Below are 57,671 nucleotides of genomic sequence, written 5' to 3' on the forward strand. Positions count from 1 at the left end.
AGGAACATGATCGCGCCGAGGGGCGAGCCGCTCATGGCGAGGTTGATGCCAATGCCGGCAGCGATGACACGCAGGACGCCCCAGAAGATTGCGTCACCGATGCCGGACATCGGGCCCATCAGGGAAACCTTGATGCCGTCGATGGACTCGGTGTCGAAGTCTTCGTGCTGCGAGTTCTCCCTCTCCATGGAGGCGACGAGGCCCATGGCGAACGTGCCGACGTTCTGGGTAATGTTGTACCAAGTCGTGTGACGCTTCATGGCTTCGGCACGGGCCTCGGGGTCATCGGCGTAGTAGCGGTTAAGCGCGGGCTGGACGGAGTACAGCCAGCCGTCGGCGCCAGCCTTGACGGAACCGCCGGCGCAGGAGGCGAACACGGAGAAAGAGCGCAGGAAAATGCTGTTGAGCATCTTCTTGTCTTCAGGGCTCACATTCTTGGTCAGGTTGCTCATGCGAAGAAATCCTCCTCGTCGCTGGTTACAGAGTCGTTGGAAACGGCCTGGGTGGCCAAGCCCTTCTTGGTGAGATCGAAAATCTCCTTGTCGCGGAGGGCGGAGGCAACCGCGATGATGACGCCGAGAACCGCGATGGCGATCATCGGGAGGCCGAGGTACTGGTAGAGCGTGAAGCCCAGGAAGAAGTAGATGCTGAGCTCGGTGCTCCACAGCATCTGGAGCAGGAGCGCCATACCAACGGCGGGCAGGAGGGCGCCCACGGCGTTGAGGCCGCTCATGACATTGGCCGGAATCTGGTTGACAATGGCGGCAACGGGCTCAGCGCCAAGGTAAACGCCGAGGAAGGCGATGAGGCCAAAGGCGGCGTACTTAACGAACCAGAGAACGAAGTGCTGAAGCGCGAGGCCCTTTTCGTTGCCCTCGGCGGCCATCTTGTCAAAGGTGGCGGCGAAGAACGCGAGGAACACGTTGTTCATGAAGATCGAGAGGAACGCGGTGACGACGCCAACGGGAACGGCCAGCGTGATGGCGGCGCCTTGGTCGATGCCGGCGCCAACGGTGAAGGCGACGGCGAGGGCGGTCGCGGTAACGGGCTCGGCGGAGATGGCGCCACCGATGTTAACCGCGCCCATGAAGATTGCCTCGAGAGAGGCACCGATGATGACACCGGTCTTGACGTCGCCCATCAGAAGGCCCGCAACGAGGCCGACCACGAGAGGACGCTCGATCATACACTGACCGAGAACCCAGTTGCCGCCGTAGCAAATCAGCACGGTCAACCAGGCCATTACTGCTAACCCAATCATTTGACTTCCTTTCTCTCATTTCATTTGACCGCCTGGCCAAATCCCCTTATTTCTCCGCCGCCTCGATCAGACTCTTGAGAGGAGTCTTGGGATTGGACGGGATAAGCTGATGGAAAACCGGAATACCCTGCTCGCAAAGCTCCTTCGCGGCCTCGAGCTCATCCGGGTTGAGCATGATCGTGGAGTTGAGGGCGACCTTGCTATCCGGATCGGACTTGTCGAAGCGGCCGACATTGGCAACGTTCACGCCCTCGATCTTGCCCGGTGCGCCTTTAACGAGCTCAAGCACGTCACGCACGCAGTTGGTGAGCGCGAAGATGCGCATGGAGTCCGCACGCGGATCGTTCGCGATGCGGCAAGCATCCGGAACATCCTTGACGAGGAGCTTCTGGCCCGCCGGCGTACCCATGGAAAGCGTCATGCGAAGGGCATCGCTCTCCACGGCGTGCTTGTTGGCGACGATGATCCTGGTGGTGTTGAGCTCCTTGGTCCACACCAGGGCGACCTGCCCGTGAATCAGACGGTCATCGACTCGAACCTGAACAATCATTGTTTCCTCTCCTTACTTATTAGTGCTCTCTAATCGAAGAAGTCTCCGTCGGACCCCTCGTTGTCCGCGGCCTTGCTCGGAGGCTCGACGACCTGCATCGTCGCCCTCGCCAGCTCGACGCTCTGCTTGATCGAATCTGCCGTGACCGGCTCAGCGCCGAGGAGCGCCTCGATCACGAGGCCGAGGTTCATACCGGTAACATGGACGATCCCGCGCTTCTCCGGCTCCATGAGGACGACCTTCTGGAAGACGGAGCCACCGTAGATGTCGGTGAAAATGATGGCCTCGTCCTCAGGGCCCACCGAGTCAATAAACGCCTGGATGCGAGGGGTGAAATCGGAGTCGTCCACGTAGCAGTCAACTGCTTCCACCATGTCCGCCATACCGGTCAGGATCTCGATCGAGCTCCTGATTCCGCTTGCGAGGTGACCGTGCGACGCGACAAGAACTTTCTTCATCGAGTCTCTCCTAGAGCGAATAGTGGTTGGGGTTCAGAAGCTGGATCTTGCTTGCGACGAACGCGCGCATGTCGGGGGCGGCGTCCATCAGGAGGCCAACGCCGTTGCCGTCGTTCTTGCCGGAGCTGATGTCCTTCTCGAAGGCGCGGTACATGGAGCGGAAGTACTCCGTGGCGATGTTGAACTTGCTCATGCCGAGGTTCACGGCCTCCTGGAGCTGCTCGTCGGGGATGTCGGAGCATCCGTGCATGACGAGGGGGACGCTGACGGCCTCCCTGCAGGCCTTGATGCGCTCCATGTCGAGGTTCGGGACCTTGACGTAGGGGCCGTGGGCGTTGCCGACGGCGATGGCGAGCGAACCACAGCCGGTGCCCTCGACGAACTCCTCGGCGAGGTTCGGGTCGGTATAGTGGTCGCTGTTCACGAAGTCGTTGGCGTCGGAGCCGTTGCCGACGTGGCCGAGCTCGGCCTCGATGTCAACGTCGAAGATCTTGGCGACCTGGACGACGTCCTTCGTGAGCTGGAAGTTCTCCTCATAGGGAAGCGAGGAGCCGTCGACCATGACGGAGGGGAAACCGGCCTTGACGCCCTTGACGGCGATCTCGTAACCAGCGGAGTGATCCTGGTGGACGGCGACGGGCACGCTCGCGCGCTCGGCGTAATAGCGGGCGGCGAAGGCGATGATGTCGAGGGCACAGTGGTCCTCGAAGCCGGGCCAGTACTGAATGATGATAGGCATGTGCTCATCCTCGGCGGCCTGGATCGCATAACGGATGGTCTCCGTGTTGATGACGTTGATCGCGGGCACGCCATAGTGGTGCTCGGTCGCATGTTGAAGAAGCTCGTTGACCTTGATGAGAGACATCTTTGTCTTCCTTTCACTTGGATAACCATTGGATTGGACAGTTCTCAGCTCGTCAGCTGGTTGAACACAAAGAGAAGCGCGAAGCAGGCAGGCGCTTGCAAAACGCGGTGGAACCTATGCGGCCGACTGGCCCTCAGGCTGTGGCGCTGCGCTTCGACGCCACAGCACGTACGCCACAAAAGCAACGACCGCAGCAATCGTTGAAGCGAGGGCGAAGGCCAGAAAACCCGCGTGCGTGCCGAGCGCGTCGCACGCCCAACCGCCAAACAGGTTCGCAACCACGACGGACAGACCGCTCTGAACCATCGCGAAGGCGCTCTGACCTCGAGCGCGACAATCCTCGTAAGTGTGGTTGGCAATGTAGGTAACGCAGGAGTAGTAGACGGTCATGTAACTCACGCTCTGCAGCAGCTGGCCGCAGATCATGACCGGGACGATGCCGGTGCCCACGAGCACGAGCCTGAGCGCCGCCATGAAGCAGGAAAAGATCAGGAGGTTCATCTCGCCGAAGCGCCTGACCAGCTTGGAGGAAACGAGCAGGATGGGGATCTCGCTCGCAGCGGAGACCGCACTCAGGACGCCCACGAGGTTCTGACCCTCGCCAAGCTCGACCGCGTAGCGGCCCAAGAACGCCCCGATGAAGCCAATCGCGGCCGAACTGATGAAGGCGAAGACCAAGACGAAGGCGATCTCATTGCTGGTAAACAGCGAGAGGAGGCCCTTTCCGTGGGAGACCTTGGGATCGTCCGCGGCATTGGCGCGAATTCCCGCCTCGGGGAGGCGCCACATGTGAGCCGCGAAGACCACCAGCGCGGCAGAGACCACCGCGAACTGGATTTGAGGAGCCATGTCGAGCAGCCGACCGACGATCAGGACGACGATGGCATAGCCGATAGTGCCACCCATGCGAATGCGAGAAAAGTCCAGGCCAGAGCGATCCGCGAGCTCGATGACGAGGGAGTCGCTCAGGGGCAGGAGCCCCGAGAAAAACGCCGAGAACGCAAAGGTTACGAGAAGGACCGGGACGAACGTCGACGCCAGGTAATACAGCGGAGCGAGTACCGCCGCCGCAAGGCAGAGGATCACGATGACCGCGCGGCGGCGCCCGAGCTTGTCGGCGATCGTCGACCAGAGCGGCTGGATGGCGAGCGCACACACCGGGGTCGCCGCGAGGAGGATGCCGGTCTGGGCTGCGCTGAGGCCGAGGCTCGTGTAGTGAGCGGAGAGGAACGGCGAGTACACGCCCGCGCAGACCCAGTAGAGGACGTTCGCGAAGAACAGCGAAGTCATGCTTGCGTTTGTCCTGGCGTTGTGCATCGTGCTTCTCCCTTCTTGCTCGCCGGGTGCCTGTCTGGGCTTCGAAGTGATTCGCCATCTAGCGTGAAACAAAGTTGTGAGGCGTTGGAACAATGTTCTGTTGTTTCATCGTTTTCGTGCCGTTGTTTCACGGCTCATAAGATAGCAGCTCAAGATGAGATTGCGCCGGGGAAGCACCGATTTACCGTGAACGGTAGGAAATCAGCGGTGAAACGCTATTTCACCGCTTATGAAACATTTTGCTTTATTTTCACCTCTCTTGACCTAAGATACGAAGCAAACTAGGGCCAAGGAGTAACCATGGATAAGACAGGGGATGTGCTCAGCCACATCTGCGCGGTCATGAACAGCCTATCCCCCTCGGAGAAGGCAATCGCAACGTATGTGCTCGACCACCCGTCGGACGTCGCAACGATGACCGTCCGCGAACTCGCCGCAGGAACCGGTACGTCACCGGCGTCTGTTTCGAGGTTCGCAAGGACGCTTGACTACCGAACCTATTCGGACATGCGTCTGGCGCTCGGCATATCCATCAGCAGGGCCTCCGGCGAGGAAAAGGCCACGGGCGGCAAGGTTACTCTGGACGACGTCGAGGGCTCCATTAAGTACGTCCTGTCTCACAAGGTCAAGGAGCTCTCCCAAACCGCCTCGCTCATTGACTCCGATGACTTTTCGACAGTCGTCAATCTGCTCCACAACGCCAACCTCGTCCTGATTGCGGGCGTCGGCAACTCGATTAGCATGGGCGTAAACGCGGCGTTCAAGCTCTCACAGGTTGGAGTCAGGGCGTTTTGCCCCAGTACCACCGATGCCATGGTCTCCGCCGCAACCAGCCTCAAGGAGAATGACATCCTGCTCGTCATTTCGACGTCCGGATACTCGAAGCGCCTCGTCAACATATTCGACTCTGCCGAGGATTCGAACACCCCCATCATCATGATCACAGACAACCCAGATACGCCGCTCGCGAAGCGTGCCACGTATATCATCCGAGCCATCTCGCGAGATCAGGCCATCACCGGAACCGAGGTCGCCTTCTCGCACAGCTCGATCAACTTCGTCATCGAGCTGCTGTTCCTCTTCCTGACCTCTTGCTGGGATGACCCGGTAGAGTTTAACAGGATCATCTCGAAGAATCTCTTGGGAGACAGGCAATACAGCTAGGACGACGCACACCGGCGCACCGACGCCCAGACCGAAACGGGAGGACCCCTTGATAAAGCTCATCCTCGCAGACATGGACGGGACCCTGCTGCCGTTTGGCTCAAGGGTCGTATCGGAGCGCACGCACAGCGCGATTCTTTCGGCGCTTGATGCGGGCATCGCGTTCGGCCCCGCAAGCGGCCGCGACTACGCCGACCTGGCCGATGCCTTTGACGGCGACGCGCGCTGTTTCTCGACCGGCATCATGGCCAACGGAAAGAAGGTCTTCTCCAGCGGCGAACTCGCGTTCAAAAAGACGCTCTCGACGGAGGCCCTCGTCAAGCTCGATAGCGCCGTACGCCCCTACGCGGGGACGTCACTCTGGCTAGTCGCCGATGTCGATGAGACAGGCAAACGCTGCGAGCAGTTCCTCTGCGCCGTCGAGCCTGGCGACGAATTCGCCCTGGAAATCGTTAAGGACTCCGGAAGAGACATGGCGCTCGGAGACGTGCCCACGAACCGTGACGTCACCACCGCCGGCATCTTCGTCAACGTCAGCTCCGCCCCGACGGAAGTCGTTCGGAGTCGATGCAAGGAAGCCTGCCCAGAGCTTGATTTCCCCTCGCCCGTCCCATTCTTCCTCGATGTTGTTCCGGCTGGCTGGAGCAAGGTAAACGGACTCGACGCGCTTCTCGGCAGCCTTGGGGTCACGCTGGACGAGGTCGCTTTTATCGGAGACTCGGAAAACGACGTGACGCTCCTCGAAAAGGTGCCGAACTCCTACGCAGTCGCGGGCGCGATGCCAGAGGCGAAGGCCGCGGCCCATCACCTGATCGGGGACGCAGCCGAGGACTCCGTCGCGAAGCTCATCGAACAGATTGTCCAGCAGCGAGGCTAGGGTTCCGCCAGCGTGGCATGCGCCGCGTGCCTCGTCATCCGTTCGTGGCGCGCTACCTCGTGACGATCCAGAGCGTGGCCATCGTCGCGACGCCGATGCCTACGATGAGCGCGACCCACAGGACGCGGACCACGAGGTTCATGTCGCCCGCCACCACCATGTCGTTCGCGTGCCAGAACCAGCTCTCGTTTCCCTCGCACATGATGCCCTTCCTTGGCCTCGATTACGCCATCTATGGCCGAGCAATCGCAGGTCACGTGCCATGGATTTGCCCTACGCCCAGCTTTCAGTTCTGTAAGGCGGCGGGAGCCTGTGCGAGGCCCCGAGTCCTGAGGCTGTTGCAATGAAAATGGGAATCAAGGAGCACGCATCAATCATATGGGTTCCTTTCGAGGATAAGGGCAAACGAAGCATCCATCATATAATGGAGCGACGCAACCAGAGAGGTCACCCATGGAATTTTACGCAAGCTGCCCCGAGGGCTTTGAGTCCGCACTCGCCGATGAGCTTAAACGCCTCGGGCTTTCGCATGTCCGCCGCCTGAAGGGCCGCGCTACGTTTGAGGGCGAGCTTGAGCAGGGCTACCGCGCCTGTCTGTGGTCGCGCCTGGCCAGCCGCGTGTTCGTAGTGCTTGGGCGCTTTGAGGCGCAGGATGCCGATGAGCTGTACGACGGCGTTTACGACATCGCTTGGGAGACCATCGTCCGCCCCGGCGCCACCATCGCCATCACCGCCCGCGGCGTGACCGAGCAGCTGCGCAACACGCGCTTCTCGGCCCTACGCGCCAAGGACGCGCTGTGCGACCGTCTGGCCGAGACCACGGGCCGTCGCGCCGATGTCGACGCTGCCGATCCCGACGTTCACCTGCTGCTTTCGCTGCGCCAGCGTCGCGCGAGCATCAGCCTGGACCTTTCGGGCGACCCGTTATTCAAGCGCCTGCCGCCTGCCGCGACCCGCGCCGGCGAGGGCACTCACGTGCTGCGCCCCGACTACGCCGCCCTGGTGCTGGCGCAGGTCGGCTGGACTGCACTGTGCGAGCACGAGCTGACGGCCGACGATTACGAGAACGAAGCCCTGCCCACGCTGGTCAATGCCTCGTGCGCCGGCGGCGGCCTGCTGTTGGAGGCCGTGAACATTCTGACCGACCGCGCCCCGGGCGCCGCACGCGAGCGCTGGGGCTTTGAGGGCTGGCAGTTGCACGACGCCGCCCTATGGGAGCAGCTGCTCGCCGAGGCACGCGAGTGCGAGGCGGCAGCACGCGAGCGCCAGGCACGCATCGTGGCCGTAGACATCGACCCCGCCGCCCGCCAGACCGCCGAGCGCATGGTCAAGTGCGCCGGTTACAAGCGCTTTGTCGATTTTTGCGCTGCCAAATCTGCCACCGTACTGGACCACGCGGGCGCCGTCGCCGGTGCCGCCCTCGTCGCGAATACGACCGAGACACCGCTGTCGCTTATGCATGACGCCATGACGCTGGTCGGCGAGCTGCGCCGTGCGCCCGAGCTCACTTCGGCACCGGTCGCCGCGCTCACCCGCGACGGATTGCTGGCCCGCGCGCTCCACGCTGAGCCCGCGCGCTCCATCGCCGTCATGCCCAACAACGAGGAGGCGACCGTCGAGGTTTGGCCCTCGCTCGACCACGCCGCCGCAGCGTTTGAGGCTGCGACCAGCGCGGATGCTGAGGGCGAGACCTCGGACGCCGACGACGTCATCAGCGACGAAGCCCCCGCCCCCGCCATGCCCGAGCCTGCCGCTACGCTCGACCTGGGCGACGGCAAGCCGCTGCCCGTGCTCATCCCCGAGTCGGAGCAGTTCGCCAACCGCCTGCGCAAGAATGCCCGTCTGCGCCGCAAGTGGGCCAAGCGCGAGGGCGTGAGCTGCTACCGCGTCTACGATGCCGACCTGCCCGATTACTCCGCCGCCATTGACCTGTACGAGGGCTGCCCGCAGACGCCGGGCCGCTGGCTCGTCATCGCCGAGTACGCCGCGCCTAAGACCATCGACCCCGCACTGGCCCAGGCCCGTATGCTCGACATTCTGGCCATCGCGCCGCGCATCCTGGATGTTCCGGCCGAGCATGTGCACGCCAAGGCCCGCATGCGTTCGCGCGGCGGCTCGCAGTACGGCAAACAGGGCGCCGGCAAGGGCGGCTCGAGCGAGCGCGCTAACATCGCACGTCGCCGTCTGCCGCTCATCGAAGAGGGCGGCCTTACCTTTGCCGTCAACTTTGACGACTATCTGGATGTAGGCATCTTCCTGGATCACCGCGTCACCCGCAACCTGGTGCGTGAGCACGCCAAGCAGGCGCGCCGCTTCCTCAACCTGTTTGCCTACACCGGCACCGCCACCTGCTACGCGGCCGATGGCGGCGTCGAGGAGACCGTGACGGTCGACCTTTCCAACACCTATCTGGACTGGGCCGAGCGCAACATGCGCCAGAACGGCTTTGTTGGTCCGCAGCATCATTTTGTGCGCGACGACGTGCTCGCCTGGATTCGCGACCAGCGCCAGACGCGCAACCGCTGGGACCTGATCTTTGTCGACCCGCCCACGTTCTCGAACTCGTCCAAGATGGGCCGCCGCACCTGGGATGTCCAGCGCGACCATGTTGAGCTTTTGGCCGGCGTATCTCGCCTGCTCGCACAGGGCGGCCATGCCATCTTTAGCTGCAACCTGCGCGGCTTCCGCCCCGAGACGCGCAAGCTCGCCCGCGCGGGCGTAGTGCTGGAGGACATTACGGCACAGACCATCCCCGAGGACTTCGCGCGCAACCAGAAGGTGCACCATTGCTATATCGTGCGCCGCCTGCCCATCGAGGACGCCATGGCAGAGGCCGGCTTTAGCACCGAGGAGATTGCCGAGCGAACCGAGGAGCTGCGCAACCCCGACGCCCGCAAGCCTCGTGCAACGGCGCCCGCGCACGCGCAGGCCGGAGACCGAGGGCCGCGCGGCGACGGCAAGCCCGCCTGCGCAGGTAAGCCCAAAAAGAAGAAGTTCTACGCCAGCAAGCCCAAGGGCAAATAACAAAGTTGCGGTGGAATACGGACTGTTTTGCCTGGAATTAGGCAAATTTAGACCGTATTTCACCGCAACTCATATTGGGATGATGGTTGGCGATCTAGCCTTGGGTGACCAGGCGATAGCCAATACCCACGTGCGTTTGGATATAGCGCGGATGCGCGGGGTCGGACTCAATCTTCTTGCGCAGCGTACCCATAAAGACGCGCAGGCTCGCCAGGTCGCTCTTGGTCGCCGTGCCCCAAATCTCGTGCAGGATAAACTGGTGCGTCAGCACCTTGTCGGCATTATGGGCCAGCAGGCACAAGAGCTTGTACTCGATCGGCGTCAGGTGCAGCTCCTCGCCATCCATCGTGGCGATGCCGGCATCAAAATCGATATGCAACTCGCCGGTATCGAACGAGCCCTCGGAGACAACACTGCCCGCCTGCGCATACGAAAGGCGCCTGAGCGTGGTGCGAATGCGCGCGAGCAGCTCCTCGACCGAAAACGGCTTAGTCAGGTAGTCATCGGCGCCGGCATCGAGCGCTCGGATCTTGTCCGCGTCCTCGCTGCGCGCCGAGACCACGATGATCGGCATGCCCGACCATGCGCGCACCGACTCCACCACCTTGACGCCATCCATATCGGGTAGGCCCAGATCGAGCAGCACAATGCTCGGTGCCTGCGACGAGGCGGCGGCGATGGCGGCGTGGGCGGTCTCCACAGCTATATGACGCAGGCCGTGCGCCTCCAGCGCGGCAACGATAAGATTGCGGACGGCGGGATCGTCCTCAACGACCAAGATGAGCGGTTTTACGGCAGAGTTCGGCACAGCGCTACTCCTTATCAAACGAAACGTCGGCGGCGGGAAGTTCAATCGTAAAGACCGAACCGTGCGGGTCCGCCGCGGCAACCTCTATGCTACCGCCATGTGCCAACGCAATGGAACGGCAGAGCGAAAGACCCAAGCCAACGCTGCGGTGGCTGTCGGCCAGACCATGGTTGGCGGTATAGAACGACTCGAAGATCCGCTCGCGATCCTCGGGTGCGATGCCCGGACCATCATCGGCCACCGAGCACGCCACGCGTCCATCGTCGACGCTAATCGAAATCATGATATGCGAGCCCGCGGGCGTATAGGTGATGGCGTTGTTCACCAGATTGACCACCAGCTGCACCATCAGGCGTGCATCGACGTTGACGAGCGCCGGCTCATCGCACGCCACCACCTTAAGGTCGTGCTCGCGCACGGCAGGGTTCACGTGGCGCAGCGCCTCCTCGACGATATCGTCCATGAGCTCGAGCGTGGTCGACAGGCGCATACCGCCACCCTCGAGCTTGGTGATGGCGAGCAGATTCTCGACAGTGGCGTTGAGCCATTGTGCATCCGAGCGAATGGATAGGAGCATGCCGCGGCGCGTCTGGTCGTCGAGCACGGCCGTACCGGTCGAACCCTGGTCGAGCAGCACGTCGGCGTTACCCGAAATACTGGTAAGCGGCGTGCGCAGATCGTGCGAGATGGAGCGCAGCAAATTGGCACGCAGCTGCTCGTTTTTAGCGAGCACAGCCGCCTCCTCGCGGGCCTCCATGGCGCGGGCGCGATCGAGCGCCAGCTCGCCTTCGCTCACGATGGCATCGGCAAGCGTCCGCTCCTCGGGCGTCAGCGCATCGGGCTCGGCGACAATGGCGAGCACCCCCACCACCGAGGCGGGATCACCCGCGCGCACCATGGTGTCACCCGAGCGCACGGTCAGGTATATGCCGTAGAACGCCGAAGCGCCATAGGTGGCATCGAGTGGCGTTCCCACATAGGCGGATGCCGAGAGCCGCGGCGGCATCTGGGGCGCCAACTGGTGCACCGGCGCGGCATCGCCCACGGCCGTGTACGTCGTGCGCGGTAGCAGGTCATCGTTATCGGCATCGGCGCTATACCACATGACCGGACAGTCCGAAAGACGCGCCAGCTGCGTTGCCATAGCGTGCACAATCTGTTGCTGATCGCCACACCGCTGCAGCATGCGGTTGGTCTCGAGCACCATCTGCGTGCGACGGTCGCTGGCGGCAGCCTGCGCCAAGGCGCGGCGCAGGGCCAGCGCGATCGAGCTCGATACGAGCGAGACCGCAAACATGATAAAGAACATGCCGGGATAGACGCGGTCGATAAACGACAGCGAGCAGCGCGGGTCGACAAACAAGAAGTTGTAGAGCGCCACGGCGGCGGCAGAAGTCAGCAGGCAGTACAGGCGGCTCCAGGTAAAGAAAGCGCACAGCTGCACGGCGAACACATAGACGATCATGATGCTCGGCGCGAGCCCCGGATGATCGAGCAGCGCGCCCACAACCGTCGCCGCGACCAGCAGCCCCGCCGATACGCAGGCGTCATACAGGGGGCTGCGACGCGTCAGCGTTGTACGCCGCCACCAAAAGTTCTCGGCAATATCGCCGTCCGCACGGACGTCCATCAGCGCCCCGCCCCTCTCTCAAAAACAAAAACCACCACAAAGGGGACAGGCACCTTTGTGGTGGTTCTCCCTTGTGGTGGTTTCAAGTGTATAGCCTTTGCAGCCCGCGGTCGCTAGACAAACAGCACGTGCGCGAGCAGGGCGCACACGCACGCCGCGACAAACACCAGTGCCGCGATCGAAATCACGCGATCGGCCATGTCCATGTTGGCCCGATCCGTAAAGAACCGATCTTCGGCGGCGTCGACGCGTGCCTCGCGCACCAGCTCGGCCGCAAGATCGCGACCGTCAAGCGTCTTTGCGTCCATGGTTTTCTCCCCAGACTCATTTCCCGTCATTGCAAACCTGCCCGTTCACAGTCAAATCTCGGGTGTCGACTACGGGCGCTCGTTGGGGGCCAGGCGCTGCATCTTGTTCACAGCCTTGAACTTGGTGAACAGCGGCACATACTCAAAGCTCACGTTGGAGTTCTCCAAGCCATACCAGCGCGCCGGCGTACCGGCAAAGCGGCGGATGATGTACTTGAGCGTGATGGCCGTGCGCTCGCTCGGCTCCACGTCACTCTCGGGCGCTAGGAGCTTGCGGATCATGACGAACTTGAACGTGCCGATGTTGCCCGGATCCTTGTAGACCGAGTAGTCGTGCATCTGCGGCGGCAGCTCGCCAGTGGCGGCCAGATCCTGAACAACCTGGCGTAGGTAGGCGTTCACGCGCTGGTTAACCTTGTAGCCCAGGTACAGATGCACGCGGAACACGTAGTCGGTGCCAAACGTCTCGACCGAATAGGCAAAGGTATGCGGCTCGTCCATGGTCTCGACGTTCACGAACCACCAGGCGCGGGCGCGCTTGGGATGCTTGTCCAGAATCGAGTAGACGATATCGCGGTCGATGTAGTCGGTGTTGGTGTCCTTGGTCAGGTACACGATGTTGTCGCTCATAGGCTCGTAGCGATCGTCGTCGCGCAGGCGCTTGAGCTGCGGCAGATAGCTGCGCAGCGGCAGCAGCGTAAACTGACGCCGCTCGACCGCCGTGCCGTTGTACCAGCACACCATAACGCCCATGATGAGTGCAGCCATAAGGATGGTGAAGTAGCCGCCGTGGAAGAACTTGGTGAGCGAGCTCACAAAGAAGAAGCCTTCGAGCATGAGGAAGAAGACGGCAAAGATCCACGGCGCGATCTTAAGCTTGCGCTCCACGTGCAGATAGAAGAAGAGCAGCAGCGTCGTGCACATCATGGTCAGGGTAATAGCCAAGCCGTACGCAGCCTCCATGTGCGCCGAGTTCTGGAACAGCAGCACCACGATGACGCAACCCACGAGCATGACGTTGTTGACCATGGGGATGTAGAGCTGGCCCTTGGTCTCGGCAGGGTAGAAGACCTGCATGTGCGGCATAAGGTCCAGGCGGCTGGCCTCGGACACCAGCGAGAATGCGCCGGTGATGAGCGCCTGCGAGGCGATGATGGCGGCGACGGTGGAAAGGCCGACGGCAAAGGGACGCAGGCCCGGGGCGAGCATCTGGTAGAACGGGTTAAGGTCGGCAATGCCCATGAGCTCGGGGTTGGCAGCGTTGTTCATAAGCCAAGCGCCCTGGCCCATATAGGACAGCAGCAAGCAGCACTTAACGAACGGCCAGGTGGCGTAAATGTTGCCGCGACCCACATGGCCCATGTCGGAGTAGAGCGCCTCGGCACCGGTGGTGGCGAGGAAGCAGCTGCCCAGAATCATGATGCCCGCGTGGTTGTTGGGGCTCAGCAAAAAGGCGATGCCGCGCACCGGGTTGAGGCACAGCAGCACCGCGGGATGCTGGAAGACAAAGAATAGGCCCGTACCGCCCAGGAACAAAAACCACAGCGTCATGATGGGGCCAAAGGCGTGACCGATCTTGGCCGTGCCGATGCGTTGCACCAAGAAGAGCGCAATGATAATGGCGAGCGTAATCGCGACAACGCGACCCTGGTCGTCACCGAGCACGGCGTGGACCGCCGGGATGGTGCGAAGGCCCTCGATGGCCGTGGTCACGGTAACGGCAGGCGTCAGGATGCCGTCGGCGAGCAGTGCCGCGCCACCCAGCATAGCGGGGATGATGAGCCACTTGCCGCAACGCTTGACCAAGCTGTACAGGGCAAAGATACCGCCCTCGCCGTGGTTGTCGGCGCGCAGCGAGATCAGCACGTACTTGACGGTCGTCAGCAGCGTGACCGTCCACACGACAAGGGAGAGCGCGCCAAGCACGAACTCCTGCGTGACGCTTCCGATGCCGCCGTTGCCGGCAACGAGCGCCTTGGTTACATACATAGGGCTGGTGCCGATATCGCCGTACACCACGCCCAGCGTGACGAGCATCGCCGAGATGCTCACAGGAATCGCAGCGTGCGAGGCTGCCTCCTTGGCCTTTTGTTCCATAAGCCGGTTTCCTCCCAACTTTAATGTTCGAAGGGATTATAGGCAATCGGCCCATGTTTTAATGCGCTGTTTTCCCAGCTAGATAAAGATTTATACAGTCTTTAGGCTACCGCGGCGATATGGAATGTGACAAAGGGACTGCCCCCTTGTCACATTCGTCATTTTCCAAGCCAGTTTTTGAACCACCATTCCATGGAGCGGCTCATCTCGGCCATAAAGGGACTCGTGTGCTTGCGGGTATAGATGTCCACGACGCGCTCCCCCACCTCGCGGGCGTGCGGACGAAACATCGCATCCATCTCGGCCACCTGCGCGTCCATCGTCGCGGCATCGGCGCGGCAGTAGCGCTCCTCGTGCACCAGGTTCACCACGGGATGCGCAATGGCCGGACACTCCTTACGGGGCGTGCCGATGATGAGCATCGACAGCGGCATGGTATAGGGCGGCAGATCGAGCAGCTCGGCAACTTCCTCGGCATTCTCGACGATATCACCGATGTAGCAGCTCCCCAGGCCCAGGGCCTCGGCGGCAACCACGGCGTTTTGCGCGGCGATCACGGCGTCCTGGGCCGCGATGGCAAAGTCGCCCAAACCCGGTGCACGGCGAGGTGCCTTACCTGTGCGCTCGACAAACTCGGGCTCAAAGCAGCCCACGTGCTCAAACAGATCGATCCACTTGGCATAATCGACCACAAATATGAGTGCCCAGGGCGCCTTGGCGATCATGGGCTGGTGGTCGCACAGGTCGGCCAGACGGTCCAGCGTAGCCTGCTCGCGAATGCTCACAATGGAATACATCATCATGGCGCCCGCCGACGGCGCGCGACTCGCCGCATGCAGAATCGCTGCACGCTGCTCGTCGGTCACCGCCACGGGACGGTCGTTGTCGTCACGCGCGAAGGCACGCGTAGACGAACGATGCTCCAAGATGTCCAGCACCGCGTTGCCCGTAGTCTCGACCGGATAGCCGCACGTATCCACGACCGCAGCTCCGTCGCCGCCCATGTCCGCCTTGCAAACCTGCTCGCTCATCGCCCTACCCTCGCCAATTCTTTAAGAAGCCTTTACGTTTCCGTGTAATTCCCGTCCATTATCGCGCAGGTCGCCACTACATTGCGCCGTAACGCCACACATGCGCGTTAATATGGCTGATTGTTGTGCGCAGCCCGCAAATGCAGCGCATATTTAGGTAACAATCGGGTAAACCCCCGCTTTCGTAGGTTTTAGTTTGTGAGGAGTCTCAGCATGTTCGCTGCCGCCATCTCGCTCGTCGGTCTTGCGGTGACCGTCTACCTTGTCTTGCGCGAGGCCAAGGCCATTCGCGCAAAGTCGGGCACCGTTGCCAAAAGCGCTCTTGGGTGGAGCGTCGCCTTCGGCCTGTTCCAGCTCTTTTTGACCATTTGGGGCGCCATTGGCCTCGTCGCTCAAAACGAGCCGCTCGCCTTTGTGATGCTCATCCTGACCAACGCCATTCTCACCGGATGCGCTTGGGCCAGCATCGCCCGCGACCGCATCGCACCGCGCGTCTTTGCGTTCGCTGCCACCGATGCGCCCGCCCCCACTGGCAAGCTCGCCCGCCTGCGCGGCGCCTTTGTGGGTAAACCGCTCGTCGCCGCCGTCCTGTGCCTGCTGCTCGCCGGCGTCTTTGCGCTGCTGGGCATGGAGGTCTCATCCAACCACGACTTTACCTGGGTCTACCCCCTGTGCATCCTGCTCGAGTGGGCCATCATCACCGTGCTCATGGTCGGCCTATTCTTCCTATTCCAGCGCCACGGCGCAGCTCCCGCGGTCCTGACCTTTGCCCTCTTTGTCCTGGGCATTGCCGAGTTCTTCGTCATCACGTTTAAATCCATGCCCATCCAGCCGGGCGACCTTTCGGCCATCTCCACCGCCGCCGCGGTCGCCGGCACCGGCTACACCTTCTCCATCTCGCTGTTCTGCGTGCTGTCCATGGGCTTTACCGCCATCGCCATGCTGCTATGCGAGTACGCCGGCCTGGTGGCACCGCACCGTCAGAAGGGTGCCGCCAACGCCAAGCGCATGCTGCTCACCAACCTGCTCGTGGCGGTGCTGTGCCTGGGTGGCGTGACCGCGCATGTCACGCTCATCGACTACTACAACACCCTCGGCATCACCGTCTACACCTGGCGCCCGCTCGAGAGCTACTGGCGCGAGGGCTACCTGCCCGCCTTTATTAGTGCAGCGCAATCCATTAAGCCGCCCAAACCCGCCGACTACTCCGTCGACGATGCCAAGGCCACGCTCAAAAAGTACGCCAAGGCCTACGACAAATCCGACGTCGCCAAGAGTGACGAGCGCACCGCTGCAAAGGAGCAATTCGACAGCGAGAAGCCGACGGTCATCGCCATCATGAACGAGACCTTCTCGGATCTGTCGATCTATCAGAACATGCGCGCCGGCTACGAGGGCCCGCAGTACTTTAAGAACCTGTCCAACTGCCTCAGCCGCGGCAAGCTCTATGTGAGCGCCTACGGCGGCGGCACGGCCAATACCGAGTTTGAGTTTATGACCGGCAACTCCATGGCCAACCTGGGCTCGGGCGTGTACCCCTACACCATCTACAACATGGAAACGACCGGGAACCTGGCAGAGCAGTTCAAGTCGCTCGGATATTCCACCACGGCCATGCACCCCAACCACGCCACCAACTGGAACCGCGAGAACGTCTACAAGGACTTTGGCTTTGACCAGTTCCTGTCCATCAACGATTTCCAGGGAGCCGACACCCTGCGCGGCATGGTGACCGACCAGGCCACCTACGACAAGATTCTTGAGCTGCTCGACCAGAACGCCGATCCGCAGTTTATCTTCGACGTAACCATGCAGAACCACTCGGGCTACGACACGGGCCTGCTGCCGGCAGATAAGCAGATGCACCTCAATATCGACACGACCGATCTGGACGCCAAGACCGTCGAGGACGGCACGCTCTCCGATGTCGACGAGTATGTCTCGTGCATCGAGCAGTCCGACCAGGCGCTTCGCTACTTCCTCAACGCCCTGAGCAAGCTCGATCGCAAGGTGGTCGTGGTGTTCTGGGGCGATCACCAGCCGTTCTTCCCGTCCAAGTTCAATGACAAGTGGTTTACCGGCGAGGACGATGCCACGCACCAGGAACGTCTGTGGCAGACCGACTACATCATCTGGGCCAACTACGACGTTGCCGGTTGCAACCAGACGAGTGAGGTCGACGACCTGTCCACCAACTACCTGTCCACCCAGCTGATGCAATTGATCGGCGCACCCCTCTCAGACTACCAGAAGGCGCACATGACGCTGCGCGAGTCGCTGCCCGCCATCAACTCCGTGGGCTACGAGGACGCCAGCCTGCGCTGGGCGCTTTCCTCCAACGTCACCGGTGACGACGCCGCCGCCGCTGCCGCCACCAAGGCACGCGAGGATTACGCCAAGATGCAGTACTACGAGATGTTCCGCGACGGCAAGAACGTGTACACCGAGCACTTCCAGACCGAGGCCAACGAGACCGACCCCAACCTGGCACCGGGTACGACCAAGATCAAGTAGCGACTAGCTGCGAGTTCATAACTGAAACGCCTGTCCGGGCGGAGGCATATAAGTTTCCCTGCCCGGACAGTCCTGCGCAAGACGGAGGCCACATTAAGTGGCCTCCTTTGCGTGCGGAACTCGCGATGAACCTTATATGCCTCCGCCCGGACAGACGCCTTGTTGTTGGAGCGCGGCTTGTCATAGGGGTATCCGCTGAACATATATAAGTCAATATATAAGTCGAAGGCCACGTCTTGTGGCCTTTTTGCATCCGGAAGCCGTGTCCCAGAATTCACGTCCGGAGTGGGATGCAGTTTCCGCTTGTGGCTCCGTTGGGAAAGTGCATCCCATTCCAAAGGCAAATTCCGGGACGCAGCTTCCGCAACCCCACCCATTCGGAAAGTCCGTCCCACCCCGCCTACATCAGGGCATAGAACAATCAGCTTATTAGGCCTTCCATCAATAAAGGGGCGCCCTCGTGTCACGTGAAAGCCTCGAGAATCTCGAGGCTTTCACGTTTGTACGATTGAATGCACGGCACCGCGAACAGCGAAGCTACTCGCCCAGCACGACCTTCTTGGCGGCTGCGGCCATGTTGTCCAGGTCCTCCTTGGTGGGATGGTCCTTTGCGGCAAACCAGTTGTCGAGCAGCATCTTAAAGCGGGCATTGTCGGGATCTTGCTCAAGCATTGCCTCGTAGCGCTGCTTGACCGCAGGACCCATCTTGCCCTGGCACATCGCCCAGCCCGCAAGCTCGGCATCCTCGGCCAAATTGGACGAAACGCGGTCGATAATCTGCTGAAAATAGCTCTGGTCGGCACCGAAGCCGCAGGTGCCAAACAGGAAGACGCGCTTGCCGTGCAAGGCGGAGAGCAACGCCGCGACCGAAGGCGTGCACGCGCCCTTGTCGCACCAAAAACCGACGAGCACCGTGTCGGCCGCGCAGGCGCCCTGCGCCTCGAGCGCAACCTGATCTGCATCCGCATCGTCGCTCAACGCCGCAGCATGGACAAACTCAACGCCCGCAGCCTGCAGAGTGCGCTTGATCGCACCCGAAACCATCCTAGTATTACCGCTCTTGCTGTTAACCACCAAAGAGCACGTCATAGTCACGTTGCCTCGTTTCCCCCAAAACTAAAGCCACTAATGCAATTTATTAGATGAATATCTTAGTACTAACGTGACAGATGTAAACCACCGTCTGTCGATTGATTAATTTGCCCCACGGGCTTGCTCACTGGGCGAATTGGCTGCGGTAGAGCTCGGCGTAGAAGCCGCCTGCCGCTAGCAGCTCGTCGTGCGTGCCGCGCTCGATAATCTCGCCGTCGCGCATGACCAGGATGCAATCGGCGTTGCGGATGGTGCTCAGGCGGTGCGCCACGACAAAGCTTGTGCGACCTGCCATGAGCTCGTCGAATGCCGCCTGAACCTGCAGCTCGGTGCGGGTATCGATGCTCGACGTCGCCTCGTCCAGCAGCAAGATCGCCGGGTCGGTGAGCATGACGCGAGCGATGCACAGCAGCTGTTTTTGGCCCTGGCTAAACGTGCCGCCGTCCTCGCCGATCACCGTATCGTAGCCTTTCGGCAGCTGCACGATAAACTTGTGCGCATGCGCGCGCTTGGCAGCCTCGATGATCTGCTCGCGCGTGGCGTCGGGACAACCGTACGCGATGTTATCCGCCACCGTGCCCTCGAACAGCCAAGTGTCCTGCAGCACCATGCCAAAGGAACGGCGCAGGCTCGAGCGCGTGTAGTCGCGCGACGAGCGACCGTCCACCAAGATGCGCCCGGCATCGATATCGTAGAATCGCAGCAGCAAATTGATGAGCGTTGTCTTGCCGCAGCCCGTGGGGCCAACGAGGGCAAAGCGCATGCCGGGCTTGGCCTCGATGCAGATATCCTGCAGCAGCTTGCGGTTGGGCACATAGCTAAAGTCCACATGCTCAAAGGTCACCTCACCCTGCGGGGCGGCAAGTTCCACGGCATCCGCCGCATCGGGCTCCTGCTCGCGGGCATCGAGCAGCGCGAACATGCGGCGCGCCGAGGCGTACGCGGTCTGGATCTGCGTAATGACGTTGGTGACCTCGTTGAACGGCTTGGTGTACTGGTTGGCATAGGACAGGAAAATCTGCACGCCGCCCACCGTAAGCGCCGCGGGCACGCCCGTGATCACGCCCACGCAGCCGATCACAGCGACCACGGCATAGATGATGTTATTGATAAAGCGCGTGCCGGGGTTGGAGAGCGAACCCATAAACTGCGCGCGCTCGCCCGCGGTGTAGAGCTCAGCGTTGAGGGCATCGAAGCGCTGCTGGGCGTTGGGACCATAGGCAAAGGCGTCGACAAGCTTTTGCTCGCCTACGTACTCCTCGATATGACCACCGAGCTGCCCTTGAATACGCTGCTGTGCCGTAAAGCTTTTGTTGGAGAGCTTGGCAATAGCACCGGCTGCAAAAATGGAAAGCGGCGTGACGAGCACCACCACGAGCGTCATGGTCAGGTTAATGGAGAGCATAAACGCAAGCGTGCCAACGATGGTGATGATGCCGGTAAAGAGCTGCGTAAAGCCCTGCAACAGACCGTCGCCCACCTGGTCGACGTCGTTGACCACGCGGCTCATGAGATCGCCGTGGGCATGGCCGTCGATAAAGCTGAGTGGCATGCGGCTGAGCTTGTCGCTCGCCTCCACGCGCATGTCGCGCACCGTCTCGTAGGACAGACGGTTGACGCAGTGGCCCTGCAGCCACTGGAAGGCCGCCGCGCCCACCACGACAATCGCGAGCTTGGTAACGAGCGGCAACAGCTCGTCAAAGTCCACCTGCCCGGCGGCAACGATCAGGTCGATGCCATCGCCGATGAGGATGGGCGTATAGAGTTGCAAGATCACCGAGATGGCGGCGCTCACAAACGACGCCGCAAACGAAATGCGATGCGGACGGACGTAGCCCAGCAGGCGGCGAGTCACCGCGCCCACGGGGTAGCGCTCGGGGTCGCCGGGCTGACGCGGGCCGTCACCCAAGTCGTTGAGGCTATCGTTGCCGGACACGTTAGCCGTCATCGTGGCGACCGAACCGGAAGAAGTATACGGATTCATTTAGCAGCCCTCCTTTGCGCAAGTGGATGCCGGGCCAGCCGGGGCGGATGCGGGACTTGAAACGGACGCGGGCACCGCACTCCCCTGCTGGCCCTCGAGCTCCTCGCGACGAAGTTGCGACTGGCAAATCTCGCGATAGAGCTGGCAGCTTGCGTACAGCTCGTCATGCGTACCCAGGCCCGCGACCGAGCCGTGGTCGAGCACGCAGATCATGTCGGCATCGCGCACGGTCGAGACGCGCTGGCTCACGATCACCGTGGTCAGCGGGAGCCCGCCCGCGGCGGCACCGTGTACGCTGCGCTCGCGGATGGCGTGGCGAAGCGCCGCATCGGTCTTAAAGTCGAGCGCCGAGGCGGAGTCATCCATGATCAGAATCTGCGGCGAGCCCACCAGGGCGCGCGCGATGGTCAGGCGCTGGCGCTGACCGCCGCTAAAGTTCTTGCCGCCCGCCTCAACCGGAGCGTCGAGCCCCTGCGGCTTGTTGCGCACGAACTCGCTGGCCTGCGCTATATCGAGCGCCGCCCACAGCTCCTCATCGGTTGCCGACTCGTCGCGCCAGGTCAGGTTGCTGCGGATCGTGCCGCTCACGAGCGACGCGCGCTGCGGGACGGTCGCGACCACGTGGCGCAGTTGGTCGAGCGGCCAAGCGCGCACGTCGGAGCCCATCACGCTCACACTGCCGGTGCCCGCATCGTACAGGCGCGGAATGAGCGAGACGAGCGTGGACTTACCGCTGCCCGTACCGCCGATAATGCCGAGCGTCTTGCCCAGCGGCAGCTCCAGCGTCACATCGTTGACGGCGTTGGCGGCGCCCGCGCCAAAGGAGAAGCTCGCATGGCTCAAGCTCAGCGCGGGGACCAGGGCGGCATTGCCCGTCGCGCCCGGCTTGGGCAGTGCGACCGGCTCGTTGTCCTCGTCGGTGATGCTCGGCACGCAATTGAGCACCTCGTTGATACGCGACGCGCTGGCGCTCGCCTTGGTAAAGACCACGACCAGGTTGGCAACGTACACGATGGAGGTCAGGGTCTGCGTCATGTAGTTCACAAACGCCATAACCTGGCCCTGCGTAAGCTCGCCCACGTTGACCTGGATGCCGCCCACCCACAGGATGGCGCACACGCCCAGGTTCATCACAAGAAACGTGACGGGGTTGAGCACCGACGAGAGCTTGCCCACCGCGATGGCAGTATTGGCCTGGTCATCGGCGGCTTGGGCAAAACGCTCACGCTCGTGATCTTCGCGTACAAAGGCGCGAACCACGCGGGCGCCCGAAAGGCCCTCGCGGCAAATGAGCGCGATGCGGTCGAGCTTTGCCTGCAGCTGCTTGTAGTACGGAATGCAGCGCGCCATGACAAACCAGAACACCAGGCCGATGGCGGGCGTGCAAATCAAAAAGATCATGCCGAGCTTAAGGTCGATGGCAAGGGCCGCGCACATGGATCCCACTGCTAGGAAGGGCCAACGGATGAGCATACGCACACCGAGCGCCACAGCGAGCTGCACCTGGTTGACATCGTTGGTAATGCGCGTGATGAGCGACGGCGTGCCAAAGCGATCGAGCTCGGCATAGCTCAGCTTATTGATGTGCTCGTAGAGCGCGCCGCGAATGTCGGTGCCCATGCCCTGCGAGGTCAGCGCCGCCATCTTTTGGCAGACGAGCGTAAACGAGATACCGATCACAGCCATGGCGGCAAGCACCACGCCGTAACGGACAACGGCGTTCACATCGTGCGCGCCGATGCCGCAATCGATCATCTGGGCAATCACCAGCGGCGTAAGCAGGTCAAAGATCACTTCGATCAACTTGCACGCAGGTCCAATCACCATATACCGGCGAAACTTACCACCAAAACGCCTGAGCAACTCAATCATGTATAGGCGCTCCCTATCATCATCTCTATTCAATCTGATTCATGATAGTACGGAGAGCCCTGGAGATGCGTAAGCAACTCGTTACAGATGTTAAGGCGAAGTGAGCACGAAGGCTACCAGCGCCCAAGGCATGTATCCGCCGCTGTTTTGGCAAAGCCAGCGAGCAACACAAAGCAAGGGATTAAGTTATCCGATAAACGCGACTTTACGGGTGATTTTTGGACGACGGGGCCCGGCCGGCGACGAGGTATTTGGTAGTCGAGCGATCCCGCAGGCGCAGCCGAGGACCAGCGAGACACCAAATACCTCGTCGCCGGCCGGGCCATGTCGCGGCACCAAAAAGCGCCCGTGCGCTCGATGGATCCGGATGCCCGACAGAGGCTCCTTATGGCTGCTTCCTTCCGGACCTGACCAGATTCGGAACATGTCGTCATCCGAACCCATCGAACGCGCTAGGCGCTCGATATATCTTACCCGCTCCCGCCCGATGGGGCAAGGTAGCTAATTTGGGACGGGGCTAATTTGACTACTTTTGAGTTGCGGTGGAATAGTTCCTGTTTTGCGGCTCAAGGCCAAAAACAGGAACTATTCCACCGCAAGTTATTGGGGGATGGGTTTTAGAGGCGGGCGAGGTCGTAGGCTTGAGCGGCTGCTTCACCGGCGCAGATGAGGTTGGTTGTGGCTTCTTGCACACCGAGTGCCTGGTCGAGGGGCATGGGCTTGCGGCAGATCGGCAACACTAGATCGACACCTCGCTCATACACTACATCCAAGTTATCCGTGCGACCGCCCACGACGGCAACAACCGGCTTGCCATAGCGTTTCGCACGACGGGCCACGCCCACCGGCGTCTTGCCGGCAGCGGATTGCTCGTCCATATTGCCCTCGCCCGTTATGACCAGGTCGACATCGCGTACGCGCTCGTCAAACCCAACGAGGTCGAGCACCGTCTCAACGCCCGAGCATAGCTCCGCACCGAGCGCCAGCAGCGCGGCACCCAGGCCGCCGGCGGCACCGGCACCGGGCACGCCGAGCACTGAGCCAAATGTCCGTGCGCCCTCGGGTGTGCGCAACAACCCCTGAGCCCGTGCCTCGGCAATTGCCGCATCGAGCAGGCGACCGTAGCCGACCATCCAGCTGTCGCACCTGCGCAGCACCTCAGCGTCGTCCGCCGGCAGGCCCTTTTGTCCGCCGAACACCGCAAGCGCGCCGCGACGCCCCACGAGCGGATTCTCGACATCGGAAAGCACCACGACGCGCGCACCATTCAGCGCCCGAAGCGCTGGTGCCAAATCGATACTCGCCACGTGTTCAAGGCCTGCGAGACCGGGGGCGATATTGCAGCCACGCTTATCGACAACGTGCGCGCCCAGCGCCTGCAGCATGCCGGCGCCACCGTCGTTGGTGGCACTACCGCCCAGTCCTATATATAGAGTCCTCGCCCCCGCGCGAACCGCACGAAGCATCAGCTCGCCCACGCCATAGGTCGTAGCGGTCAACGCCGCCGGCTCTGTGCAAGGCGAATACCCAATACCCGCCGCCTCGGCCATCTCAATAACAGCAGATTCGCGCTCGACATCAACCAGCATCCGGGCAGACGCGCGCTTGCCCAAGGGACCTACCACCTCGCAGGCCACAGTCTCACCGCCGCACGCGGCAACGGCATCGAGCGTCCCCTCGCCACCATCCGCCAGCGGCAGCGCGCTTACCTGGGCATCGGGCCACACGCGGCGCACGCCCTCGGCAACCGCCGCCTCCGCCTGCGCACTCGACACGCTGCCCTTAAAGGAGTCGATCGCCAGCAGCACACGGCGGGGCCGGCGGCACGCAGGACCAAAGTCAACTGCCGCGCCAGCATCCTCACCGGCGCCTGCAAGCGCTGCGGCGTGAGCGGCGTGCGCTTCAAGATCGGCCCCACAACCGCAGCCAGCACCATCGGTGCCACGCAGTCCACTAAAATAGCTGCTCAACACCTCACGACACTCGTCTGCCAGCACGCCAGCCGTCACGTTAAACCGATGATTCAGGCGCGAGTCGGCATTCAAATCGTATAGGGATCCCAACGCGCCTGCCTTAGCATCGGCCGCGCCGTACACGCAGCGCCCCACGCGCGCGTTAACCATAAGCCCCGCGCACATGCAGCAAGGCTCGAGCGTTACGTAGGCCGTGCAATCGGAAAGGCGCCAGCGACCGAGCGACTGCGCGGCGGCGCATAGGGCCGCAAACTCGGCATGCGCCGAAGGGTCCTGGTCGAGCTCGCGGCGATTGTGAGCCCTCGCAACAATCTCACCCGCGCGCACCACCACGGCACCAATCGGTACCTCGCCCACCGCAGCGGCGGCTCGCGCCTCCGCCAGCGCCTCGCGCATGAACTTCTCGTCGATTTCGGTGATCGTCATCGTTCGCCTTCCCTGTTGCAAATCCAAAACGATGCTATCATTACGACTCACGGAGAGATGGCAGAGCGGTTGAATGCGGCGGTCTTGAAAACCGTTGAGCGCGAGAGCGTTCCGGGGGTTCGAATCCCCCTCTCTCCGCCACTTTTAGTGATGCACCGGCGTCATGGTCCGCTCGAACAGCGCATCGACCACGTCGGCGATTTCGGATCGGCGCTCTAGTACGTGGCCCGATTCCCACCACATGGTAAAGAGCCGAATAATGCCGCCGGCGACAAACTCAGACGTCGTCTCGAGCGATACGGGCGCAAGCGCGTCCTCGTCAAGCGCACTCATCACACGATCGCGGATAGAGCGGGCAATGCGATCGCAAATCATGCTGGTCAGCATGCCCGACATACTGCTCGCCAAAATGTTATCCATGAGCTGCTCATGCGCCAGAATCAGATCCATGGCATCGGCGAACACTTCGTGGCGAAGCGCGCGCACGTCCTCGGCGCCCTCCGCGCCATCCGCATCGGCCCGCTTTTGCGGCAGGCCCGACATGAGTTCATCGATATAGAAGGCAAAGTAATCGTTTTTGTCGCGGAAGTGCTTGTAGAACGTCGTCCGACGAATCATAGCGCGGTCGCACAGCATGGCAACCGTCACGTCCTCAAACCGATGCTCTTCGAGCAGCTCAGTAAAGGCCTCGAACAGGGCCCGATAGGTTTTCTTGATGCGAAGGTCCATACGTATCGCCCTCCTCAAGGAAAAGACATCGCTCACTAATCTGTCGCATATCTTACACCTGTATCGCCCGCCCCCTGGCGAATGGCCTCACCTTGGTGGAAACATAACGCTTACCGGAAAGTTCGGTATCGCCAAAGGTTGCGGGTATACTAGTAGCGTTACACCAACGGCAGCTGGCGCATGCCGCCGCGGCCATTCGAAACGGAGACACCATGATTCCCATCATCATCGGCATCGTTGTTGTCGTTGTGATTGTCTGCGCCATCGCCGGCATCTACAACAACATGGTCACCAAGCGCAATCGCATTGATAACGCCTGGCAGAACATCGACACGCAGCTGCAGCGCCGCAACGACTTGATCCCTAACCTGGTCGAGACCGTCAAGGGCTACGCCAAACACGAGCAGGACACGCTCGCCGCCGTGATCAGCGCGCGTAACACCGCCGTCAAGGCCACCACGCCCGAGGCCAAGATGGAAGCCGATAACGTGCTGACCGGTGCGCTGCGCCAGCTCTTCGCCGTAGCCGAGGCCTATCCCGACCTTAAGGCAAACACCAACTTTACGCAGCTGCAGGCGTCGCTCGAGGATACCGAGAACAAGATTAGCTACGCACGCCAGAGCTACAACGACTGCGTGCTCAGCTACAACAATGCCATCCAGACGTTCCCGGCCGTTATCTTTGCCGGCATCTTCCAGTTTAAGGAGCGCCAGGGCTTCGAGGCCGCCGAGGCCGCCCGCCAAGCTCCAACCGTCAAGTTCTAACAGATCCGCAGCGTATCTTTAATCGGGTATATGCATAAACCGCCCCGTCGAATGCATACTTCGACGGGGCGGTTTCCTTTGTCGCAAAGGTCCCCCTCAAGGCGCCGTGCATTTTTGGGAGTATTCAGCATGCCCGACAGCTTCGGGCGCCACGATAAATGCCAAAGACCGCGAATATCCCTGCAAATCAAACGCTGTCAGCCTATAACCCCGCCCATCATTCGTGGAAAACGTCGAGAAATCCCGATTTTTCGCCCGAAGTCGGTATGCAAGGGCCTTCGATTGCAGAATACTCGCAAAAATGCACGTCGCCACCACCCCCACATGGCGCGAACCAAAACAAAAGCGCGGCCTAAAAGGCCGCGCACCATCTTTAATTCAGATCTATGTTGCCCGTAACGCAGCGCCGAGATAACGCAGGCTCGAGGGCGACCCTCCTTTCCGGCGCACTCCGCAGGACGAAAGAACCTCCGCCGCACGAAGTGCGCAGCGGAGGTTCTTTCATGTCCGAGGACGCGCCGGAAAGGAGGGTCGCCCTCGGGCCGGACAGCTAAGGCAGCTTACGCGACGGTGTAAACCCAGTTGTGCTTATCCTCAACAGCACCAGACTGGATGCCCGTCAGGGTCTCGCGGAGCTTCTTCATCACGGGGCCGATCTCGGTGTAGCCAGCCGGGAAGGTCACGGTCTCATCGGCACCGTAAACCTTGTTGTCGATCTCGCCCACCGGGGAGATAACGGCAGCGGTGCCGCACAGGCCGCACTCAACAAAAGTGCCGGCCTTGACCTCGGCCCACTCAACGGGGCGCTGGTCAACGGTCATGCCCAGGTCCTGAGCAACCTGAACGAGCGAACGACGGGTGATGGAGGGCAGGATGGAGTCGGTGTGCGACTGCGGAACGACGAGCGTGCCGTCCTCCTTCACAAACAGGACGTTGGCGCCACCGGTCTCCTCGACATAGGTACGGGACTCGGAGTCGAGATACAGGTTCTCGGCATAGCCCTCGCGGTGAGCCTCCATCGTGGGCTTGAGGGACATGGCGTAGTTGAGGCCGGCCTTGATGTTGCCGGTGCCGTGCGGTGCGGCGCGGTCGTACTCGGAAACGCGCAGCTTGACGGGCTTAAGGCCGCCCTTAAAGTACGGACCGACCGGGGTCACGAGAATGCGGAACGTGTACTCAGGAGCGGGAGCCACGCCGATCACGTCACCGGAGCCGATCATAAACGGACGCACGTACAGGGTTGCACCGGAGCCGAAAGGCGGAACCCAGGCGGCGTTGGCAGAAACGACCTGCTTGACGGCCTCAACAAACTTGTCCTTGGGGAACGGGGGCATCTCGAGGCGCTGGGCAGAGTTGTACATACGCTCGGCGTTCATGTCGGGACGGAAGCAGACGATGCTGCCGTCCTCGGCGGTGTAGGCCTTCAGGCCCTCAAAGACCTCCTGGCAGTAGTGGAAGATGCCACCGCACTCGGAGACATGCAGGGTGTGGTCGGTGGTCAGGCCGCCCTCGTCCCACTCGCCGTCCTTCCAATGGGCCTCGTAGCTATAATCGGTCTTCATGTAGCCAAAGCCGAGGCTACCCCAATCGATATCCTTCTTCTCGACAGCCATATGTCGCTCCTTACATACACAGTTGCATACTCGCGAACCCGCACGCAAGGACCGAGGCCGACCGCGTCGCAACGTCGCACGCCCGGAGCGTAGTGCCGGACGGGACACGCGAACGGCATCAAAGCCGATGGCACGTCGATTCGCATGCACGAGATTGTACTCCGCACACGCGTCGGATAAAACGTTTTTCTTTAACTAACTAAAGTATTTTCATTTGACCGAAGCATAAAGGCCCGCCACCGTAATCGGTGACGGGCCTCAACGGCACGGTTTGCGCGCTGGTTCGAGCTACGCGTTCTATTTGCCCAGCTTTGCCTTAACCAGGCCGACCACGGTCGGGATAATCGACACGGCGACGATGCCGATAATCAGCAGCTCAAAGTGCTCCTGCACAAAGGGGATGCCGCCAAAGAAGTAGCCCAGCAGCGTAAAGACCGTCGACCAGGTAATGCCACCCAGCACGTTAAAGATGACAAAGTTGCGCCAGTGCATGCCGCCCATGCCGGCGATAAAGGGCACAAAGGTGCGAATAAACGGGAAGAAACGACCCAGGAAGATGGCCAGGTGACCCCACTTGTCCAAGAAATCCTCGGACTTTTTGATGCGCTCGGGCGTCATGGCCTTGACCTTGCCCGAAGCGATGATCTTTTTGCCAAAGAAGTGACCGATCATAAAGTTACACTGATCGCCCAGGATGGCTGCGGCCCATGCGGTGGCCAGAAGCGCCACGATGTTAAAGCCACCGTTGTGGGCAAAGAAGCCCGAGGCAAACAGCAGCGAATCGCCGGGAAGGAACGGGAAGAACACCACGCCCGTCTCGATAAAGATAATCAGGAACACGCAGCCGTAGGCCATAAGCGGGCCGGCGGCGATCCAGCTGGCGATCGCAGTGCGCGGATCCTTAAGCAGCTCGGCAATGAAATTGATGAAACCCATGAAGTAAAACCTCTCAGTTGTGGGCGCGGATACGTCCAAGTTGACCAGTATACGGTTGCGGCGCCCCCTCGTGCGCAACCCCACAAAAGCATGACTCCATTACCAGCAAGTTTGCATAACTGACACCTGTCACGCTAAGCATGAAAGATTGCTCTTCCTAATCCCTAGCGAATCGCTATACTTTATTGAATCGCATTGCCATGGCGCTAAGGGAGGGCGGCCGGTGAGCTTTATCAATACCATTCGCGAGGACATCAAGACCGTCCAAGCGCAGGACCCCGCCGCGCAAAACGGTCTGGTCATTTTCCTTTCGTACCCCGGTCTTCACGCCAAGTGGAATCATGTGCCCGAGCACTGGCTGTGGGAACACGGCCATCGATCGCTCGCCCGTGTGCTCTCGCAGCTCACCCGCCACATCACCGGCGTCGAGATTCATCCCGCTGCGCAGATTGGCAAGCACTTCTTTATCGACCACGCCATGGGCGTCGTCATCGGCGAAACCACCATCGTGGGCGACAACTGCGTGCTCTACCAGGGCGTCACGCTCGGCGGTACCGGCAACGAGACCGGCAAGCGCCACCCAACGCTCGGCAACAATGTCACCGTGGGCACGGGCGCCAAGGTGCTCGGCAACATCCGCATCGGCAACAACGTCAAGATCGGTGGCAACTCGGTCGTCGTCAAGGACGTGCCCGACAACTGCACCGTCGTGGGCGTGCCAGGCCGCATCATCAAGCGCAACGGCTGCCGCGTGTTCGAGGAGAGCTTCGACGCCAAGCAGCATCGCGAGTACATGCCCGACGACGCCGCCGAGCAGTCCGCGCTCAACCGCCAGGGCATCACCGAAAACGCCCGTCGCGTCAAGGAACTCGAGCGAGAGGTGGCCGAGCTCAAAGCCCTCGTCGCCAAGCTCGTGGACGAGCGTTAGGGCCGCGGGCAACCGCTACAGCATGAACGCCAACACAAAAGGCGCGCCAGGGAATCCGCCCCCGGCGCGCCTTCTTTTCGATGCGACATGCGGGACTGCCCCTTTGTCACCTTATGCGAACTGGCTTAGGTAGAGGTCGGCGTAAGCGCCCTCGGCAGCCAGCAGCTCCTTGTGCGTACCCTGCTCGATGATATTGCCGTGATCCATGACCAGGATAAGGTCGGCATCGACGATCGTCGACAGACGGTGCGCGATCACAAAGCTCGTGCGCCCGCGCATGAGCGCGTCCATGGCGCGGCCGATGGCGAGCTCGGTGCGCGTGTCCACGCTCGACGTCGCCTCGTCCAAGATGAGGATCGCCGGGTTGTTGAGCAGCACGCGCGCGATGGTCAGCAGCTGACGCTGGCCCTGGCTGATGCTCTCGGCATCGTTAGCCACCCGTGTGTCGTAGCCCTGCGGCATAGTGCGCACAAAGAAGTCGACCTGAGCGGCACGTGCGGCCGCGACAATCTCCTCGCGCGTCGCCTCGGGACAGCCATAGGCGATGTTCTCGGCAATGGTGCCATCGAACAGCCAGGCGTCCTGCAACACCATGCCAAACTGCTGGCGCAGCTCGCCGCGGTCCATGCGGCTCGTGTCCACACCGTCGAGGGTAATGCGGCCGCCGTCGATCTCGTAGAAGCGCATGAGCAAATTGATGAGTGTGGTCTTACCCGCACCCGTGGTTCCCACCACGGCGATCTTCTGACCCGGCTCGGCGGCAAACGACACGTCGCGCATGAGCGGCTTGTCGGGCGCATAGCCAAAGCGCACGTGCTCAAAAGCGACGCGACCCTCCACCTTGCCCGGCAGCTTGGCAGCCTCGCCCGGCTGCGGATCGGCCTCCATCTCGGGCTCATCGAGCAGGTCGAACACGCGCTCTGCGCTCGCCAGCGCGCTCTGCAGCGAGTTAAAGGTAAGCGACAACTGCGTCATGGGTTCGGACGCCTCGTAGATAAACTGGAAGAACGCCTGGAACACGCCGACGGTCATATGCCCGGCAACCAGCATGCTGCAGCCCACCAGCGCAATCACGATCTGCGCCAAACGGCCGACAAAGCGCACCGCAGGGCCGACGGCGTTAATCATAAAGTCGGCCTTGGTGCTCACGCGCGCCAGCTCCTTCGAAGCCTCGTGTACCTCGGCAGAGCTCTGGCGCTCGCGGTTAAACGCACGGATCACCAGACGGCCCGAGTAGCCTTCCTCGACCGCACTCGTAATCTTGGATACCCACTCCTGGCGCTCGCCCGTCACATCGTGCGTGCGGCGCGACACGACCTTCGTCACCAGCAGCGAAAGCGCCGTAAAGAACAAAAAGACGAGCGTGAGCGGCACGCTAAACACGAACATCACGCTCACGGCGCCCACTACGGTACCGATCGACACCAGCAGCTGCAGCAATCCGCGCTGCATACTCTCGGACATCTTGTCCAAGTCGTTGGTCGCGCGGCTGACGACCTCGCCGGGACGATGCGCGTCAAAGTAGGCAAGCGGCAGGCGGTTGAGCTTTTGTGCGATGCGGTTGCGTAGGCGCAGGTTGAGGCGCTCGGCAACGCTCGACATCAAAAAGCTCTGGAGTGCGTAGAACGAGGCGGCGGCGGTCCAGATCATAAAGTAGATGAAGATGGTCCTGCCGCAGTTCTCCCAGGTAATACTGAAGGTAGTGTTGTTGGCAAACGCCACCTTCATGTGCCCCCACAGCTCATCGATCACGCGGGCACTATATGCCGGCGCAGCGGTGTTAAAGATGGCATAGAACACAATGCTCGCGAACACGATATAGAAGCGCCAATGGTCGCCGGCGGCCTCGCTCCACAGGCGGCGCACCGTCGCCCAGGTGTCGCGGGGCGTCTCGTCCTCGTCCTCGTCGTCAACGTCGCGCATGCGCTCCGCCTCGGCGCGGGCACGCTCGTCCTCGGCGCGCTCGTTTTCCTCGTAGAGTGCCTGGCGGCGAGCCTCGCGCGCGGCTGCAGCCTTGGCAGCTTCATCCAGCTCGGGTGCTACGGCAGTCTGGTCGACCGTTTTATCGGCAGCGTCCGCAGCGGCGGCATCGACAACACCGCCCTGTTTCTCGAGCTCCTCGGTCATGCTACTCACCTCCCTTCATTTGCGATTCCGCGATGGCACGGTACACCTCGCAGGTTTCCATCAACTCGTCGTGCGTGCCCAAGCCCACGACCTCACCATCCTTGAGCACCACGATCTGGTCGGCATGCAGAATGGTCGAGATACGCTGTGCGATGATGAGCACCGCGGCATCGCGCGTCTCGTCCTGCAGCGCATGGCGCAGGGCCGCGTCGGTCTTAAAGTCCAGGGCCGAGAAACTGTCATCGAAGATATATAGATCGGCATGCTTCATGAGCGCACGGGCGATGGCCAGACGCTGGCGCTGGCCGCCCGAGAAGTTCGTACCGCCCTGCGCCACCGGGGTATCGAGCCCCTGCGGCTGATCGAGTACAAAGGTGCTCTGGGCAACCTGGAGCGCATGGAGCATGTCAGCCTCAGTCGCGTCTTCGTTGCCAAAGCGCAGATTGCTTGCCACGGTACCCGAGAACAGCCATGCCTTCTGCGGCACATAGGCGATACGCCCGCGGATGTCGTCTTGCGAAAGGTCGCGCAGATCGACGCCGTTCAGGCGAATGGCGCCCTTCGTGGCATCGTGGAAGCGAAGCAAGAGTTTGGCCACCGTTGACTTGCCCGAGCCCGTTGAGCCCACGATCGCGGTCGTCTGTCCACGGCGGCAGGCAAAACTCAGGTTGCACAGGGTGTCCTCGTCGGCATCGTCAAAACGGAACGACATGTGGTCGAACACGGCCACCACGTCGGCCCTATCTGCGGACTCAGGCGCCCCGTCGCCCAGCGTAGCCTTGCCGTCCACAATGCTCGGCTCGATTTCGAGCACCTGCTGCGCGCGGTTGAGACACGCCGCGGCGCGCGGGAGCGTCAGCACCACCATCTGCGCCATCATCACAAAGAACAGGATCAGGATCGCGTACTCCAGCACGGCCGAGATGCTGCCGATTTGCATGGCATGGACGCCCACGCGGTTGCCGCCCACCCACAGCACCGCCACCTCGGCGATGTTCATCAAAAAGAAGCTGGAGCTGTCGAGACCCACAAACAGGTGGTTGACCTTAATGGCATTGGCCGCGTAATCGCTAAACACCTCGTCCAGGCGCTGCTCCTCGTGGCGCTCCTTGTTAAATGCGCGGATGACGCGCACGCCCACGATGTTCTCGCGCAGCACCACGTTCATGCGGTCGATAAAGCTCTGCAGGCGCATAAAGATCGGCGCGGCGTTGGCAACGGTAAAGACCGCCGCCACCAGCACGATCGCAACGACCACGCCCAGCAGCGTGCCCATGGCAGGATCGATAAACCAGGCAAAGATAATGCCCGCCACGGCCAAGAACGGTACCGGCAGCACCAGCTGAATCGTCTGCAGGATCGCTTGCTGGATCACGTTGATGTCGTTGAGCGAGCGCGTGATCATCGAACCCGTGCCAAAGCGCTCAAAGTCGCTGGCGGACAGCTCGAGCGACTTATCGTAGACGGCGTTGCGGATGTCGCAGGCCACATTGGCCGCCAGACGGGCCGAAAGATAGCAGCCCAGCACCGCGCCGCCGCTGGCCATGCCGGTCGCGATGAGCATGTACAGACCGTTGCGCAAGATGTAATCGACGTCGCCCGTCGTGATGCCCGTGTTGACCATGTTCGCCAACATCGTGGGCACGAGCAGCGTACCGACGTTGTCGATTAGCAGCACCAGCAGCGTCACCGCGATCAGACCGCGGTACGGCCTCATAAACCTCATTAAGAGTCGCATGTCTCCCCCTCGCCCTTATCGTTAGCCTCGTTCTCGGCGGCAACTTGCCGTTTAAATGCCTCGCACTCTTCGTTAAGAACATGGGAAAACTTACCGACCAAGCGCATGATCTCGCGCTGTTCCCACGGCTCGAGCGCCTCGAATGCCTGCTGCTCGGCCTTTTGCGCCGGCAACGCGTAGTGCTTGGCAAACTGCACGCCTTCTTCGGTCAGTCGCACAACCTTGTTCTTACGACTGCCCTCGGCAAACTCCAACGTCGCGAGCCCTCGCGCCCTAAGCGTCTTGATCGCCGAATTGATGGTCTGTTTGCTGTAGAACCATTCACTCGTCAGCCGACTCACGGCAACGCTTCCACCCGCTGCACTCGTGTCGACGAGCATCCAGTAGGCGCAATCCGAAAGACCGCAGGTGCGCGCGAACTCCGAATAGATACGGACAAGCCCGTTGAGCATCCGGTCGAAATCGACCGGGCTAACTGTACTATTCATCTCTCCCGCCATTCGATAGTCCGAGTTTTGACTAATTAGGGTTTCAGGTTAGTCCGAGTTTTGACTATCGTCAAGGGCGGCCGTGCAAGACGTGCGACCCATAACAACATGTCGACAAAAAAGACCGCCGGCGCGGGGGCGGCGCCGGCGGTTGCAAGAAAATATCGATTGTTGGCTGTTACGCAGCGACGGCCTCGTAGACCGTGGCGCCCGAGAAGCTGTCGTGCAGGCTCTTGCCACAGATCCACGGCAGTTCGACGACCTCGCAGACCGTGTTGACCAGCTCGGAGCAGTCAGTAAAGTGGCCCTTATCGTTGAGGGCCTCGCAATCCTGAACACGCCAATAGCCATCGGTGTGCGTGATGTAGTACTCGTGATCATTGATCGACACGAAAGCGCGCGTCTTGGAACGCAGCAGCTTCAGAAATCCTTCGAAGTCGGTCTCGACGACATCTCCAGCCTGGAACATGATAGTTACCTCCTGGCCCGGCGCCACCATGGCGCGTTGATAAACGTTGGTGCTCCTTTAGTAAAACCTTTATCAGAGCTTATGCGCGCATCATTTAGGCAAGTGGTAAAAAACCGCAGGGTAGACGGGATAAAACGTTTAACCATCCCACCGGTTTGTCACATTCTGGCTGAAGTTTTATGCAAACCAACTTTTCCACTTGGTAGCTTGCGTTGTTTGGGGCCGACTACGCGATTACGGTTTTGGTTCGGCGGGTAAGAGCGAGGCATCGAAACCAACGTCAGGAGGACCCATGGAGACCATCGAAGCACTCATCCACCGCCGCAGCTGCCGCAAATACAGCGATCGCCCTGTCGAGGCCGAGAAGCTCGCACGCATTATCGAAGCCGGCCAGTACGCGCCGAGCGGCATGGGACGCCAGCCGGTCACGTTCGTCGCCGTCACCGACCCCGCAACCGTCGAGCGCCTCTCGCAGCTCAACGCCCAAGTTATGGGCAGAGAGGGAGATCCCTTCTACGGCGCCAAGACCGTTGTGGTGGTGCTGGTCGACCGCAGCGTGCCCACGCACCTGGAAGACGGCTCGCTCGCCATGGGCAACCTGCTCAACGCAGCCTATGCGCTGGGCGTTGATTCATGCTGGATTCATCGCGCCCACGAGGTTTTCGATTCGCCCGAGGGCCTGGAGCTGCTGGCCAGCTGGGGTCTGTCCGCCGACGGAAGCCTGCGCGGTGTTGGCAACTGCATCCTGGGCTATGCCGAGGGCACGCTTCCCGAGGCCAAGCCCCGCCGCGAAAACGTGGTGTATGTTCCGCCGTTCTAACGAACGGCGGACCCGCTGAAAGGCCCCGTCCCATATTTGCTGCCCCACTCGCAACTTATCTTGCCGATGGAGTTGTTGCCGTTTCGCTCGTCTGACTCGCATCGGCGTCGTCGCTTTGCCCGCCTTCGTCCTTTTGAGCATCGGCAATGGTGGCAGCAGCTGCGACCATACCGCGCTGGGGCGCCACACCCGTCTGGTCTTGTGCGCCTTCAACAAGCTCCGTGCCAGCATGCGCAAGTTCAGGCGATTTGAACATCGCGCCCAGACTCGCGCCGTCGCCGGCATATCCGAGCGCCGCGAGCGCGATGACGATTATCGCGGCAACGACCACGATCGGCACGTAACGATGCCAGCCTGCAGGATTGAGGCCGCTACGGCGGGCAGCACCGCGGCTAATGTAGCCAAGCGTTCCATCGTGCTTGAGCTTTGAGCCCACCACGCGCCTTCGTCCCCACAACGAGGACTCGGCCTGCATGGCCAAGCGAGCGCTTGCCGAAGGATAGCCATATTTTGTGCGCTTGAACGAGCCGTCGAACCCCGAGGCGCTTTTGCCCCACGTCCGCGAAGTCGTACGCCGGCCGACCGGCGCCGCACTTCGCTTTGTTCGGTTCGTTTTTGAAGTCTCCGCCATACTCCCCCGCACGCCGTAACACAATCGAAACAATGCTTCTTTGGACTGTATCACACGCGCCGCACGCGGTCACGGCGCCTCGCTCAGCGGTCGTTGTCCTTCAGCAGGCGCCATAAAGTCGTGCGGCTTATACCGAGCACCTCTGCCGCACGTGTCCTGTTGCCGTGAAGGTGCTGCAGAACCAACCGTGCGACATCGCGCTCGGTATCGGCCAGGGGACGCAAGATGTACAAATCGCTTTCGAGCGCCGGGGCGCCAAAGGTCGCGGTCTTGATAACGTCCTCCTGGGCAAGCACCTCTTTCGCCACGGCACGCTCCACCGTTCCAGCCCCCACTAATATATAGAGTCGTTCAGAGACTTCACGCAGCTGCAGGTAATTGCGGGGCCAACGGTACGCATCGAGCGTCTCTGCCGCGGCGGCGGACAACATGGGGGCACCCGTCTTAAACATATCTGCCAGATACCCCAGATAGCGCGCAACCTTTTCCGACGCGCCGCCCTGCTCGGCAATCGCCGGCGCCACACTCACGGCACAGGCCAGACGCTCGGTTACAAAAGCAGCCTGATCGCTTTCGCCGCCGCCCGGCATATCGTTTGCCGTCAACACCACATGGCAACGAGTTGCGAGCGCCGTGTCGATCATTGCGGACACGAGCTCGCGCAGACGTTGGGGGCCAACAGCATGCCAGCCGCCCATACAAAGTGTCAGCCCCGTTTGGAATAGCGGCGATTCGGAACTTTTGAGCAGATGGCGCCAGCCGCGATCCGTAAGCTCATCGAGCGCAACGGACACAAAGGGCTGATCGGCATAGGGTCCATCCAGGTACAGGCGTCTTGCAATCTGATCCTGTCCCGCGCCCAGCTCGCCCTCGAGCATAAGGGGCACCCCACGCGCATAGCTCTCCCGTACGGGGACAGCGACCGCCGCCGCGTCTTCGACGATGCCGTACGTGCTCGACGCGTAGCGAGCCTCGACTTCGTCGGCATTGAGCCACTCGATGCCCGCATGCGTCGCAGCGGCGCGCACCTCATGCGCCACGACCACCCAAAGCGCTCCGCGCTCCTTGGCCGTCGGGCGCACCGTCAAGCTCAACCGCACGCCCTCGTGGCCCATCACCAGGCGCGCCCCATCGCCCACGCGAGCGAGACGCTCGGAAACAAAAGCAGCGATATCCTGCTCGAGCGCCGCGTCACTCATAGTCGAGATCACAACGCCACCGCGCTCGTCGATTGCCAGCGCCGATGCTCCGGCTGCGGACAATGCCTCAATCAGAATCTGCAGCTTGGCATCGCTATCCATGATTTGTCCCTGTCCGCGGCGACGTGCAACCGCCGACGGTCGCACGACCGAGTGTTTCAAAATTGAACGATATTACTCACCAAACACTATAGGGCAAAAGTCGCCGTCCTGCGAGTATATGAATTGCCCCGCATCGCCATCCTGGCGGGGCGATAAGAGCTCTTCGGGACCTATCAACCTGCGGACAAGCCATACCCGCAAGAGCTCCTATCGCTCCACCGTGAGAATGCGCTCGCCAGCACGCAACACGCAAATCAGCTACTTCTCTACCAGATTCCCAGCACGTGCTGCATTCCCAAACTCATGCATGCAATGCCAATCCAGCAGCAAAAGCCCAATGCGATAGGTTTGCCGCCCTTTTTGACCAGCTCGACGATATCGGTATTAAAGCCAATAGCCGCCATGGCCATCACAATAAAGAACTTCGACAGCTCCTTGATGGGCGCCGTAATAGATGCAGGAAGCTGAAGCACCGTGGTGATCACGCTCGCCAGCACAAAGAACAACACAAACATGGGAAACGCACGTTTAAGCGAGAACGTGCTTTTGGCGTCGCCGCCGGCCTTGCGCGCCAGATGCATCTGCCAGCATGCGAGAGCCAATGTAATGGGAATAATGGCCAGCGTCCTGGTGAGCTTAACCACTGTGGCGCTTTCGAGCACATTGGCGCCGGGATGCATGCTGTCCCAGGCACTCGCCGCAGCCGTTACGGACGAGGTGTCGTTGATGGCGGTGCCGGCAAACAGGCCAAAGCCCTCGTTGGTCAGCCCGAGCATGCCGCCGAGCGTCGGAAACACGAGCGCCGCGATAACGTTAAACAGGAAGATGACCGAAATGGCTTGGGCAATCTCGCGATCATCAGCATCGATAACGGGCGCGGTCGCAGCGATGGCCGAACCGCCGCAAATCGACGAGCCCACACCCACAAGCGTCGCGATCTTGCCCGGCACGTTCATAACGCGGCAGAGCACAAAGGCGATGACAAGCGAGGTCGAGATCGTCGCCACGATAATCGGCAGCGACTGGGCGCCCTTGGACAGAATCTGCGAGAGGTTCATGCCAAAGCCAAGCAGGATAACCGCGTACTGCAAGACTTTTTTAGACGTATAGGTGACACCGGCGGCGAGCTGTTCGCGGCGATTCTTGGGAAAGACAAGCGCCAGAACCATGCCAAAGAGGATGGCAAATACCGGCCCACCGACCACCTCAATCTGTTTGCCAAACAACGTCGCGGGGATGGCGATGATGAGGCAGAACAAGACGCCCTTCCAGCGCTCGCGTACGATATTTGCCAGTTGCATATGGGATTCCTTCTTTCTATTTCACGTTTGCGACGGCTTATGATACGGCAACATTGGGCACAGCCCTGCGCAAATACAGACTAAGATGCCGCAATAGTTCTTGGGCAACAGCCGAATTACCCGCCGCGGAGAGCTGATTCGCGGCATAATTAACAGCTGATATATGAGTGTGATAGAACGGTTGTGAGGCACTATGGAAGAATCGATGCACGTCGGCGAGCAGGAAACGAGCCTACAGGACCAGTCCTACCACACCATTCGACGCAAAATCGTCTACCTGGACTACAAGCCGGGCGAAAAGCTAGGCGTCAAGCAGCTTTGCGACGACCTGGATATGGGGCGCACCCCTGTGCGCGAGGCACTGGTGCGTCTGGCGCAAGAGGGCCTGGTGCGCACCGTGCCCCAAAGCGGCACCTATGTCTCGCCCATCAACCTCACCTTTGCCGAGAGCGCCTGCTACATTCGCGAACACCTGGAAAAACAGGTAATTGTGGAGTGCTGCGCCCGTGCCACCTCGGCAGGCATCGAGCAGCTCGACCGAGCCATCGCGCTGCAGGAAAAGGCCATGGCCGAAGAGGATCGCATCGGATTCTTTTTAAGCGACAACCTCATGCACCGCATGATCTTTAGCATCGCGTGCCGCAGCACCGTGTGGTCGTGGCTCGAGGCGACCAATGCCGACCTGGAGCGCTTCCGCTGGCTGCGCGCCGCCACGCAGAGGCTCGACAATCAGGAGATTGTTAACGAGCACAAGCAAATCCGCCGAGCCATCGCCGGCCGCGACCCCATCGAGGCGAGCTTTTTGGTCAGCAAGCACCTGCATATGATGTTCCGCAACCAGACCGAGGTCCTGGACCAATATCCCAAGTACTTCGAGACCAGCAAGCTCCGCTAACCTGCCAAAAAGGGACAGGTTTATTTCGGCAGGTTTTATCTGGGCAAATGCAACAAGGCCCGACTCCGCCACAACGGAGCCGGGCCTTGTTGTTGGCGCGTTTCGACAACAGAGCACTCGATGTCAGTCGTCAACAGTGAGCGAGCCGCATTTGCGCCAAGGTGACGTGAAATGAGAGGGCGCTGACCTTCTGGTCGCGCCCTCGAAATTGAACGTCAGATTGGCGTGAATGCGGCTCGCGCAGCGTCGACCGGTCCGCCGTTCGGCAGAACGGCGGAACAACAATTACTCGACAGTAACGCTTTTCGCCAGGTTACGAGGCTGGTCGACGTCGCAACCGCGCAGGATGGCCACCTCGCGGGCGAGCAGCTGCAGCGGAACGCTCGCCGTGATGGGACTGAACACGTCGCGGACGGCCGGCACGCGAATGATGCAATCGGCAATCTTGTTGATCTCCTCATCGCCCTCGGTGGCAACGACGATAACCTTGGCGCCACGCGCCTTGCACTCCATGAGGTTCGACACGGTCTTGTCATAGGTGGCGCTCTTGGTGGCCACGGCGATGACAGGGAAGCCCGGGTCGATCAAGGCAATGGGGCCGTGCTTCATCTCGCCGGCGGCGTAGGCCTCGGCGTGCAGGTAGCTGACCTCTTTGAGCTTGAGCGCGCCCTCGTAGGAGATAGCGGCACCCATGCCACGGCCCACGAACAGCGCCGACTGCGCGTCCTTGCACAGCAGGGCGGCCTCATGCACGGACTCGGTCTGGGTATCCAAAATCCACTGGATCTGCTCGGCCGTATCGGAAAGCTCGCGGAACAGCATACGCGCCTGCTTGGTGGTCAAGCGGTACTTGACCTGCGCCAACAGCAGAGCCAAAAGCGTCAGGCTCACGACCTGGCCGATAAAGCTCTTGGTCGAGGCGACCGCGATCTCCTTGTTGGCCTTGGTGTAGATAACGCCGTCGCTCTCACGCGCCACCGGGCTGCCCACCACGTTGGTGATGCCGAAGACCTTGGCGCCCTTGATGCGCGCGTCACGAATGGCGGCAAGGGTATCGGCCGTCTCGCCCGACTGGGACACGGCAACGACAAGCGTCGTCGGCGTAATGATGGGATTGCGATAGCGGAACTCGCTGGCCGCCTCAACCTCAGTAGGGATGCGAGCCCAGCCCTCGATAAGGTTCTTGGCAATGAGACCGGCATGGTAGCTGGTGCCGCAAGCGATCACGTAGACGCGGTCGATATCGTTGAGTTCCTCGAGCGAAAGGCCCAGCTCATCGATATCAAGCTCACCGGCGGGGGTCATGCGGCCCACCAGGGTATCGCGCACGACGCGCGGCTGCTCGTGAATCTCCTTGAGCATAAAGTCGGGGTAGCCGCCCTTTTCGGCCATGTCCAGATCCCAGTCGATATGGGTAACCTTAGGCTCAATCACATTGCCGGCCTCGTCGGTATACTCGACGCCTGCGGGCGTGAGCTTGGCAAACTGGCCGTCCTCGAGCACCACGACGTCGCGGGTTGCGTCGATGAGCGCGATGACATCGGAAGCAACATAAGAGCCGGTTTCGCCCGCGCCGACTACGATCGGGGAATCCTTGCGGGCCACGGCGATCACGCCGGGCTCGTCGGCGCACACGGCGGCCAAGCCATAGGCGCCCACCACGTGGGTGCAGGCCTCGCGCACGGAAGCCATCAGGTCGTGCGTCTCGGCATAGGCCTCTTCGATCAGATGCGCGAAGACCTCGGTATCGGTCTCGCTCTTAAAGTGATGGCCGCGGCCCTCCAGCTCTTCGCGCAGCTCGGCGAAGTTCTCGATGATGCCGTTGTGGACGATGGCGATACGGCCATCGCAGCTGGTGTGGGGATGGGCGTTAACGACGGAAGGCTTGCCGTGGGTAGCCCAGCGGGTGTGACCGATGCCGCAGGTAGCGTCGCTGTCGATGTTGGAAAGCTCGCTCTCCAGGCCCGCGACCTTGCCCACGCGACGGATGACGTCGAGGTGCGCCGCGGCGCCCTCGCCCACCTCGAGTGCGACGCCCGAGGAGTCATAGCCGCGATACTCCATACGTTTAAGACCCGTGACCAGGATGTTCTTTGCAATATCAGAGCCGGTGTAGCCGACGATTCCGCACATAGGATAAATCCCTTCGTCCGCGTGACTGCAAAACGTCCACGCACATGGGGCGCTGAGACGTATAACGTTCGAGTATTGTACTCACGCAGACGCAAGCTGATATACCAGAAGTGGTATCCCAACTTAGATACCACCCGATGCACACACGTCCAGCCGGTCCAAACCACCACAATGGGAACAGGCACCTTTGTGGTGGCTTGGTCTGGCAGCATCGTTTCCCCAGATAAAACCTGCCAAAATAAACCTGTCCCTAATTGGCAGGTTTTGCCACCCCAGGGGCGGGCGATGCTACAATCTGGCTTGTACTTGAAACGCATCAAAGGGGCCGCTATGGCAAAGGTTAAAATCAGCGACGTCGCGCGCGAAGCCGGGGTTTCGTTGGGCACAGTTTCCAACGCGCTCAACCATCCCGAAAAGTTGCGTCCCGAGACCCTCAAGCTCATTAACGAAACCATCAATCGACTGGGCTACCTGCCCAACCAAAGCGCTCGTCAGCTCGCGGGCGGTGCCACCAAGTCCTTTGGCCTGGTGCTCCCCCGTCTCGATCACGGTTTTTCGCTCCAAATCGCCAGCGGCGCCCACAACGAGGCCCGCAAGCACGGCTACGACCTGCTCATCGCCAACGCCGATAACGACGATATTCTCCAGGACCATTACCTGCGCTATTTTATGGGCACCCAGATGTCCGGCGTTATGGTTCAGCCCATGGCATCCCCCGACTGGCACCCCGCCATGACCAAGATGCCCGTGCCGATCGTCCATCTGGACATCCATTGCTCCGAGCCCGGCTACTACGTAGCGGCCGACAACGAGGCCCAGGGTCGCATCATTGCCGAACTCGCCATCGCCCGTGGCGCGCGCCATATTGTCGTCGTCGGCCGAGCAGCATTTATGCAACTCACCCTGCGCGTCCTTGGCATTCACAAGGCGCTCGCCCTACATCCCGACATCAAGATCGAAGTCATTGACGCCGGCGAGTGGAACACGGCGGCCGACGGCTATGGTATCGGCAACCAAATCGCCGAGCGTCCCGCCGACGAACGCCCCGATTTTGTCGTCGGTCTAACCGACGTGCTGGCCTCTGGCGTCGTTTCGGCACTGGTCGACAAGGGCATCTCTGTCCCCGGGCAAGTACGCGTAGCAGGCTGCGATGGTAACCCGCTCGCTTGGAGCGGATCGGTCCCGCTCACTACGGTAGCGCCCCCGGGCTACGAAATTGGCCGCAAGGGCGTCCAACTGCTGATGGAGCAAATCGAGAACAAGGCCCCGGCAAAGACCAAGCATATCCGCGTCGGCTCTGCAGCGCGCACCGTCACCGCAGTCACGGCCACCGAGAATATCAACCGCCAAGAACTGGTACGTCCGTTCCTACTGGAGCGCGCCAGCACCCAGGCAAGCACCCAGACCGACGCCACGGCCATCAACCTCGGCGCGTATCTATAGCACGCCCGCAAGTATGCTAAGTCGCCGCTTAAGCAAAAGGGGCCCGACCATTGCCGGGCCCCTTTTGCTTAAGCGCAAACGTGGGTAATTGCTCGTTTCAACACCGCAATTGTCTAGCGCACGGCCTTGACCACCGCCGTCAGATCGAACAGCGTATCGAGCACGGCCTCGCAGCCGTCCACCACGTCCTGCGGCAGCGGCACGATATCGGGGACGACACAGACGTGGCAACCGGCCGTAATGCCCGAGACGCAGCCGTTGCGCGAATCCTCGACCACGGCACACTCCTCGGGAGCAAAGCCCGCGCGCTCGCAGGCGAGCAGATACATCTCGGGGTCGGGCTTACCGTGCACGACGTCCTCGCCGCAGGTCACCGTCTCAAACTTGTCAAAAAGACCGACCATCTTAAGGTTGCGCTCGGCCGTAACGAGACGCGACGACGTCGCCAGGCCCACGTGATAGCCCGCAGCCAGCAGCTCGTCTATGCACTCGGCGGCACCGGCCTTAAGCTCCAAATCGGTCTTAACTATCTCGTCGCGAATCTCCTTGTGGCGATGATAGATCGCCTCAGCGGTTTCTCTGCTGCCGTAATGCGCCTCAAGAATGTCCATGACATCGGGCAGCGTGCGACCGATAAACTGATGGATCAGCGCATCATCAATCGCGACCCCAAGCTCGGCAGCGCCCGCTTTCCATGCCTTAATGCCCAAACGCTCGGTATCGACCAGCGTTCCGTCCATGTCAAAAATAACAGCCTTAATCATCTCGGTCCCCTTCATCGGCTTGCGTTACCGCCACTCTACCGCACTTTACAAACTTGTATATAACGTATATAGCATATTGAACTTCCGTTACATAGATAGAAGTCTTATGGCGAGCTGCTCGGTAGGATTATAGTTTTCGACCGAGTACTCAACGGTAAGGAACGTTTCATGTTTTCAGATAGCACCGCGTCCACAAAGGAGCTTCAGGACAAACTCGCAGCGCTCGAGCAGCTGCTTTTGGCATACGGTCGCGTCGCCATCGGCTTTTCCGGCGGCGTCGACAGCAGCTTTTTGGCCGCGGTCTGCGCCCGTATCATGCCCGCCGACACGCTTCTCGTTCACCTCACCACGCCGCTCATCGGCACGCCCGAACAGACCTCGTTTGAGCGCTCCGTTGATGGACAAGCCAATGAGGGGCCGCATTTTAAGCTCCCCGTGCTCAATCTTTCGGTCGATCAGCTGCAGCTCCCCCAAGTAGCCTGCAACGATGCCAATCGCTGCTACCACTGCAAGCATGCCGGCTTTACCGCTATCGTCAACCACGCCAAGTCGCTCGGCTTTCTCACCGTCATCGATGGCAGCAACGCAAGCGACCGCGGCGATTATCGCCCCGGCATGCGCGCCGCCCAGGAGCTCGGCGTACGCTCCCCTCTCATGGAGGTCGGCTTTACCAAGGACGAAGAGCGCGAGCTGCTGCGCGTATGGGGCTATCCCGTTTGGAACCTGCCGGCGGGAGCCTGTCTTGCCACGCGCGTCCCCACGGGCGAGGAGCTTACGCGCGATAAGATCGATTTAATCCGTACCTGCGAGGACTACCTGCACGATCTTGACCTGGCGCAGGTTCGCGCGCGCTTGGTCGGCGGCTGCATGCATATCGAGGCCGTTCCCGCAGATATCACCAAGATTGCCGCTCTAGGCGGTAGTACCGTCGATGCCGAGGGCAAGACCCCGCTGCCCGCCGCCATCGAGTCCGCGCTGCGCGAGCTGGGCTGCGGTCACATCTCCCCCGAGGTCACCCCCTACATCCACGGCAACATGAACCTATAAGTTACGCCGTTTTACAAACGGCGTAACCGCTCGGCGCTGCGCAGGCCCCGGGCACGGCAATCTGACGCTCAACTTCACGGGCGCGACCAAAAGGTCAGCGCCCGCTTGTTTCACGTCACCTTGCCGCACCCGACGCCCGCTCGCTCGCGTATGCTCAACCTGATCTACATAAGTAAACTGTCACCAACCTACCAAAAAGGGACAGGTTTGTTTTGGCAGGTTTTATCTGGGGAAACGCAAGCAGGGCCGCGACGCCTATATGGCGTCGCGGCCCTTTTCCTTGGAGAAGGATCGATTGATTGAACGGGATGACCGTTCTAGTCTTCGAGTCCGCTATTGATGAGCTCCGCAATCTCAACGGGATCGGTGCTCGCGCGCACCTTGTCACGGAAGCCGGCGTCCATCAGCATCACGGCAGCCTTGGAGAGCAGACGCAGATGCGTGGTTCCAGCCTCGCCGGCGGGCACGTACAGCGCGAGCGCAACATCGACGGGCACCCCATCGAAGCTCGGCCATTCAACGGGCTCGGCCAGTTTAAGCACGGCAACGCCCGGCGTGTGGATCGCGTCGCTTTTGGCATGCGGAACGGCAAAACCGGCGACAAGGCCGGTCTCGGCCTCGTTCTCGCGAGCGATAAAGGCAGCCTCTACGGCAGATGCGTCATCGGCAAAGCCGAGCTCGATGGCCTGCTCGGACAAATAATGCAGGGCGTCCTCGCGCGAGGCGGCGATATACCCAATCGTCACTTGGTTGGCAGATACAAATCCCATGGAAACCTTCCTTACAACACAGACCTGACCGCAGCTTCGATGCCGTCGGCATCCAAACCGTACTTGTGCAGCAAATCGACCGCAGGGCCAGACTCGCCGTACACATCGCGCACGCCGACGCGACGCATCGGCACCGGATGCTGCTCCGCGAGCACCGAGGCCACGGCCTCGCCAAGACCACCGATAATCGAATGCTCCTCGGCAGTGACCACACGACCAGTCTTCTTGGCGCTGGCAACCACCAGGCGCTCATCAAGCGGCTTGATCGTGTGCATGTTGATGACCTCGGCGTCAATACCATCGGCAGCGAGCGCCTCGGCAGCCTCAAGCGCCTCGGCGACCATCAGGCCGCAGGCGATGATGGTCACATCGGACCCCTCGCGCACGACCACGCCGCGACCAATCTTGAACTCATAGTCCTCGCGGTCGTTGATGACCGGTGTTGCCAGACGGCCGAAGCGCATGTAGACCGGACCTTCAAACTCATAGGCGGCGCGCACGCAAGCACGAGCCTCGATGTCATCTGCGGGAACGATCACCGTCATACCCGGAATAGTGCGCATGAGCGCGATGTCCTCGCAGCACTGATGCGTAGCGCCGTCTTCACCGACCGAGATGCCCGCATGCGTGGCGCCGATTTTGACGTTGAGGTGCGGATAGCCGATGGAATTGCGCACCTGCTCGTACGCACGACCGGCGGCGAACATGGCAAAGGTGCTCGCAAAGGCGACGTGGCCCGTGGCCGCAATGCCGGCGGCAAGCCCCATCAAGTTGCTTTCGGCAATGCCGGCATCGTAGAAGCGCTCAGGGTGCGCAGCCTTAAACTTACCGGTCTGCGTGGCGGCGGCTAAATCAGCATCGAGGACCACAAAGTCATCGCGCTCATTGCCCAGCTCGACAAGTGCCTCGCCGTAGCTAACGCGCGTGGCAACTTTCTTGACGTCTGCCATTAGAGCTCCTCCCCTGCTGCTGCGAGCTCGGCCATGGCCTGCTCAAACTGTTCATCGTTGGGTGCCTTGCCATGCCAGCCCACCTGGTTTTCCATAAAGGAGACGCCCTTGCCCTTCACCGTCTCGGCGATAATGGCCACGGGCGAGGCACTCACTTTGCGAGCCTCGGCAAAGGCGGCGGCAATCTGCGCCATGTCGTTACCGTCGGCGAGCTCGATCACATGCCACTTAAAGGCGCGGAACTTGTCGGCAAGCGGCATAGCCGAGTTAACTTCATCGATACTGCCGTCAATTTGCAGGCCATTGTGATCGACGATAGCAACGAGGTTATCCAAGTCGTGGTTGCCGGCGAACATGGCCGCCTCCCACACCTGGCCCTCCTCGCACTCGCCGTCGCCCAGCAGCGTGTAAACACGGTAGCTGTCACCCCAGTGCTTTGCGGCGAGCGCCATTCCAACCGCGGCGGAGATACCCTGACCGAGCGATCCGGTAGACATGTCGACGCCCGGAGTGTCATTCATATTGGGATGGCCCTGCAGGCGGCTGCCGATATGACGGAGCGTCTCGAGCTCCTCCTTGGGAAAGAACCCGCGCTCGGCGAGCACGGCATAGAGTGCCGGAGCGCAGTGTCCCTTGGAGAGCACAAAGCGATCGCGCTCGGCGCAGCTCGGATTCGCCGGGTCGACATCCATTTCCTCAAAGTAGAGGTAGGTCATAATGTCGGCGGCGCCAAGCGATCCGCCCGGATGCCCCGACTTGGCAGCGTGGACACCCGTGACAATACCGCGGCGAACCTCATTGGCAATCTTGGCCAGTTCCTGATCGGTCATGGAGTTTCCTCTCTTGAGCACGCCGGCCCGGCATAACAAATGCTGGGCCGGCAGAACCATCGTTACTGTGCCTCGACGACCTTTTTCCAGTCGGCCTCGAACGAGGCAAGGCCCTGGTCGGTCAGCGGGTGATGCAGGCATTTCTTAAGAGCAGCCATGGGGACGGTCGCAATATCGGCACCGAGCAGCGCCGCCTGGGTCACGTGATTGGGCGTGCGGACGGATGCGGTGATGATCTCGACGGTGTCGTCGACGTTCTTGCCAGTCCAGTCATAGTTCTTAATGCAGGTCACAACGTTGTCGAGCTGCGAAATACCGTCCTCGGCGATGTCGTCAAAGCGGCCGACGAACGGGCTGATGTAGCGGGCACCGGCGTTGGCGGCCATGAGGGCCTGGGTCGGCGAGAAAACAAGCGTCATGTTGACGCGCACGCCTGCATCGGCCAGGGCGCGGCAGGCGGCGAGGCCGGCCTCACAGACGGGGAGCTTGACCACGATGTTGGGAGCCAGGGCGGCAAGACGCTTGCCCTCCTCGATCATGCCCTCGGCAGTAGTCGCGGTGGACTCGGCGGACACGGGCAGTCCCTCGCAAAGCTCGGCGATCTTGAGCATGTGGGGCTCAAAGTCGGCCAGCTTGCCGCCGGTCTTGGCGTACAGGGACGGGTTGGTGGTGACGCCGGCAAGGCAGCCCCAGCTCTTGGCCTCGGCGATCTCGTCAAGGTTGGCGGTATCGATAAAGAACTTCATGGTGCAAACTCCTTCGGAGGAATCCAAAACTCAAAAAATAGGACAAAGGGGATGTCCCTTTGTCCTATGTGCCGGGCCTGCAGCTGGGACATGCCCCAGGCCCGGCGTCGTGTAGGAAAAGCTACTTAGAGAGCCTTCTCGATGCGGCTCGTGACGCCCTTGAGGTTAAGACCGACGACGTACTGCTTGATCGGGCGCTTGATGTGCTCGATCACAAAGCGCTTACCGTCGATGTCCTGGGCAGCGAGGTTGCGATAGAGCTTCTCGACCTGCTCCTTGACCTCGGGATCGTTAAAGGCGTAGTGACCGGAGACATCCAGAATCTTCAGGCTGAGCTCGTCGTCGGCCAGAATGTCGTCAACCTGCAGGTTGACATCGTCGCCGGTCATCCACTTGCGCCAGCGCTCGGTCTTGATAGCCTTGACCAGCAGCGTGTGATACAGGTCGGAGGGATCGTCGCACAGGCCGTTGTCGACCAGAATCTGCTCGGTAGCGCAGAGCTTGAGGTAAGCGCGGGTCTCCTCGGTGCCGTACTGGGGAGCAACATTGGAAGCGGTCACGTGAGCCGGAATGTGCTCGAGCAGCGTCGCGTCATCCAGGTAGTCGGCGTTGTGCTCCTTCAGGCCCACGCCATAGCGCTTGGCCATGTCGGCGAGCTCGCGGGCGTTCTTAAAGTTATAGTGACCGACCTGCTCGGTCCAACGGGTGAGTGTACCGGTCTGACCGACGATAAAGGTGGGCATGGGGCAGCCACGCTTCTCGAGCTCGGGCTGCAGCTGAGAAATGAACTCCTCGTACTTATCGGTAGAGGTCAAGCCGCCATTGGTCTCCTCGGTACCGACCTCATAGGCAACCTCGGGCAGATTATGCTCGCGACGGTACTGCTCAAGGTAGTCGATAAGATCGATCGTGCGGCGAAGCACCACGTCGAGCGGAATAACCTTGCCGATCTGATAGGGGTCCTTGGTGGGGTCGACCATCAGCAGGTCAAAGCCTGCCTCCATGTCGGCGACGAAGGACTTGCGGGCGAGCTCCATGGCCTCGTCCTCGGGCAGGTGGGCATTACGCTCCTCGTCGCGCTGCCACGGACCGCCGTGATCGCGGCACAGGTAGTACGGACCGGTGTAACCCACCTCGTCGGCAACCTTCTTGATGTCGGCGGCAAAGCGCGTCTGGTCCCAACCGTTAACGTAGCCGGCGCCCATCTCGTCCATATCGACCTGGTTGCGGCTGGCGATAAACATGGGCGGGAAATCCTCGTCCTTGGCAAGCTCGAACACGGCCTGAATCAGGTTGGGGCTCATGGGGCCAATGCCGACCATGGTTGCGTGATCGCCGCTATCCTGCAGCTTGAGCATGCCCTGAACGGCCTGGCGGATGGTGAGGTTGGACATTTTGTTCTCCTTCTCCAGAGGATTTTTGACAAAAGTTCCCTGGGACCCAGATGTGGGCCCTATCAGTACGGATGGATTTTGTTGTGTAGGGGCGGTTGTGCGGAGTCAAATCCATCCCTCCGCACAACCGGAGTCCTTAAAGGTTTACTTGGCCTGCTTATCGAGCGTGGGCTTCATGGCAATCAGGATTGCAGCGGCGACCACGGAGCCAATCACGATGTCCAGGCAGAACAGCGCGACGTTGTTGGTGGCCAGGGCGACGATAAAGCCACCGTGCGGGACGTAGCAGTCGATACCCTGGAAGGCGGCAAGCGCCGCACCCACGGCAGAGCCGATGCAAATGCCGGGAAGGGTGTGACCGAGGTCCTTGACCGCGAAGGGGATAGCGCCCTCGGTGATACCGATGCAGCCCATGAACAGCGCGGAGATGCCCATCTGACGGTCAGCGTCATCGAACTTGTTCTTGGCGATGAGTGCAGCGAGGCCACAGGCGATCGGGGGAACGGCAACGGCGACGCGGAACATACCATTAGGACCGTAGATGCCGGAGGCCATGATGGCCATGGTGAAGGTCGAGGCGGTCTTGTTGATGGGACCGCCCATATCGAAGGCGGTCATAACGCCAATGACCAGACCCAGGACAACCGCGGAACCGCCCTGCAGGCTGCCGAGCACGCCGGTAAGCCAGTCCATCACAAAGCCAAGCGGCGTGGCCAGGATGTAGATATAGGCCATGCCCAGGACAAGCGAGGTCAGAATCGGGATGATCAGGATGGGCATGATGGTCTGGATGGTGTTGTTGACCTTCCAGGTCTTCATCCAGCGGACAAAGTAGCCGCAGATGACCGCCATGATCATGGCACCCAAGAAGCCGGTCGAAACGCTGTTGCCGTTAGGAGTAACGACTGCGTTGTTGACCAGGTAGCCCAGGACAAAACCGGGGGCGAGCGCGGGCTTGCCGGCCATCGAGTAGGAGATGTATGCCGCAAGCACCGGGATCATCATGGAGATGCCGGCCATGCCGATGGTGTTAAGACTCACCATCAGCGGGTTCGTAACCTCCATGCCGTTGGCGCCGGCGGTACCGGATGCCAGCGAGAAGGCGAGAAACACGCCGCCGATAACGACGATGGGGATAAAATAGGAAACGCCGGTATTGAATGCATTGAGCAGCGTCTTGCCAGGATCGGCAAAGATAGACTGCTTGGACGCCGGTGTCGGGGCCTGCGGGGCAGCGGAGACGGCCTTCTTCTCTGCCTTGGCCTCGGCCTTGGGCGCGTCAACGGCGCCACCCGTCGCCTTGATGATCTCAACGGCCTGGTCGATGATCTTTACCGGATCGGCGATTACATCCGAGGTGCCGACCTTCAGGAACTTGCCCTCGGCCATCTTCTGCTCAAAACGATCCTCGTTCTCGACACCCACGTCGACGGACTCGAGCACCAGGTCGGCGGAATCCACGTCTTCCTGCGTCAGCTCGTTCTCGATACCCAGGCCACCCTGAGCCTCGACTTTGCACTCGATGCCACGGGCGGCGCATTCATCCTGAATCGCCTTCTGGGCCATATACGTGTGGGCAATACCCACGGTACAGGCGGCAACGCCTACGATCTTCATTGCTTCCCTCTTTTCATAGAGTTGCGTGCGCAAGACACCGTTTGCGGAGGCCTCCGGAGCATCCCCTGCCGTTTGGACTTGCTGTCTTTTCGACAAGACCAATATAGGTGCTCGTTTTTCTTAATGCTAGCTTATTTCGGTAAACGCGCAGGTCAGAGCGTTGGTTATGCTATTTGGTTATGCGTTTAACCAAAAATGAATCCTGCGATTTTACCCTCGATTTCAAAAGTCAAGAAGTATTTGATTTTCTCGGTAGACGGCAGATGCGCATGCCGGTCGCAAATTTCGACCCCACCCGTATACCGCATTTGTTGCATACTCATATGAAAGGAAAAAGTCGCTCACCGAAGCGCATCCCTCACCAAGACTCAAAGTCATCATGTTGGAAAATGCTCATCTGTCGGAAGGAGTCGCTGTGGCAAAACAGCGCGTTACAATCGCAGACGTCGCTCGGGAGGCGGGAACCTCGACGGCAAGCGTCTCGTATTACCTCAACGACAAACGAGAAAAGCTTAGCGAGAAGACGCGGGCAAAGATTGCGCGCGTCATCAAGGAACTCGGATACGTTCCCAACGCCCAAGCGCAAACGCTCACCGGCAAGCAGACCCACGTCATTGCCATCATCATTTTGGATAACACCAACAAGTGGGCGGGCCTCGTCCTCAACGGCATGGAACAAGTCATGCTCCCCGCGGGCTACCAGACGGTCGTTTGCACCAGCAACTTTAACCCCGAGACCGAGCTCATGTATGTCGACAAAATGCTCTCGCTGGGCGTCGATGGTTTTATCATCCAGCCCACGGCAAATTTCAAGGCCGTCCACGACCGCATCAAGCGCGCCGGCAAGCCCGTCGTCTTTTTTGACGCGGCCATCTACAGCCCAGGCACCAGCTGGATCAAAACCAACCTCTACGACGGCGTGTACAATGCCACGCAGGCGCTTCTCGATGCCGACTACGAGGACTTTTTCTCCATTGCCGCCAATATGACCGAAATGCGCACCCGCATGGAACGTTTTCAGGGATATGCCGAGGCACTGGCAGCGAACGGACAGCTCTACAAAGCGATTCCCATCGACCACAACAAGCCGTCGGTCAGCGAGCTCACCGAGTACTTTAAATACAAGCTCAACCCCGCCAAGCGAACCCTTATCTTCGTGCAAAATCAGTGGGCACTCCCCCGTGTCTACAAGGCCCTCCAGCCCATGGCCCATCTACTTCCGCAGCAAATCGGTCTTTTGGGACTCAACTGCGAAGACTGGACCAACCTCACCACGCCGACCGTCTCCACCATCATCGAGCCCGTCGACCAGGAAGGCAGGGAGGCGGCCGAGATGCTCCTCGCACTACTCGATGGCAGCAGCACGCCCGGTGAGCAGCGCATTCTCGAATGCAAACTCAATTGGCTCGGCTCCACCTCAATCTAGCCATAAGCCCAACATGGGGGCAAATGGACCAGCGGCATTTGTCCCAAATCTTAAGTATTTGTTCGACAGAACGGCCTCTGCCGGCTCCTGCTAGACTGGTAGATTCCTAACCGTCCATCCAGGAGCCCCAATGTCGCGCAAGCCCGCCTACAAGCAAGTACTTTCCATCGGCACCGCCGTGGTGCTGGGTTTTGCGCTGTTCACAGGGTCGCTCGACGGAGCGCCCAAGCTGTTGTCGCCGCAAAGCGATGAGCAGGCAGCGGCTCTGGCCGAAAAGCAAAACGAGAGTCCCAGCCGTACCGACGACGAAGCGGACTTGGTCGCACGGCTCGAATCGGGAACAGCGAGCTCCGAGGACTCTCAAAATAGCCAAGACTCTGGCGATGGCTCCGAATCCACCGCGACCAACACCAACGGCAGCGTTGCTTCCGCGGACAGCGTCGCCACCCCCATCGACGAGGTCGAAAACCCCGACCTCAACCGCGCCCGCGGTGTTTATCTCAGCAGCATTCCCGACTACGCCGGCAACCCCTACGTTGCCCTTCGCGCCGACAGCACGCACCCGCTCGGCACGCCGTCATTCACACTCGATGAATACGATCGTGCCACCGAAGAGGGCTGCTTTAAGAAATTCTCCAAGCTCGACAGTCTGGGCCGCACCCGCAAAGCGCTTGCCTGCGTGGGCCCCGAATCGCTCGGTCAAGGCAAGCGCGGGGATATCTCGCGTATCCACCCCGCCGGATGGCACCAACAGCGCTACGACTTTATTCCGGGTCAAAGCCTCTACAACCGTTGCCACCTCATCGCCTGGTCGCTCTGCGGCGAAAACGCCAATCGCAAGAATCTCCTCACCGGCACGCGCTATCTCAACGAAACGGGCATGCTGCCGTTTGAAGAGCAGATCCTCGACTATATCCACGACACAGGCAACCATGTGCTCTACCGCGTCACGCCCATGTACAACGAAGAGGAACTCGTCTGTCGTGGCGTTCGTCTGGAAGCACAATCGATCGAGGACCACGGCAAGACCCTGTGCTTCCACGTGTACTGCTACAACCTGCAGCCGCACGCGCAGATCGACTACGCCACCGGCCGCAACCAGGCCTCGGGGGACTAGCCCCCAACCGCGACATGAATCGATTTGCAGCCCCAGGAATCAAATAAGGCCGCCCGGTTACCCAGGGCGGCCTTTTCGTCAGCACCTACATTGCAGGCAAAACCACACGTTACTTGGCGCGGCCCTCCTCATAGCGCTCGACCAGCTTGGCCTGAACGTCATAGGGCACCTGCTCATAGCCTGCGGGCTTCATAGTAAAGTCGCCCGTGCCGCGCGTGATAGAGCGCAGGCGCGTCGAATAATCCGTCAGCTCGGCCAGCGGCGCCTGGGCAATGACCACGGTATCGCCGCGCTCATCGGTCTCCATGCCCGTCACGCGACCGCGCGAGGCCGAGATGTCGCCCATCACGGCGCCGGCGTAGCTCTCGGGGATCGTCACCGTGATTTCCTCGATGGGCTCCAGTACCACCGGATCGGCATCGGCGCATGCCTTGCGCAGGCCGATACGAGCCGCCGCGCGGAACGCCATCTCGTTGGAGTCGACGCTGTGATACGAGCCGTCGTACACCGCGACGCGAATACCCGTGAGCGGATAGCCGGCAATGATACCGTCCTTCATGGTCTCCTGGACGCCCTTGTCCACGGCGGGGATGAGCGAGCGCGGGATGCGGCCGCCCACGACCTCGTCAACAAACTCATAGCCGTCGCTCGTGCCGTCGGGCCCAATGAGCGGCTCCACGCGCAGCCAGCAGTCGCCGTACTGACCGGCGCCGCCGGTCTGCTTCTTGTGGCGACCCTGGGCGCTTGCCGTGCGGCGGATGGTCTCGCGATACGGAATGCGGATCGGCACGCTTTTGGCCACGACCTTGGTGCGGTCCTCCAAACGGTTGAGCAGCACCGAAACCTGTGCCTCGCCCACGGCGGAGATGATAGTCTGGCCCGTCTCCTCGTCACGGTCGATGCTCATGGTCGGATCGGCCTTGCAAGCCTTCTCGATAAACGTGTAGAGCTTCTCTTCGTCGCCGCGATTCTCGGCCTCGATGGCAATGCGGTACTGCGAGTTGGGGAACTTAAACGCCGCTGCCTCGACCTTACCGGTAATGGAGAGCGTGTCACCCGTCTCTGCCGCCAACTTGGGCGCCACGATAATGTCGCCGGCATAGGCGTGACCGACCTCGGTCATGTCGCGGCCGCACATCACATACAGGTGAGCCAGACGATCGCTCTTGCGGGTACGCGCGTTGACCAGCTCGAGGCCCGGCTCAAGCGTACCCGTCAGTACCTTGATAAAGCTGATGCGGCCCTGCTGCGGATCGGCCAGGGTCTTAAACACAAACGCCACCGGGCGGTCATCGTCGCTCGAGATCTTAAGCGAGTCGCCGTCGATGAGCGGCATCTCGCCGTAGTCAGTCGGCGCCGGGAAGTACGTGGCGATGTCGTCCATCAGCGAGTTGACGCCCTGCTCCTTAATGCAATCGCCCGCAAAGACCGGCACAAAGATGCGCTCGGCGATCGCCTTGGACAACAAACCCTCAAGCTCCTCCTGCGTCAGCGTCTCCTCGCCTTCCAGGTACTTCATCATCAGCTCATCGTCGGCCTCGGCCACCAACTCGCACAGATGGTCGTGGGCCTCCTCGGCCTGGGCACGATACTCCTCGGGAATCTCCGACTCAACGGCTTCGGTGCCGTTGCAGTGGCGCGCCTTCATGCGCACCAGGTCGATGATGCCGTCAAAGTCTTCGCCCTCGCCCCAGGGAAGAGTCACGGCGCCCAGTCGCGTACCAAAGCGCTCCTGCAGCAGTTCCATGGTGGTCGCAAAGCTGGCCTCGGAGCGCGACAGGCGGTTTACGAACACCGCGCGCGCCAGACGCAGGTCCTCGGCGGCATACCAGAGCTTAACCGTCGTAGGCTGCGGGCCGGCCTCGGCGTCGACCACAAACAGCGCCGTCTCGCAGACGCTCATCGCGGCAAAGGCGTCGCCGATAAAATCGGGGTAGCACGGGGCATCGAGCACGTTGATGCGGGCGCCCTTCCAGTCAATCGGCGCGATGGTCGTCGAGATGGAAAACGCACGCTTGACCTCTTCGGGGTCATAGTCGAGCGTGGGCTTGGTGCCGTCGTGGCCGCCCAGGCGGGCGGTCTTACCGGAAAGGTGGAGCATGGCCTCGGCGAGTGAAGTCTTGCCCACCCCGCCTTGGCCTACGAGCACCACGTTCCTTACATTGCCGGTCTTGGGAGCACCCATGATGACCTCCTTGCAGGGTCGCGCGCGATGCGCGACGCCAACGGGGAGAGTTCGCGGTCGGTGCCGTCCCGGGAGCAGCATGGTCGGCAGCCGAGCCGACTCACCCTCCAAATGTCCTATGCCACCACCCTACCCTTGCAGTCGCCTGTCCATGCAGACCTTTCGGCACGCGTATGGATACGGGCGGCGAGAGGAGAGAGCGAGCTTGCGAGGCGATTATTGAACCCCGCGGATGCAAAAAACCGCCACAGATCATAAGACCTGCGGCGGCATCACCTCAATTAATAGTTGAGTAAATAGCTGAGCCTACCCCTCGATACGGCTCAAGAACTCACGGGTACGCTGCTCGCGCGGATGATCGATAACCTGCTCGGCAGGACCCTCCTCGACAATACGACCGCCATCCATAAAGACCACGCGGTCGGCAACGTCGCGGGCAAACTGCATCGCGTGCGTCACGATCACCATCGTCATATTCTGCGCGGCCAAATCCTTGATGACGCGCAGCACCTCAGCCGTCAGCTCTGGATCGAGCGCCGAGGTCGGCTCATCAAAGAACAAGATTTCCGGATCGAGCGCCAGGGCGCGGGCAATACTCACGCGCTGCTGCTGACCGCCCGAAAGCTCGCAGGGTACCTTGTTCTCGTTACCCGTAAGTCCCATCTGTGCAATAAGCTCGTGTGCGCGGGCTTCCGCCTGCTCGCGTGGGCGCTTAAGCACGCGGATCGGAGCATCGGTGATGTTTTTCATCACGGTATAGTGCGGGAACAGATTGTAGTTCTGAAACACCAGACCAAACCGCGAGCGCGCCTGTTTAGGCACATCGCCCTTTGCGTACACCGCGCCCGAACCCGCATCCGTCGCGACGGCAAGGTCGCCAAACGAGAGCGAGCCACCATCGAGCGTCTCGAGCAGCGTGGCACAGCGCAGCAGCGTGGACTTACCGCCGCCCGAAGGCCCGATAATCGCCACGACCTCGCCACGCTTTACCTCGAGCGAGATATCCTTGAGCACCTCATTGCCGCCAAACGCCTTGCGTGCGTTCGCTATATTCATTACCGAATTAATCATGGTAGTAATCCAATTTTTTCTCCGCAGCGCCCAGCAGCATCTCGACCACGAAGTTGAAAACCCAGTAGATCAGCGCCGCAATCGCAAACGGCACCATGCTCACCTGCGAGGCAACCAGCGCCTTGGCGGTCGAGAACATCTCGCCCACGCCAATGGCAAACGCCAGCGACGTGTCCTTGACCAGCGT

At 61.0% G+C, this 57,671-nt stretch carries 49 protein-coding genes, 1 tRNA gene and 1 other RNA gene (2 of these 51 cut by a window edge); 13 read left to right on the plus strand and 38 right to left on the minus strand.

Features of this window, described 5'->3' with window-relative positions; translation table 11 throughout:
• The 6 genes from DW823_RS08215 to DW823_RS08240 all read right to left on the minus strand — a co-directional run.
• Nucleotides 1-452 carry the 5' portion of a PTS system mannose/fructose/sorbose family transporter subunit IID gene (locus tag DW823_RS08215; protein WP_055251948.1) on the minus strand. Its footprint begins 385 nt before the window's first position, so 452 of the gene's 837 nt are visible here — the first part of the coding sequence; the start codon lies at nucleotides 450-452; its stop codon lies off the left edge, out of view.
• Nucleotides 449-1,261, minus strand: coding sequence for a PTS sugar transporter subunit IIC (locus DW823_RS08220; RefSeq protein WP_089573151.1), 813 nt, complete (start codon nucleotides 1,259-1,261; stop codon nucleotides 449-451). The genes DW823_RS08215 and DW823_RS08220 overlap by 4 nt, the downstream gene beginning before the upstream one ends.
• Nucleotides 1,262-1,307: 46 nt before the next feature.
• Entirely contained in the window at nucleotides 1,308-1,811 is a 504-nt protein-coding gene (locus DW823_RS08225) for a PTS sugar transporter subunit IIB (protein WP_055251944.1), read from the minus strand.
• A gap of 29 nt (nucleotides 1,812-1,840) precedes the next feature.
• A complete protein-coding gene (locus DW823_RS08230; RefSeq protein WP_055251942.1) occupies nucleotides 1,841-2,269 on the minus strand; it encodes a PTS sugar transporter subunit IIA in 429 nt (142 codons plus the stop codon).
• Nucleotides 2,270-2,279: 10 nt separating this feature from the next.
• Nucleotides 2,280-3,134 carry a class II fructose-bisphosphate aldolase gene (locus DW823_RS08235; RefSeq protein ID WP_055251940.1) on the minus strand — a complete coding sequence of 285 codons (855 nt, stop codon included), beginning with the start codon at nucleotides 3,132-3,134 and terminating at the stop codon, nucleotides 2,280-2,282.
• 114 nt (nucleotides 3,135-3,248) lie between these two features.
• Nucleotides 3,249-4,451, minus strand: coding sequence for an MFS transporter (locus tag DW823_RS08240; protein WP_055251938.1), 1,203 nt, complete (start codon nucleotides 4,449-4,451; stop codon nucleotides 3,249-3,251).
• A 300-nt stretch (nucleotides 4,452-4,751) separates the two neighbouring features.
• Between DW823_RS08240 and DW823_RS08245 the strand changes: the two genes are divergently transcribed.
• Together DW823_RS08245 and DW823_RS08250 are read left to right on the plus strand one after the other, a co-directional pair.
• Nucleotides 4,752-5,615: a MurR/RpiR family transcriptional regulator gene (locus DW823_RS08245; protein ID WP_117640420.1), complete on the plus strand. Its 864-nt coding sequence runs from the start codon at nucleotides 4,752-4,754 to the stop codon at nucleotides 5,613-5,615.
• 49 nt (nucleotides 5,616-5,664) lie between these two features.
• The gene (locus tag DW823_RS08250; RefSeq protein ID WP_118081666.1) at nucleotides 5,665-6,492 is read left to right on the plus strand and encodes an HAD hydrolase family protein; all 828 of its coding nucleotides are present in this window, start codon (nucleotides 5,665-5,667) and stop codon (nucleotides 6,490-6,492) included.
• Between the two features lie 52 nt (nucleotides 6,493-6,544).
• On the opposite strand, the gene DW823_RS09825 is transcribed toward DW823_RS08250, so the two are convergent.
• Complete coding sequence (locus tag DW823_RS09825) at nucleotides 6,545-6,694, minus strand: hypothetical protein (RefSeq protein WP_158567043.1); 150 nt, start codon at nucleotides 6,692-6,694, stop codon at nucleotides 6,545-6,547.
• A 251-nt stretch (nucleotides 6,695-6,945) separates the two neighbouring features.
• Here DW823_RS09825 and rlmKL point away from each other — a divergent pair, with 251 nt between their 5' ends.
• Nucleotides 6,946-9,516, plus strand: coding sequence for a bifunctional 23S rRNA (guanine(2069)-N(7))-methyltransferase RlmK/23S rRNA (guanine(2445)-N(2))-methyltransferase RlmL (rlmKL, locus tag DW823_RS08255; RefSeq protein ID WP_118081668.1), 2,571 nt, complete (start codon nucleotides 6,946-6,948; stop codon nucleotides 9,514-9,516).
• Between the two features lie 94 nt (nucleotides 9,517-9,610).
• On the opposite strand, the gene DW823_RS08260 is transcribed toward rlmKL, so the two are convergent.
• From DW823_RS08260 to DW823_RS08280, 5 genes are all read right to left on the minus strand, one after another.
• On the minus strand, nucleotides 9,611-10,324 hold the full coding sequence (locus DW823_RS08260) for a response regulator (RefSeq protein WP_118081670.1): 714 nt from the start codon (nucleotides 10,322-10,324) through the stop codon (nucleotides 9,611-9,613).
• A 4-nt stretch (nucleotides 10,325-10,328) separates the two neighbouring features.
• On the minus strand, nucleotides 10,329-11,954 hold the full coding sequence (locus DW823_RS08265; RefSeq protein ID WP_118081672.1) for an ATP-binding protein: 1,626 nt from the start codon (nucleotides 11,952-11,954) through the stop codon (nucleotides 10,329-10,331).
• Nucleotides 11,955-12,067: 113 nt separating this feature from the next.
• Nucleotides 12,068-12,262 carry a hypothetical protein gene (locus DW823_RS08270; RefSeq protein WP_118081674.1) on the minus strand — a complete coding sequence of 65 codons (195 nt, stop codon included), beginning with the start codon at nucleotides 12,260-12,262 and terminating at the stop codon, nucleotides 12,068-12,070.
• Between the two features lie 69 nt (nucleotides 12,263-12,331).
• Nucleotides 12,332-14,359 carry a KUP/HAK/KT family potassium transporter gene (locus DW823_RS08275; protein WP_118081676.1) on the minus strand — a complete coding sequence of 676 codons (2,028 nt, stop codon included), beginning with the start codon at nucleotides 14,357-14,359 and terminating at the stop codon, nucleotides 12,332-12,334.
• Between the two features lie 158 nt (nucleotides 14,360-14,517).
• The gene (locus DW823_RS08280) at nucleotides 14,518-15,390 is read right to left on the minus strand and encodes a nitroreductase family protein (protein ID WP_118081678.1); all 873 of its coding nucleotides are present in this window, start codon (nucleotides 15,388-15,390) and stop codon (nucleotides 14,518-14,520) included.
• Nucleotides 15,391-15,603: 213 nt separating this feature from the next.
• Here DW823_RS08280 and DW823_RS08285 point away from each other — a divergent pair, with 213 nt between their 5' ends.
• Nucleotides 15,604-17,904, plus strand: a complete 2,301-nt coding sequence (locus tag DW823_RS08285; protein WP_118081680.1) for an LTA synthase family protein — start codon at nucleotides 15,604-15,606, stop codon at nucleotides 17,902-17,904.
• Between the two features lie 537 nt (nucleotides 17,905-18,441).
• On the opposite strand, the gene bilS is transcribed toward DW823_RS08285, so the two are convergent.
• The 5 genes from bilS to tadA form a co-directional block, all read right to left on the minus strand.
• The gene (gene bilS / locus DW823_RS08290) at nucleotides 18,442-18,993 is read right to left on the minus strand and encodes a flavodoxin family protein BilS (RefSeq protein ID WP_118081682.1); all 552 of its coding nucleotides are present in this window, start codon (nucleotides 18,991-18,993) and stop codon (nucleotides 18,442-18,444) included.
• A 127-nt stretch (nucleotides 18,994-19,120) separates the two neighbouring features.
• Entirely contained in the window at nucleotides 19,121-20,980 is a 1,860-nt protein-coding gene (locus tag DW823_RS08295) for an ABC transporter ATP-binding protein (protein WP_118081685.1), read from the minus strand.
• Entirely contained in the window at nucleotides 20,981-22,852 is a 1,872-nt protein-coding gene (locus DW823_RS08300; RefSeq protein WP_118081688.1) for an ABC transporter ATP-binding protein, read from the minus strand.
• A 351-nt stretch (nucleotides 22,853-23,203) separates the two neighbouring features.
• An RNA gene (gene ffs, locus DW823_RS08305) (signal recognition particle sRNA small type) lies at nucleotides 23,204-23,299 on the minus strand.
• 170 nt (nucleotides 23,300-23,469) lie between these two features.
• Nucleotides 23,470-25,251 (minus strand): tRNA adenosine(34) deaminase TadA, encoded by a 1,782-nt coding sequence (gene tadA / locus DW823_RS08310; RefSeq protein WP_118081690.1) that lies wholly within the window; start codon nucleotides 25,249-25,251, stop codon nucleotides 23,470-23,472.
• Between the two features lie 51 nt (nucleotides 25,252-25,302).
• Here tadA and DW823_RS08315 point away from each other — a divergent pair.
• A tRNA-Ser gene (locus DW823_RS08315) sits at nucleotides 25,303-25,392 on the plus strand.
• A gap of 3 nt (nucleotides 25,393-25,395) precedes the next feature.
• On the opposite strand, the gene DW823_RS08320 is transcribed toward DW823_RS08315, so the two are convergent.
• The gene (locus DW823_RS08320) at nucleotides 25,396-25,980 is read right to left on the minus strand and encodes a TetR/AcrR family transcriptional regulator (protein WP_118081692.1); all 585 of its coding nucleotides are present in this window, start codon (nucleotides 25,978-25,980) and stop codon (nucleotides 25,396-25,398) included.
• A 212-nt stretch (nucleotides 25,981-26,192) separates the two neighbouring features.
• Between DW823_RS08320 and DW823_RS08325 the strand changes: the two genes are divergently transcribed.
• Complete coding sequence (locus DW823_RS08325) at nucleotides 26,193-26,744, plus strand: LemA family protein (protein ID WP_118081694.1); 552 nt, start codon at nucleotides 26,193-26,195, stop codon at nucleotides 26,742-26,744.
• Nucleotides 26,745-27,304: 560 nt separating this feature from the next.
• Here DW823_RS08325 and DW823_RS08330 read toward each other — a convergent pair.
• Together DW823_RS08330 and DW823_RS08335 are read right to left on the minus strand one after the other, a co-directional pair.
• Nucleotides 27,305-28,357 carry a branched-chain amino acid aminotransferase gene (locus DW823_RS08330; RefSeq protein ID WP_118081696.1) on the minus strand — a complete coding sequence of 351 codons (1,053 nt, stop codon included), beginning with the start codon at nucleotides 28,355-28,357 and terminating at the stop codon, nucleotides 27,305-27,307.
• Between the two features lie 297 nt (nucleotides 28,358-28,654).
• A complete protein-coding gene (locus tag DW823_RS08335) occupies nucleotides 28,655-29,293 on the minus strand; it encodes a DedA family protein (RefSeq protein WP_118081698.1) in 639 nt (212 codons plus the stop codon).
• Nucleotides 29,294-29,516: 223 nt separating this feature from the next.
• Between DW823_RS08335 and cysE the strand changes: the two genes are divergently transcribed.
• Complete coding sequence (gene cysE, locus DW823_RS08340) at nucleotides 29,517-30,221, plus strand: serine O-acetyltransferase (RefSeq protein WP_118081701.1); 705 nt, start codon at nucleotides 29,517-29,519, stop codon at nucleotides 30,219-30,221.
• A gap of 111 nt (nucleotides 30,222-30,332) precedes the next feature.
• On the opposite strand, the gene DW823_RS08345 is transcribed toward cysE, so the two are convergent.
• The 4 genes from DW823_RS08345 to DW823_RS08360 all read right to left on the minus strand — a co-directional run bounded on the left by DW823_RS08345 (nucleotide 30,333) and on the right by DW823_RS08360 (nucleotide 35,043).
• Nucleotides 30,333-32,348 (minus strand): ABC transporter ATP-binding protein, encoded by a 2,016-nt coding sequence (locus DW823_RS08345; RefSeq protein WP_118081703.1) that lies wholly within the window; start codon nucleotides 32,346-32,348, stop codon nucleotides 30,333-30,335.
• A gap of 1 nt (nucleotide 32,349) precedes the next feature.
• Nucleotides 32,350-34,074, minus strand: a complete 1,725-nt coding sequence (locus tag DW823_RS08350; protein ID WP_233543056.1) for an ABC transporter ATP-binding protein — start codon at nucleotides 34,072-34,074, stop codon at nucleotides 32,350-32,352.
• Complete coding sequence (locus DW823_RS08355) at nucleotides 34,074-34,574, minus strand: MarR family winged helix-turn-helix transcriptional regulator (protein ID WP_147350678.1); 501 nt, start codon at nucleotides 34,572-34,574, stop codon at nucleotides 34,074-34,076. The genes DW823_RS08350 and DW823_RS08355 overlap by 1 nt, the downstream gene beginning before the upstream one ends.
• 178 nt (nucleotides 34,575-34,752) lie before the next feature.
• Nucleotides 34,753-35,043 (minus strand): CDP-alcohol phosphatidyltransferase, encoded by a 291-nt coding sequence (locus DW823_RS08360; protein ID WP_118260475.1) that lies wholly within the window; start codon nucleotides 35,041-35,043, stop codon nucleotides 34,753-34,755.
• Nucleotides 35,044-35,335: 292 nt separating this feature from the next.
• On the opposite strand from DW823_RS08360, the gene DW823_RS08365 reads away from it, so the two are divergent.
• On the plus strand, nucleotides 35,336-35,863 hold the full coding sequence (locus DW823_RS08365; RefSeq protein ID WP_118081710.1) for a nitroreductase family protein: 528 nt from the start codon (nucleotides 35,336-35,338) through the stop codon (nucleotides 35,861-35,863).
• 55 nt (nucleotides 35,864-35,918) lie between these two features.
• On the opposite strand, the gene DW823_RS08370 is transcribed toward DW823_RS08365, so the two are convergent.
• The 3 genes from DW823_RS08370 to DW823_RS08380 form a co-directional block, all read right to left on the minus strand.
• Complete coding sequence (locus tag DW823_RS08370; protein ID WP_118081712.1) at nucleotides 35,919-36,299, minus strand: hypothetical protein; 381 nt, start codon at nucleotides 36,297-36,299, stop codon at nucleotides 35,919-35,921.
• Nucleotides 36,300-36,577: 278 nt separating this feature from the next.
• Nucleotides 36,578-37,795: a helix-turn-helix domain-containing protein gene (locus DW823_RS08375; RefSeq protein ID WP_118081714.1), complete on the minus strand. Its 1,218-nt coding sequence runs from the start codon at nucleotides 37,793-37,795 to the stop codon at nucleotides 36,578-36,580.
• 266 nt (nucleotides 37,796-38,061) lie between these two features.
• On the minus strand, nucleotides 38,062-39,096 hold the full coding sequence (locus DW823_RS08380; protein ID WP_118081717.1) for a YeiH family protein: 1,035 nt from the start codon (nucleotides 39,094-39,096) through the stop codon (nucleotides 38,062-38,064).
• Nucleotides 39,097-39,289: 193 nt separating this feature from the next.
• Here DW823_RS08380 and DW823_RS08385 point away from each other — a divergent pair, with 193 nt between their 5' ends.
• Nucleotides 39,290-39,991: a GntR family transcriptional regulator gene (locus DW823_RS08385; protein WP_118081719.1), complete on the plus strand. Its 702-nt coding sequence runs from the start codon at nucleotides 39,290-39,292 to the stop codon at nucleotides 39,989-39,991.
• Between the two features lie 285 nt (nucleotides 39,992-40,276).
• Here DW823_RS08385 and glmS read toward each other — a convergent pair whose 3' ends face one another.
• Nucleotides 40,277-42,124 (minus strand): glutamine--fructose-6-phosphate transaminase (isomerizing), encoded by a 1,848-nt coding sequence (glmS, locus tag DW823_RS08390; RefSeq protein WP_117817016.1) that lies wholly within the window; start codon nucleotides 42,122-42,124, stop codon nucleotides 40,277-40,279.
• 330 nt (nucleotides 42,125-42,454) lie between these two features.
• Between glmS and DW823_RS08395 the strand changes: the two genes are divergently transcribed.
• Nucleotides 42,455-43,567, plus strand: a complete 1,113-nt coding sequence (locus DW823_RS08395) for a LacI family DNA-binding transcriptional regulator (protein ID WP_233506196.1) — start codon at nucleotides 42,455-42,457, stop codon at nucleotides 43,565-43,567.
• Nucleotides 43,568-43,680: 113 nt separating this feature from the next.
• On the opposite strand, the gene DW823_RS08400 is transcribed toward DW823_RS08395, so the two are convergent.
• Entirely contained in the window at nucleotides 43,681-44,331 is a 651-nt protein-coding gene (locus DW823_RS08400) for an HAD family phosphatase (protein ID WP_158557018.1), read from the minus strand.
• Nucleotides 44,332-44,499: 168 nt separating this feature from the next.
• Between DW823_RS08400 and DW823_RS08405 the strand changes: the two genes are divergently transcribed.
• Nucleotides 44,500-45,378: an ATP-dependent sacrificial sulfur transferase LarE gene (locus DW823_RS08405; RefSeq protein ID WP_117817829.1), complete on the plus strand. Its 879-nt coding sequence runs from the start codon at nucleotides 44,500-44,502 to the stop codon at nucleotides 45,376-45,378.
• A gap of 317 nt (nucleotides 45,379-45,695) precedes the next feature.
• On the opposite strand, the gene DW823_RS08410 is transcribed toward DW823_RS08405, so the two are convergent.
• From DW823_RS08410 to DW823_RS08435, 6 genes are all read right to left on the minus strand, one after another.
• Nucleotides 45,696-46,148 carry a PTS sugar transporter subunit IIA gene (locus DW823_RS08410; protein WP_117817831.1) on the minus strand — a complete coding sequence of 151 codons (453 nt, stop codon included), beginning with the start codon at nucleotides 46,146-46,148 and terminating at the stop codon, nucleotides 45,696-45,698.
• An 11-nt stretch (nucleotides 46,149-46,159) separates the two neighbouring features.
• Nucleotides 46,160-47,098, minus strand: coding sequence for a transketolase family protein (locus DW823_RS08415; protein WP_117817833.1), 939 nt, complete (start codon nucleotides 47,096-47,098; stop codon nucleotides 46,160-46,162).
• Nucleotides 47,098-47,928 carry a transketolase gene (locus DW823_RS08420; RefSeq protein WP_117817835.1) on the minus strand — a complete coding sequence of 277 codons (831 nt, stop codon included), beginning with the start codon at nucleotides 47,926-47,928 and terminating at the stop codon, nucleotides 47,098-47,100. The genes DW823_RS08415 and DW823_RS08420 overlap by 1 nt, the downstream gene beginning before the upstream one ends.
• Before the next feature lie 62 nt (nucleotides 47,929-47,990).
• Nucleotides 47,991-48,674 carry a fructose-6-phosphate aldolase gene (gene fsa / locus DW823_RS08425; RefSeq protein ID WP_117757862.1) on the minus strand — a complete coding sequence of 228 codons (684 nt, stop codon included), beginning with the start codon at nucleotides 48,672-48,674 and terminating at the stop codon, nucleotides 47,991-47,993.
• A 125-nt stretch (nucleotides 48,675-48,799) separates the two neighbouring features.
• Complete coding sequence (locus DW823_RS08430; RefSeq protein ID WP_055251764.1) at nucleotides 48,800-50,068, minus strand: class II D-tagatose-bisphosphate aldolase non-catalytic subunit; 1,269 nt, start codon at nucleotides 50,066-50,068, stop codon at nucleotides 48,800-48,802.
• Nucleotides 50,069-50,212: 144 nt separating this feature from the next.
• Nucleotides 50,213-51,685 (minus strand): PTS fructose transporter subunit IIC, encoded by a 1,473-nt coding sequence (locus tag DW823_RS08435; RefSeq protein WP_070097143.1) that lies wholly within the window; start codon nucleotides 51,683-51,685, stop codon nucleotides 50,213-50,215.
• Between the two features lie 415 nt (nucleotides 51,686-52,100).
• Here DW823_RS08435 and DW823_RS08440 point away from each other — a divergent pair, with 415 nt between their 5' ends.
• Both DW823_RS08440 and DW823_RS08445 read left to right on the plus strand, forming a co-directional pair.
• On the plus strand, nucleotides 52,101-53,111 hold the full coding sequence (locus DW823_RS08440; RefSeq protein ID WP_233543053.1) for a LacI family DNA-binding transcriptional regulator: 1,011 nt from the start codon (nucleotides 52,101-52,103) through the stop codon (nucleotides 53,109-53,111).
• A 130-nt stretch (nucleotides 53,112-53,241) separates the two neighbouring features.
• The gene (locus DW823_RS08445; protein ID WP_118081726.1) at nucleotides 53,242-54,228 is read left to right on the plus strand and encodes a DNA/RNA non-specific endonuclease; all 987 of its coding nucleotides are present in this window, start codon (nucleotides 53,242-53,244) and stop codon (nucleotides 54,226-54,228) included.
• A 109-nt stretch (nucleotides 54,229-54,337) separates the two neighbouring features.
• Here the strand turns inward: DW823_RS08445 and DW823_RS08450 are convergent, their stop codons facing one another.
• From DW823_RS08450 to DW823_RS08460, 3 genes are all read right to left on the minus strand, one after another.
• The gene (locus tag DW823_RS08450) at nucleotides 54,338-56,413 is read right to left on the minus strand and encodes a translation factor GTPase family protein (protein WP_118081728.1); all 2,076 of its coding nucleotides are present in this window, start codon (nucleotides 56,411-56,413) and stop codon (nucleotides 54,338-54,340) included.
• 306 nt (nucleotides 56,414-56,719) lie between these two features.
• On the minus strand, nucleotides 56,720-57,484 hold the full coding sequence (locus DW823_RS08455) for an amino acid ABC transporter ATP-binding protein (RefSeq protein WP_118081730.1): 765 nt from the start codon (nucleotides 57,482-57,484) through the stop codon (nucleotides 56,720-56,722).
• On the minus strand, nucleotides 57,477-57,671 hold the end of the coding sequence (locus tag DW823_RS08460) for an amino acid ABC transporter permease (RefSeq protein WP_099432382.1). 459 nt of this gene lie beyond the right edge of the window; 195 of the gene's 654 nt are visible here — the last part of the coding sequence; its start codon lies beyond the right edge, outside the window; its stop codon occupies nucleotides 57,477-57,479. Before DW823_RS08460 ends, DW823_RS08455 begins: the two co-directional genes overlap by 8 nt.

Origin of the sequence: Collinsella sp. AM34-10 (assembly GCF_003469185.1) — a bacterium.
Classification (GTDB): Bacteria; Actinomycetota; Coriobacteriia; order Coriobacteriales; family Coriobacteriaceae; genus Collinsella.

Bases quoted from the DNA above. Each gene is read 5' to 3' on its own strand.
- DW823_RS08270 (WP_118081674.1), bottom strand. From the start codon at position 12,262: ATGGACGCAAAGACGCTTGACGGTCGCGATCTTGCGGCCGAGCTGGTG.
- DW823_RS08385 (WP_118081719.1), top strand. From the start codon at position 39,290: ATGGAAGAATCGATGCACGTCGGCGAGCAGGAAACGAGCCTACAGGAC.
- DW823_RS08280 (WP_118081678.1), bottom strand. From the start codon at position 15,390: ATGAGCGAGCAGGTTTGCAAGGCGGACATGGGCGGCGACGGAGCTGCG.
- DW823_RS08345 (WP_118081703.1), bottom strand. From the start codon at position 32,348: ATGACCGAGGAGCTCGAGAAACAGGGCGGTGTTGTCGATGCCGCCGCT.
- DW823_RS08375 (WP_118081714.1), bottom strand. From the start codon at position 37,795: ATGGATAGCGATGCCAAGCTGCAGATTCTGATTGAGGCATTGTCCGCA.
- DW823_RS08275 (WP_118081676.1), bottom strand. From the start codon at position 14,359: ATGGAACAAAAGGCCAAGGAGGCAGCCTCGCACGCTGCGATTCCTGTG.
- DW823_RS09825 (WP_158567043.1), bottom strand. From the start codon at position 6,694: ATGTGCGAGGGAAACGAGAGCTGGTTCTGGCACGCGAACGACATGGTG.
- DW823_RS08435 (WP_070097143.1), bottom strand. From the start codon at position 51,685: ATGAAGATCGTAGGCGTTGCCGCCTGTACCGTGGGTATTGCCCACACG.
- DW823_RS08415 (WP_117817833.1), bottom strand. From the start codon at position 47,098: ATGGCAGACGTCAAGAAAGTTGCCACGCGCGTTAGCTACGGCGAGGCA.
- DW823_RS08240 (WP_055251938.1), bottom strand. From the start codon at position 4,451: ATGCACAACGCCAGGACAAACGCAAGCATGACTTCGCTGTTCTTCGCG.
- DW823_RS08300 (WP_118081688.1), bottom strand. From the start codon at position 22,852: ATGATTGAGTTGCTCAGGCGTTTTGGTGGTAAGTTTCGCCGGTATATG.
- DW823_RS08235 (WP_055251940.1), bottom strand. From the start codon at position 3,134: ATGTCTCTCATCAAGGTCAACGAGCTTCTTCAACATGCGACCGAGCAC.
- DW823_RS08395 (WP_233506196.1), top strand. From the start codon at position 42,455: ATGGCAAAGGTTAAAATCAGCGACGTCGCGCGCGAAGCCGGGGTTTCG.
- DW823_RS08265 (WP_118081672.1), bottom strand. From the start codon at position 11,954: ATGGACGTCCGTGCGGACGGCGATATTGCCGAGAACTTTTGGTGGCGG.
- rlmKL (WP_118081668.1), top strand. From the start codon at position 6,946: ATGGAATTTTACGCAAGCTGCCCCGAGGGCTTTGAGTCCGCACTCGCC.
- DW823_RS08420 (WP_117817835.1), bottom strand. From the start codon at position 47,928: ATGACCGATCAGGAACTGGCCAAGATTGCCAATGAGGTTCGCCGCGGT.
- DW823_RS08320 (WP_118081692.1), bottom strand. From the start codon at position 25,980: ATGGACCTTCGCATCAAGAAAACCTATCGGGCCCTGTTCGAGGCCTTT.
- DW823_RS08285 (WP_118081680.1), top strand. From the start codon at position 15,604: ATGTTCGCTGCCGCCATCTCGCTCGTCGGTCTTGCGGTGACCGTCTAC.
- tadA (WP_118081690.1), bottom strand. From the start codon at position 25,251: ATGACGATCACCGAAATCGACGAGAAGTTCATGCGCGAGGCGCTGGCG.
- DW823_RS08430 (WP_055251764.1), bottom strand. From the start codon at position 50,068: ATGTCCAACCTCACCATCCGCCAGGCCGTTCAGGGCATGCTCAAGCTG.
- DW823_RS08360 (WP_118260475.1), bottom strand. From the start codon at position 35,043: ATGTTCCAGGCTGGAGATGTCGTCGAGACCGACTTCGAAGGATTTCTG.
- DW823_RS08245 (WP_117640420.1), top strand. From the start codon at position 4,752: ATGGATAAGACAGGGGATGTGCTCAGCCACATCTGCGCGGTCATGAAC.
- DW823_RS08230 (WP_055251942.1), bottom strand. From the start codon at position 2,269: ATGAAGAAAGTTCTTGTCGCGTCGCACGGTCACCTCGCAAGCGGAATC.
- DW823_RS08365 (WP_118081710.1), top strand. From the start codon at position 35,336: ATGGAGACCATCGAAGCACTCATCCACCGCCGCAGCTGCCGCAAATAC.
- DW823_RS08350 (WP_233543056.1), bottom strand. From the start codon at position 34,074: ATGAGGTTTATGAGGCCGTACCGCGGTCTGATCGCGGTGACGCTGCTG.
- DW823_RS08445 (WP_118081726.1), top strand. From the start codon at position 53,242: ATGTCGCGCAAGCCCGCCTACAAGCAAGTACTTTCCATCGGCACCGCC.
- glmS (WP_117817016.1), bottom strand. From the start codon at position 42,124: ATGTGCGGAATCGTCGGCTACACCGGCTCTGATATTGCAAAGAACATC.
- DW823_RS08405 (WP_117817829.1), top strand. From the start codon at position 44,500: ATGTTTTCAGATAGCACCGCGTCCACAAAGGAGCTTCAGGACAAACTC.
- fsa (WP_117757862.1), bottom strand. From the start codon at position 48,674: ATGAAGTTCTTTATCGATACCGCCAACCTTGACGAGATCGCCGAGGCC.
- DW823_RS08355 (WP_147350678.1), bottom strand. From the start codon at position 34,574: ATGAATAGTACAGTTAGCCCGGTCGATTTCGACCGGATGCTCAACGGG.
- DW823_RS08380 (WP_118081717.1), bottom strand. From the start codon at position 39,096: ATGCAACTGGCAAATATCGTACGCGAGCGCTGGAAGGGCGTCTTGTTC.
- DW823_RS08225 (WP_055251944.1), bottom strand. From the start codon at position 1,811: ATGATTGTTCAGGTTCGAGTCGATGACCGTCTGATTCACGGGCAGGTC.
- bilS (WP_118081682.1), bottom strand. From the start codon at position 18,993: ATGACGTGCTCTTTGGTGGTTAACAGCAAGAGCGGTAATACTAGGATG.
- DW823_RS08330 (WP_118081696.1), bottom strand. From the start codon at position 28,357: ATGGCTGTCGAGAAGAAGGATATCGATTGGGGTAGCCTCGGCTTTGGC.
- DW823_RS08295 (WP_118081685.1), bottom strand. From the start codon at position 20,980: ATGAATCCGTATACTTCTTCCGGTTCGGTCGCCACGATGACGGCTAAC.
- DW823_RS08450 (WP_118081728.1), bottom strand. From the start codon at position 56,413: ATGGGTGCTCCCAAGACCGGCAATGTAAGGAACGTGGTGCTCGTAGGC.
- DW823_RS08400 (WP_158557018.1), bottom strand. From the start codon at position 44,331: ATGATTAAGGCTGTTATTTTTGACATGGACGGAACGCTGGTCGATACC.
- DW823_RS08455 (WP_118081730.1), bottom strand. From the start codon at position 57,484: ATGATTAATTCGGTAATGAATATAGCGAACGCACGCAAGGCGTTTGGC.
- DW823_RS08220 (WP_089573151.1), bottom strand. From the start codon at position 1,261: ATGATTGGGTTAGCAGTAATGGCCTGGTTGACCGTGCTGATTTGCTAC.
- DW823_RS08410 (WP_117817831.1), bottom strand. From the start codon at position 46,148: ATGGGATTTGTATCTGCCAACCAAGTGACGATTGGGTATATCGCCGCC.
- DW823_RS08335 (WP_118081698.1), bottom strand. From the start codon at position 29,293: ATGGGTTTCATCAATTTCATTGCCGAGCTGCTTAAGGATCCGCGCACT.
- DW823_RS08325 (WP_118081694.1), top strand. From the start codon at position 26,193: ATGATTCCCATCATCATCGGCATCGTTGTTGTCGTTGTGATTGTCTGC.